Annotated in this window: 47 protein-coding genes and 3 pseudogenes (2 of these 50 running past the window's edge); 38 read left to right on the plus strand and 12 right to left on the minus strand. The window is 47.4% G+C overall.

Translation table 11 applies throughout. The features are described from left to right. Positions 1-607 carry the end of a C4-dicarboxylate transporter DctA gene (gene dctA, locus ACZ439_RS17870; RefSeq protein WP_127608181.1) on the plus strand. 734 nt of this gene lie to the left of the window's left edge, so 607 of the gene's 1341 nt are visible here — the last part of the coding sequence; its start codon lies beyond the left edge, outside the window; its stop codon occupies positions 605-607. Positions 608-665: 58 nt separating this feature from the next. Beyond that, a pseudogene (locus ACZ439_RS17875) lies at positions 666-1018 on the plus strand (hypothetical protein); the annotation flags it as partial. A 304-nt stretch (positions 1019-1322) separates the two neighbouring features. Here the strand turns inward: ACZ439_RS17875 and ACZ439_RS17880 are convergent. The 4 genes from ACZ439_RS17880 to allC are packed head-to-tail and all read right to left on the minus strand — an operon-like array spanning position 1323 to position 6018. Then, positions 1323-1871, minus strand: a complete 549-nt coding sequence (locus tag ACZ439_RS17880) for a chromate transporter (RefSeq protein WP_127608180.1) — start codon at positions 1869-1871, stop codon at positions 1323-1325. Between the two features lie 31 nt (positions 1872-1902). Continuing rightward, entirely contained in the window at positions 1903-3486 is a 1584-nt protein-coding gene (ggt, locus tag ACZ439_RS17885) for a gamma-glutamyltransferase (protein WP_464621141.1), read from the minus strand. A 4-nt stretch (positions 3487-3490) separates the two neighbouring features. Continuing rightward, positions 3491-4735, minus strand: coding sequence for a pyridoxal-phosphate-dependent aminotransferase family protein (locus tag ACZ439_RS17890; RefSeq protein ID WP_127608178.1), 1245 nt, complete (start codon positions 4733-4735; stop codon positions 3491-3493). Continuing rightward, positions 4732-6018 (minus strand): allantoate deiminase, encoded by a 1287-nt coding sequence (allC, locus tag ACZ439_RS17895; protein WP_127608177.1) that lies wholly within the window; start codon positions 6016-6018, stop codon positions 4732-4734. The genes ACZ439_RS17890 and allC overlap by 4 nt, the downstream gene beginning before the upstream one ends. A gap of 526 nt (positions 6019-6544) precedes the next feature. Here allC and ACZ439_RS17900 point away from each other — a divergent pair. The 12 genes from ACZ439_RS17900 to ACZ439_RS17955 all read left to right on the plus strand — a co-directional run bounded on the left by ACZ439_RS17900 (position 6545) and on the right by ACZ439_RS17955 (position 21392). Further along, positions 6545-7759 carry an efflux RND transporter periplasmic adaptor subunit gene (locus tag ACZ439_RS17900; RefSeq protein WP_127608176.1) on the plus strand — a complete coding sequence of 405 codons (1215 nt, stop codon included), beginning with the start codon at positions 6545-6547 and terminating at the stop codon, positions 7757-7759. A 185-nt stretch (positions 7760-7944) separates the two neighbouring features. Next, positions 7945-9459 (plus strand): FAD-dependent tricarballylate dehydrogenase TcuA, encoded by a 1515-nt coding sequence (tcuA, locus tag ACZ439_RS17905; RefSeq protein WP_127608175.1) that lies wholly within the window; start codon positions 7945-7947, stop codon positions 9457-9459. Positions 9460-9562: 103 nt separating this feature from the next. Beyond that, positions 9563-10555 carry a 2-hydroxyacid dehydrogenase gene (locus ACZ439_RS17910; RefSeq protein ID WP_127608174.1) on the plus strand — a complete coding sequence of 331 codons (993 nt, stop codon included), beginning with the start codon at positions 9563-9565 and terminating at the stop codon, positions 10553-10555. A gap of 61 nt (positions 10556-10616) precedes the next feature. Continuing rightward, positions 10617-11879, plus strand: a complete 1263-nt coding sequence (locus tag ACZ439_RS17915; RefSeq protein ID WP_464619993.1) for a nickel-dependent lactate racemase family protein — start codon at positions 10617-10619, stop codon at positions 11877-11879. 120 nt (positions 11880-11999) lie between these two features. Next, on the plus strand, positions 12000-13208 hold the full coding sequence (locus ACZ439_RS17920; RefSeq protein WP_127608172.1) for a 2-methylaconitate cis-trans isomerase PrpF family protein: 1209 nt from the start codon (positions 12000-12002) through the stop codon (positions 13206-13208). Between the two features lie 180 nt (positions 13209-13388). Further along, entirely contained in the window at positions 13389-14150 is a 762-nt protein-coding gene (gene nfsA / locus ACZ439_RS17925; RefSeq protein ID WP_141335793.1) for an oxygen-insensitive NADPH nitroreductase, read from the plus strand. Between the two features lie 64 nt (positions 14151-14214). Further along, positions 14215-15240 (plus strand): tripartite tricarboxylate transporter substrate binding protein, encoded by a 1026-nt coding sequence (locus tag ACZ439_RS17930; RefSeq protein WP_127608170.1) that lies wholly within the window; start codon positions 14215-14217, stop codon positions 15238-15240. 61 nt (positions 15241-15301) lie between these two features. Continuing rightward, a complete protein-coding gene (locus ACZ439_RS17935) occupies positions 15302-15745 on the plus strand; it encodes a tripartite tricarboxylate transporter TctB family protein (protein WP_127608169.1) in 444 nt (147 codons plus the stop codon). A 23-nt stretch (positions 15746-15768) separates the two neighbouring features. After that, the gene (locus ACZ439_RS17940) at positions 15769-17268 is read left to right on the plus strand and encodes a tripartite tricarboxylate transporter permease (RefSeq protein WP_141335794.1); all 1500 of its coding nucleotides are present in this window, start codon (positions 15769-15771) and stop codon (positions 17266-17268) included. 18 nt (positions 17269-17286) lie between these two features. Continuing rightward, a complete protein-coding gene (locus ACZ439_RS17945; protein ID WP_127608167.1) occupies positions 17287-18765 on the plus strand; it encodes an aldehyde dehydrogenase in 1479 nt (492 codons plus the stop codon). 27 nt (positions 18766-18792) lie between these two features. Next, complete coding sequence (locus tag ACZ439_RS17950) at positions 18793-20415, plus strand: thiamine pyrophosphate-binding protein (protein ID WP_164751837.1); 1623 nt, start codon at positions 18793-18795, stop codon at positions 20413-20415. Positions 20416-20438: 23 nt separating this feature from the next. After that, positions 20439-21392, plus strand: coding sequence for a 2-hydroxyacid dehydrogenase (locus ACZ439_RS17955; RefSeq protein WP_464619994.1), 954 nt, complete (start codon positions 20439-20441; stop codon positions 21390-21392). A gap of 27 nt (positions 21393-21419) precedes the next feature. Here ACZ439_RS17955 and ACZ439_RS17960 read toward each other — a convergent pair whose 3' ends face one another. Next, entirely contained in the window at positions 21420-22316 is an 897-nt protein-coding gene (locus ACZ439_RS17960; protein WP_464619995.1) for a LysR family transcriptional regulator, read from the minus strand. A gap of 695 nt (positions 22317-23011) precedes the next feature. On the opposite strand from ACZ439_RS17960, the gene greA reads away from it, so the two are divergent. Together greA and ACZ439_RS17970 are read left to right on the plus strand one after the other, a co-directional pair. Continuing rightward, positions 23012-23506: a transcription elongation factor GreA gene (gene greA, locus ACZ439_RS17965; protein WP_155615387.1), complete on the plus strand. Its 495-nt coding sequence runs from the start codon at positions 23012-23014 to the stop codon at positions 23504-23506. Between the two features lie 210 nt (positions 23507-23716). After that, the gene (locus ACZ439_RS17970; protein ID WP_127608161.1) at positions 23717-24268 is read left to right on the plus strand and encodes a DUF7010 family protein; all 552 of its coding nucleotides are present in this window, start codon (positions 23717-23719) and stop codon (positions 24266-24268) included. Between the two features lie 82 nt (positions 24269-24350). Here ACZ439_RS17970 and ACZ439_RS17975 read toward each other — a convergent pair. Next, positions 24351-24773: pseudogene (locus ACZ439_RS17975) on the minus strand (SRPBCC domain-containing protein); the annotation flags it as partial. A gap of 73 nt (positions 24774-24846) precedes the next feature. On the opposite strand from ACZ439_RS17975, the gene ACZ439_RS17980 reads away from it, so the two are divergent. Next, the gene (locus ACZ439_RS17980) at positions 24847-26073 is read left to right on the plus strand and encodes an ISL3 family transposase (protein ID WP_464619996.1); all 1227 of its coding nucleotides are present in this window, start codon (positions 24847-24849) and stop codon (positions 26071-26073) included. A gap of 203 nt (positions 26074-26276) precedes the next feature. On the opposite strand, the pseudogene ACZ439_RS17985 reads toward ACZ439_RS17980, so the two are convergent. The 3 genes and pseudogenes from ACZ439_RS17985 to ACZ439_RS17995 form a co-directional block, all read right to left on the minus strand. Further along, a pseudogene (locus tag ACZ439_RS17985) lies at positions 26277-26390 on the minus strand (SRPBCC domain-containing protein); the annotation flags it as partial. Positions 26391-26467: 77 nt separating this feature from the next. Next, a complete protein-coding gene (locus ACZ439_RS17990; RefSeq protein ID WP_054796181.1) occupies positions 26468-26788 on the minus strand; it encodes an ArsR/SmtB family transcription factor in 321 nt (106 codons plus the stop codon). 47 nt (positions 26789-26835) lie between these two features. Continuing rightward, complete coding sequence (locus tag ACZ439_RS17995) at positions 26836-27576, minus strand: SDR family NAD(P)-dependent oxidoreductase (protein ID WP_127608159.1); 741 nt, start codon at positions 27574-27576, stop codon at positions 26836-26838. Between the two features lie 125 nt (positions 27577-27701). Between ACZ439_RS17995 and ACZ439_RS18000 the strand changes: the two genes are divergently transcribed. The 5 genes from ACZ439_RS18000 (at position 27702) to ACZ439_RS18020 (ending at position 31850) form a co-directional block, all read left to right on the plus strand. Next, entirely contained in the window at positions 27702-28607 is a 906-nt protein-coding gene (locus tag ACZ439_RS18000) for a LysR family transcriptional regulator (protein ID WP_464619997.1), read from the plus strand. Positions 28608-28841: 234 nt separating this feature from the next. Further along, positions 28842-29321: a DUF6530 family protein gene (locus ACZ439_RS18005; protein WP_054799272.1), complete on the plus strand. Its 480-nt coding sequence runs from the start codon at positions 28842-28844 to the stop codon at positions 29319-29321. A gap of 71 nt (positions 29322-29392) precedes the next feature. Next, positions 29393-29695, plus strand: coding sequence for a GIY-YIG nuclease family protein (locus tag ACZ439_RS18010; RefSeq protein WP_464619998.1), 303 nt, complete (start codon positions 29393-29395; stop codon positions 29693-29695). A 61-nt stretch (positions 29696-29756) separates the two neighbouring features. Further along, positions 29757-30185, plus strand: coding sequence for a PH domain-containing protein (locus ACZ439_RS18015; protein ID WP_181410187.1), 429 nt, complete (start codon positions 29757-29759; stop codon positions 30183-30185). Positions 30186-31067: 882 nt separating this feature from the next. Next, entirely contained in the window at positions 31068-31850 is a 783-nt protein-coding gene (locus tag ACZ439_RS18020; RefSeq protein ID WP_464619999.1) for a squalene/phytoene synthase family protein, read from the plus strand. Between the two features lie 136 nt (positions 31851-31986). Here the strand turns inward: ACZ439_RS18020 and ACZ439_RS18025 are convergent, their stop codons facing one another. Continuing rightward, complete coding sequence (locus tag ACZ439_RS18025) at positions 31987-32751, minus strand: cysteine hydrolase family protein (RefSeq protein ID WP_464620000.1); 765 nt, start codon at positions 32749-32751, stop codon at positions 31987-31989. An 83-nt stretch (positions 32752-32834) separates the two neighbouring features. Between ACZ439_RS18025 and ACZ439_RS18030 the strand changes: the two genes are divergently transcribed. Both ACZ439_RS18030 and ACZ439_RS18035 read left to right on the plus strand, forming a co-directional pair. Beyond that, positions 32835-33002, plus strand: a complete 168-nt coding sequence (locus tag ACZ439_RS18030; protein ID WP_155615385.1) for a hypothetical protein — start codon at positions 32835-32837, stop codon at positions 33000-33002. Positions 33003-33024: 22 nt separating this feature from the next. Then, positions 33025-33972: a Gmad2 immunoglobulin-like domain-containing protein gene (locus tag ACZ439_RS18035; RefSeq protein WP_155615384.1), complete on the plus strand. Its 948-nt coding sequence runs from the start codon at positions 33025-33027 to the stop codon at positions 33970-33972. 227 nt (positions 33973-34199) lie between these two features. Here ACZ439_RS18035 and ACZ439_RS18040 read toward each other — a convergent pair whose 3' ends face one another. Then, positions 34200-35756, minus strand: a complete 1557-nt coding sequence (locus ACZ439_RS18040) for an ABC-F family ATP-binding cassette domain-containing protein (RefSeq protein WP_054796185.1) — start codon at positions 35754-35756, stop codon at positions 34200-34202. Positions 35757-36234: 478 nt separating this feature from the next. Between ACZ439_RS18040 and ACZ439_RS18045 the strand changes: the two genes are divergently transcribed. From ACZ439_RS18045 to ACZ439_RS18105, 13 genes are all read left to right on the plus strand, one after another. Beyond that, entirely contained in the window at positions 36235-38223 is a 1989-nt protein-coding gene (locus tag ACZ439_RS18045) for a LacI family DNA-binding transcriptional regulator (RefSeq protein ID WP_201318084.1), read from the plus strand. Positions 38224-38252: 29 nt separating this feature from the next. Beyond that, entirely contained in the window at positions 38253-39365 is a 1113-nt protein-coding gene (locus tag ACZ439_RS18050) for a fatty acid desaturase family protein (protein WP_054796188.1), read from the plus strand. A gap of 55 nt (positions 39366-39420) precedes the next feature. Further along, a complete protein-coding gene (locus tag ACZ439_RS18055) occupies positions 39421-39555 on the plus strand; it encodes a hypothetical protein (protein WP_464620001.1) in 135 nt (44 codons plus the stop codon). Continuing rightward, positions 39548-39868: a MocE family 2Fe-2S type ferredoxin gene (locus ACZ439_RS18060; RefSeq protein ID WP_054796189.1), complete on the plus strand. Its 321-nt coding sequence runs from the start codon at positions 39548-39550 to the stop codon at positions 39866-39868. The genes ACZ439_RS18055 and ACZ439_RS18060 overlap by 8 nt, the downstream gene beginning before the upstream one ends. A gap of 11 nt (positions 39869-39879) precedes the next feature. After that, the gene (locus tag ACZ439_RS18065; RefSeq protein ID WP_464620002.1) at positions 39880-41130 is read left to right on the plus strand and encodes an NAD(P)/FAD-dependent oxidoreductase; all 1251 of its coding nucleotides are present in this window, start codon (positions 39880-39882) and stop codon (positions 41128-41130) included. Then, positions 41127-41945, plus strand: a complete 819-nt coding sequence (locus tag ACZ439_RS18070) for a sugar phosphate isomerase/epimerase family protein (protein ID WP_464620003.1) — start codon at positions 41127-41129, stop codon at positions 41943-41945. Before ACZ439_RS18065 ends, ACZ439_RS18070 begins: the two co-directional genes overlap by 4 nt. A gap of 63 nt (positions 41946-42008) precedes the next feature. Further along, entirely contained in the window at positions 42009-42824 is an 816-nt protein-coding gene (locus tag ACZ439_RS18075) for a sugar phosphate isomerase/epimerase family protein (RefSeq protein ID WP_430103963.1), read from the plus strand. 45 nt (positions 42825-42869) lie between these two features. Next, complete coding sequence (locus ACZ439_RS18080; protein ID WP_464620004.1) at positions 42870-44039, plus strand: levoglucosan dehydrogenase; 1170 nt, start codon at positions 42870-42872, stop codon at positions 44037-44039. 71 nt (positions 44040-44110) lie between these two features. Next, positions 44111-45604 (plus strand): sugar ABC transporter ATP-binding protein, encoded by a 1494-nt coding sequence (locus tag ACZ439_RS18085; protein ID WP_464620005.1) that lies wholly within the window; start codon positions 44111-44113, stop codon positions 45602-45604. Further along, the gene (locus tag ACZ439_RS18090) at positions 45585-46547 is read left to right on the plus strand and encodes an ABC transporter permease (RefSeq protein WP_054796191.1); all 963 of its coding nucleotides are present in this window, start codon (positions 45585-45587) and stop codon (positions 46545-46547) included. The genes ACZ439_RS18085 and ACZ439_RS18090 overlap by 20 nt, the downstream gene beginning before the upstream one ends. A 17-nt stretch (positions 46548-46564) precedes the next feature. Further along, positions 46565-47716: a Gfo/Idh/MocA family protein gene (locus tag ACZ439_RS18095; protein WP_464620006.1), complete on the plus strand. Its 1152-nt coding sequence runs from the start codon at positions 46565-46567 to the stop codon at positions 47714-47716. Positions 47717-47850: 134 nt separating this feature from the next. Further along, a complete protein-coding gene (locus tag ACZ439_RS18100) occupies positions 47851-49041 on the plus strand; it encodes a substrate-binding domain-containing protein (RefSeq protein ID WP_464620007.1) in 1191 nt (396 codons plus the stop codon). A gap of 61 nt (positions 49042-49102) precedes the next feature. Further along, positions 49103-49288 (plus strand): hypothetical protein, encoded by a 186-nt coding sequence (locus tag ACZ439_RS18105; protein ID WP_054796192.1) that lies wholly within the window; start codon positions 49103-49105, stop codon positions 49286-49288. A gap of 124 nt (positions 49289-49412) precedes the next feature. Here the strand turns inward: ACZ439_RS18105 and ACZ439_RS18110 are convergent, their stop codons facing one another. Beyond that, a complete protein-coding gene (locus ACZ439_RS18110) occupies positions 49413-49724 on the minus strand; it encodes a hypothetical protein (protein ID WP_141336832.1) in 312 nt (103 codons plus the stop codon). Positions 49725-50063: 339 nt separating this feature from the next. Here ACZ439_RS18110 and ACZ439_RS18115 point away from each other — a divergent pair, with 339 nt between their 5' ends. Then, a protein-coding gene (locus tag ACZ439_RS18115; RefSeq protein ID WP_464620008.1) for an ABC transporter ATP-binding protein crosses the window boundary here: on the plus strand, positions 50064-50496 show its 5' portion. The gene runs 422 nt beyond the window's last position; 433 of the gene's 855 nt are visible here — the first part of the coding sequence; it begins with the start codon at positions 50064-50066; the stop codon falls past the right edge of the window.

Genomic DNA, 50496 nt, shown 5'->3' on the forward strand with positions numbered 1-50496 from the left:
TATATTAGCCATCATCATGCGGGCATACGTTGGTCTCAGTCTCTGGAAACTAATTCTCTACGTCCGGGAGGAGATTCTTCTCGCGTTCGCAACAGGTTCGACGGAAGCGGTCATGCCGCAGCTGATGAATAAGTTCGAGCACGCCGGCTGCAACCGCGCCGTTGTCGGACTGGTGGTGCCTACAGGATATTCGTTCAATCTGGACGGGGCCTCAATCTATTTATCGCTGGCACTGGTTTTTCTCGCCCAAGCGACCGGCACTCATTTGAGCATTGCCGAGCAGCTTGTGCTTCTGGGAGTTCTGCTGTTAACGTCCAAGGGGATGGCCGGAATACCGGGGTCCGCATTTGTTGCACTGTCAGCAACCGCGGCGGCAACAGGCTCCATACCAATGGCCGCAGTCGCCCTGATGCTTGCGCCTGACCGATTCATGGGAAATTATCGGACAACAGTCAATATTATTGGGTATGCTGTCGCCACCTTCGTCGTTGCGCGTTGGGAGGGCTTGCTTAATAAGCATCAGGCGGAAAACGTGCTTGACGGCAGACTTGCGTATGCTCTCGGCGAAACTAACCTTGCCGATGCAACTAAGAAGCAAGCGTTCTGACCCGGCATATCATGTGAAAAAAGAGGGGATGAAAACTCCCATGAAAGATTTTGGTTTCATTCACGAGCTGGTAGAACAATCCTTGTGTTAAGTATTACAGCAGACCGGTAAATGAGCCGGATCTGCTGTTTCGTTTGCAGTTATTGCAAATCCTGTACCATCTATCAGACGAACGTATCGTACAAGAAACCCGCACGCAGGCTGGCACAGCCGGAACAAAGTCCGCTCGACGTACGGCGGGATGCGGCAAAGCGTCTGCTTCGCGTTGTGGTCAAGCGGCATCCGAAGCTCGAGAAGAAGCTGCTGCCTGACCATGAAGGCTCGGTGAGCGAATAACTGAATCTTGCCAAACAGATCGTCGAGGACGAGCGACTGCTGTCGCACAAAGGGATGAAGTCAGCCATCGATCCTCTCCCAGCCGTAGTAGCATTATGGACGGATTCTAACCATTTTCATCATCTGAGGTGCGGCGCTGCATGTATGGCTAACGGGCATAAAATGGTGGACAACGGAAAATGACATGCAAGCCGGCAACGGCTGCATGTCATTTTTCTTTACAGAAAACGGGCTGCCAAGGTACCCGGCCCATTAAAGTCGTGGAAAAACGCTATCGTGGATTCCGCTTGCTATGGAGCATACATTCCAAGGGGATAACAGGGGGGGTCATACGCGTTATGGTCATCGCCAGGCGTTAGGCAGCTGCCTCATCAGCAGTCTATCCATGCATGAAAATAGCGCCGATGACCAGAGAAGCCACAATCCCCCAGATCGGATTCAGCCCCAAATATTGCACCGAAATAAAAAAAAGGGCTGCAATCAAAAAAGGCAGAAAAGAAAACATCCCGCTTCCTTTTTGAAAAGCAAACTTCGCAAAATCAAACGCCAACATGGCCAACATGACAAAAATGACCGGTTGAATCCCTTTGATCATACCCTTAATATAAATATTGCTCTGCAATTTATACATCACATTCACGAGCAAAACCATGAGCAGTGCGGTCGGCAGCACGACGGCTCCGACCGCAACAACAGCACCGCTCCATCCCGCAACCTTGAATCCGATATAGGCCGCAAGCTTGGTTGCGATAGGACCCGGAAGCGCATTGCCGAATGCAAGCGCTTGTCCGAATTCCTCGTTTCCCATCCAGCCAAACCGGTTCACCACTTCATTCTGGTACAAGGGAATAATCGACGGGCCTCCGCCATACCCCAGCATAGTCGATCTCCCAAAAGCGATAAATAAATCCAACAGCGTCTTGATCATCCTGCTCCTTCATTCCTTTCATTGCCGAACTTTACCAACCGATGGCAAGACCATCTCCTCGGGGATCGGCGGCGCCGTACATAACCCCGTTCGTATCGATACAGATTCCTTGGGCCTGGCCTACTATACCGTCCCAACCGGACACGAGTTCCACGCGATGCCCCCACTGCATGAGCTTCTCCGCGGCCGATTGCAAATTCCGGTTTTCCATTTTCAGCGAATCGCTCGCTTGACCCCAAGTCCGCCCATACACCCAACGCGGCAAAGCGATCGCTTCTTGAATCGTGCAGCCATAATCCAAAACACCGGTCAATATGGATAACTGTGTTTGCGGCTGCCCTTCGCCGCCCTGGGTTCCAAGTAATAAGTATGGCTTTTCCCCGCGCAGCACCATCCCCGGCATCAACGTATGAAAGGTGCGTTTGTTCGGAAGCAAGGCGTTGGGGTGCTCTGCATCCAGCGAAAAAAATGAACCTCTATTTTGCAAAATCACACCTGTGCCCTCCGGAACGTAGGCCGACCCGAAATCATAGTATAAGCTTTGGATGAAAGAGACCGCGTTCCCCTCATCGTCCACGACAGCGGCATAAGCGGTATCCTGCCCCATGGGCGAAGATAGAAAAGGGCTGGCTTCCATGGGCGTTAATGTTATTTGCTCGCTTAATTGCCTTGCGAAATCTTTTGACAACAGTTGGTCTACAGGAATATGCGCAAAATCCGGATCCGTCAAGTAACGATCCCGATATTGAAATGCCTTTTTGACGACCTCCACCATCAGGTGATAAAATGCGGCCGAATCTCGCGGAATGCCTGCCAGGTCAAAATGCTCCAATATATTCATCATGAGCAGCAGTGAAAATCCTTGGGAGTTCGGCGGCATTTGGTAAATCCGGTCGCCTTTGTACGTTGTCGACAACGGCTCGACCCAATCGCTTCGATGGGAGAGGAAATCTTCTTCAGTCAGAAGCCCCCCGTCAGCCCGAATGGCCAGGACCATAGCTTCCATGAACGGCCCTTTATAAAAAGCATCTCTTCCTTCCTTCATCAGAAGACGCAAGGTCGCCGCCAATTCGGATTGAACGAGACGGGAACCCTCGCTTTTTAATCGGCCTCCATCCATAAATACTTCCTTCAGAGTCTTATCCTCGCGGATCCATTGCTCGTCTTTACACATCCAGCGATACAGATCTCTGGAAACCGGAAAGCCTTGTTCGGCATATTGGACAGCCGGGGCAATAAGCTTATCCCAAGGCAGTCGGCCAAATCGGGTCCACACCTCCCACCAGGCATCGACCATACCGGGTACCGTTATGGCGCTCAGAACACCGCGATCGGGAATACGGGATAACCCTTTATCCTTAAACAGGGAAGAAGAGACCTCCCGGCCGGAACGGCCGCTTCCGTTAAGACCGATGACCTTTCGATCTTTCGCCGAATACATTAAGAAAAAGCTATCGCCCCCGATTCCCGTCATGTGAGGATAGACTACGGCCAAGGTTGCGCTAACCGCAACCGCAGCGTCAAAAGCGTTCCCTCCCTCGCGCAGGACGAAGCTTCCGACGGTGCTGGCCATATAATGCGGGGAAGCGACCATACCTTGATGCCCCATCGGCATGATGTTATTCAACAGGAACCTCTCCTTCCCGATAAACCTGGAGTGCTGCCTGAACGCCTGCAGCTGCATGGATTGGCACACCGAAGCAGATCATGACGGCCTCTAAAGCGCCGAGCAGATGCAGCACATTTTTCTTTCTGCAGCTAAATCCCATCGTACCGATCCGCCATATTTTCCCCTTTAACGGGCCGAAAGAGCTGGCAATTTCAATTCCGAACTGCTCCAGCAGCATGGCTCTCACCGCTTCGCCATCGATACCTTCAGGAATCCGGATACAGGTAACCATAGGCAATTTGCATTTCGGGTCTCCGTACAGCTGCAGCCCCATGCTTTGAATTCCTGCCATTAAAGCCTTCTCGTTTAGTGCATGTCTCGCAAAACGAACTTCCAGGCCTTCTTCCAAAACAATTCTTAACCCTTCCCTGAGTGCGTAAAGCATGGATGTCGCTTCCGTATGGTGATTCAATCGGGCGGGGCTCCAATAATCCTGGAGCTGGCTCAAATCGAAATAATTGCTTCGAATCGCAGTTCCTGCCGAAAGGGTCTGGGACATCGGATCGCGTAACCCTTTCTCGATTGTTTTTCTTCGTAAAATTTTCGCTTCCGCACGGCTGTTATAGGTGAGCGGGGACATGCCCGAAGGCACGGAAAGACATTTTTGCGTTCCTCCGATGACCACATCAAGCCCCCAGGCGTCGGTCTCAACCGGTGTTCCCCCAATCGTGGCCACAGCATCAACGACCAGCAAAATATCGAGTTCCCTGCACACCTTACCAATGTCCGCAAGCGGCTGCATACGTCCCGTAGAGGTTTCACCGTGCACGATCGCAACGAGCTTCGGCTTTTCCCGGTGAATGGCCCGTATCACTTCTTCCGGATCGAATACGCTTCCCCATTCCGTTTCCAGAGTCGCTATTTCCGCGCCGCAGCGCTCGGCAATTTCCATAAGCAAATACCCGAATCGTCCGTAAATCGGTATAAGCACTTTATCCCCGGGTTCAATTAAACTGGTTAATGCCGCTTCAATTCCCGAGCGGGAGGTCCCGTCAACGGGATATGCCCACTGATTGGAGGTTTGAAACACCTGACGAAGCATCCCCATCGTCTCGTTCATTAAATCGGTGAATTCAGGATCAAATTGGCCCAGGATCGGAAAGGACATTGCTCTGAGAACCCTGGGGTCCACTTCCACAGGACCGGGTGTCATGATCGTACGCAGGGACGGGGACAAATCCTTATACATTTTCATATTTCCTCCTCCTTATAGCCCAGCAGATATAATAATTCGATCAACACGGCGGTGCCGACGGCCAAATCTGCGGGAGACGTGTATTCTTGTGGGGAATGGCTGATCCCCAAATGGCTTGGAACAAAAATAAGGGCCGACGGGCAGATGTGTTGAAACATTTGAGCATCGTGTCCTGCGCCACTGGCCATGCTAAGGTGAGAAATATCATGGCTTTTGCAAATCCGCTCAATCTTTGCAGACAACCCTTTGTCCATGTTTACGGGCGAAGCATTCATCCATAAATGGGTTTGGACATGAAGCTCCTGCTCTTCAGCAATTTTTCTGAATTCCGTTAAAAACCGATGACAAAACGTTTCTAAAACGGTGGCATCCGGATGCCGTACATCTACTGTAAAAATGACCTTCTCCGGTATCACATTCGCAACATTGGGCTTGACCTCAAACCGGCCTACCGTCGCCACCAAAGGCGCTCCCTGTTCCCTTGCGGCATTCAGCAAATATTGAGTCATCCCGCTAGCTCCGCCCAAAGCATCCTTTCTCCACATCATAGGCGTAGTCCCGGCATGGTTCGCTTCTCCCGTTACTTCGATCGTGTAGCGTCTTTGTCCCACAATGGCCTCGACAATCCCGATATTCAAGTTCTTTCTTTCCAGAACGATGCCTTGCTCCACATGAAGTTCAATAAACGCGCCGATATCTTGACGGCGGCTGTCCCGTAACGTACCGGAACCGAAGCCTGCAGCTTCCATCGCTTCGCGAAAAGAAATGCCGTTCTCATCGGTCAATAAGGCGATTTCTTCAACATGTCTGCGGCCCGTAATGCTCCCCGAGCCCCAGTAGGTCATCGGAAACCGGCTCCCTTCTTCTTCGCACAAGGAAACGACCTCCAGACTCCGCTTCGGCATGCCGAAATGTTGCTTCAAAAATTTCAGGGCAATCACGCCTGCCGCAATACCGAAGGTGCCATCGTACATCCCGCCGTTTTTGACAGTATCCACATGCGAGCCCGTCATAATCGACGTCTTGTTCGTTTCCGTTCCCGGCAGTTTTCCAAACAGATTGCCTACCCAATCGAAGGAAGCCTCCAAACCTGCTTGTTCCATTGCAGCAGCTAAAGCAAGCTGGGCATCCCGCCAAGCTTCCGAGTACAACAGGCGCGTGACGCCCCCTTCTTCCTGCTTTCCAAAAGAACCCATCCAGAGCATGAATTCTTCGATTTCTTCAGTAATGCTTTCTATGATTTCGCATTTGTCATGCAGCGAGAATGTGACTTTACCCTCCATAACGGTTCCTCCCAGTGACCCTTGGCACAGCGCCACACGCGTTTGCCGGCCTGATCTTTAGTTTGGTGTAATGTTTCGTTACATCTCGTATTTTTTATCCAAATTATAAGGGTTGGGTCAAAGGAAAGTCATTGTTCAATATATCTAATAATGATATTTATTTTTAGCTATAATATCCTAATTCGGGAAAAGAGAAGTGGAAGCAAGCTAGAAGTAGATTCTGCATAACCCATTGTTGAGCACTTGGAGGATTTCGCAATCATGATGCGATTGAGAGGGATAAGTTAGTTTTGCAGGCCTAAAACTCTCAATAACTATGCAAAAAAAGCCTGATTTTATCAGGCTTTTTTCACGTATCTTTCTCATACGGTTTGTATCAAATTATGGGATAAAATAATCCGGATTCGAGAATTCGTTTTATGATAAAGGCATCCCCTTGTCATTAGAGGAAGCGGATGACGGCGATTCGGATGGTTTGGGCCGGTTGCTGGCCGTCCTGTTAATTTCGGCTAGCGGAGTCTTGTACATGTTTAGTAAAGGAGAGGAAGTGAAAGTAATATCCGTTACACAGGCAGATCTGGTCCAATACGTCCAGGCAACCGGCAAGGTGAAGCCGAAAGATGAGCGTAAGTTTTATGCCCGGACAAATGGAAAACTGCTTCATGTATACATAAAGGCCGGGGATAAAGTAAGAGAGAAGCAAGTGCTTGCAGAGATTGATCCTTCCGATACCCAGTTCAAGCTGCAGCAGCTCGAACTTCAGCTCGAGCAAGTGCAGGCTGATTGGAATAAAATGCAGGAAGGACCAAAGCCGGAGGAAGTGAAACTACAAGAAGAGAGCATTCATCAGGGAGAAATAAAATTAGCTATGATAACAAGGGAATGGAATAAATTGAGGAATGATTATGATACAGGTACAGCACTTAACACGCAATTACAGCAAAAAGAAGATGAAATGAAGCTGGCCCAATCTGCTTTAAATGCCGCCCCAAATAATCTTGCCTTAATACAACAAGGACCAAGCCTGATAGACAGAACTAAGTACGACGCGAAAGTAAAAGAGATTCAACTTCAACAGGAACAACTGGAAAAGGATCTTTTGAATATGCAGGTTGTATCCAATAGGAGTGGAACCGTTATAGATTTGACAGTACAGGAGGGTCAAATTGTAGAAAGGGGCAGGGAGCTGCTGACCTTAGCGGATCTTTCACAAATAGAGATCATATCCGATGTTAAGGAAGTACAAATATCTCAAATCTTTATGAATCAAGCAGCCGTTATTGAGGGCTCTGCTCTTGGTGAAGAGCAATACAAGGCACGCGTCATCAAAATGACCCCTATTGCCAAGGCGTCTCAAGATAACCAGGGCAAAAAAGCTGTCGTCGCTGTCACATTGTCCTTGGACGAAAGCACCGCTAAGCTGCTTCCCGGATACAAGGTGGATGTTAACTTTGTAAGCGGCCGAACTGAATCCGCTTTGCAAGTACCTTACGCCGCCGTGAAGCAAAACGACGACGGAACAAGCTATGTATGGACGGCACAAGGAACAAGGGCAGTCCGAACTCCTATTGAGACAGGCATCAAAAATGAGGCTTTTATCGAAGTGAAAAAGGGACTTGAAGCAGGTAGTCTGGTTATCGTAAATGTACCTGACTCGCTAAGAGATCAACAGAAAATTGCTGTGACTCCATTAATTAGTCGTGTTTCTGCTATCCCGGTTGGAATAGGCTATATACAATAGGGTCTAGCCTGCCAGCCATGGCGGGCTTATTTGTTTTGCAAAATGAAAATGATACAGCTTTTATTTCTACCCTTATGATAAAAATTACTTATACTAAATCATAAAAACTAAATATTTGGATTATGATTATGCCCGTATTACACTTATAAGCAGATAAACTTATTCCTACTGTGGAGGTTAAAAATATGGCCGATGAAAAATTTTTAACTTACGATGTGGTTGTTGTAGGGGCAGGGAATGCCGCATTATGTGCCGGTATATCAGCTAAAGAAAATGGATCGAAAGTATTGATACTTGAAAAGGGTCCGATTCAAAAGCGGGGAGGTAATTCCTTTTTCACGGATGGTGCTATACGTACTGCCTATCGTGATCTGGAGGAACTGAGGGAGGTGCTTCCCGGAATAACGGATGAAGAAGCAGCGAGAATTTATATGCCTGTCTACAATGAAGAAGATTATTACAATGATTTGATGAGGGTAACAGAAGGAAAAAGTGATCCCCAATTAGCCAAACAACTAGTATCCCAATCCATGAAAGTGATTAAATGGCTGTACGAAAATGGAGTAATTTTCGAGCTTAACGAAAATCAATCTTTTGAGAAAGATGGCAAAACACACTTCTGGGGCGGCCTTCCGTTGAAAACCAAAAATAAAGGCGTGGGACTTGTTGCCCAATTGAACGAGCGCGTGGCAGAGCTCGGAATCGATGTGTGGTACGAATCACGTGCCATCAAGCTGGAGATGGAAAATCATCAAGTAACAGCCATTCAAATCGAACAACCGGAAGGCATTGTAACGGTGCGTACGGGTAGTGTTATTTTGGCCTGCGGCGGATTTGAGGCAAACCAAACGATGCGTTCCGAGCATCTTGGCTCCCAATGGGATGCAGCAATTGTCAGAGGCTCCGAATATAATACTGGAGACGGGCTTAAGATAGCGTTAGAAGCCGGAGCTCAGGCTTACGGCGACTGGTCTGGATGTCATTCGATCGGAACTGACCTTAACGCACCTAAAGTAGGAGATTTCACGAAGCCGGGAGACATCTTCAAAAAGTCCTCTTTTCCGCTAGGACTCATCTTTAATAATGAGGGGAATAGATTCGTGGATGAGGGCGCGGATTTTAGAAACTATACGTATGCGAAATATGGACGGGAAGTCTTAAAACAGCCGGGCCACATGGCCTATCAGATTTTCGATGCGCAGGTGCACCCCATGCTTCGCAAGGAGTATTTCCTAGAGGAAGCCACCTTCTTTAAAGCGGATAGCCTGGAACAATTAGCGGACCTTATTAAAATAGATAAGGAGCAATTCCTCCAAACGATCGAGGCATACAATCAAGCCGTGCAGGAAGGCGATTATAATCCTACAGTGAAGGACGGTAAAGGAACAAAGGGCATTACGCCCCCGAAATCTAATTGGGCGCTGCGTATGGACCAGGGACCTTTCTATGCGTTTCCCGTTACTTGCGGCATTACATTTACCTTTGGCGGTGTGCATGTGAATCCGACCGGCGAGGTGCTGGACAAAGAGGGTGCACCTATTTCCGGGCTCTATGCAGCAGGTGAAATGGTTGGCGGTTTATTCTATGAAAATTATCCCGGCGGATCCGGCCTGATGTCAGGTGCCGTTTTCGGCAAATTCGCGGGAGCCTCCGCAAGCCGTTATGTAAGGGGAAAAACGAAAGATATCGTTAACCAATAACGTTTTCAATAAAGATTTTTTTTCAATAAAGATAGTTCAACTGCCAGCGCAGTGAGGACTATTTTTATTTTATCCGCCAGTCAACGAAGGAGTGACGGGAAAGATGAAGGCCAAAGTGGTCTCGCTCGATAAAATTTCCGATCGCATGAAAAGTTTAATTCGAAGTAAGCTGCACGCCGATTTTGAAATCGTGTTTTGTGAAAATGACCGCGACGTGCACAACCATATTTCTTCGGCTAACGTACTCATTACTTTTACAAGAGGCATTTCTAAGGAATGGATGGAACAAGCCGAAACCTGCCGGTTTATTCAAAAATTAGGTGCCGGAGTAAACAACATTGATCTTGAAACCGCTTCGAACAGAGGGATTCCCGTAAGTATGACAAAGGGGGGAAATGCCCGGTCGGTGGCGGAACATGCCGTTGCTTTGATGATGATGGTCTTCAAGCAAATGAATATCGCCCATAACGAAATTGTAAACAAGGGCAGCTGGTTAAAGACAGAACTGCGGGATCGGTCCTATGAGCTGTCTCACAAAAAAGTGGGCTTGGTTGGTTTTGGTGCCATTGGAAAGGAGGTCGCTAAGCTATTGCAGGGGTTTGATTGTGATATTCGCTATTTCGATGTGTACCGTCTGACCGACGAACAGGAGTTACAGAATAACGTTCGTTATATGGAACTGGACCAGCTTCTGGCTGAGTCCGATGTCGTCTCCCTGCATACGCCGCTAAATGAGCAGACGTACCATTTGATCAACGAACACAAACTTAAATTAATGAAGCCGGCATCCATTCTCATCAATACCTGCAGAGGCGGGATCGTGGATGAGGAGGCCTTGTATAGATGTTTACTCGACGAGCACATTCTCGGTGCCGGTCTCGATGTGTTCGAGCAGGAGCCGATAGAACGAGGACATCCTTTTACTACATTGACCAATATGGTGCTCACGCCGCACATCGGAGGGGGAACCGTGGAGGCGATGCATAACGTGCTGGATAAAGCGTGCCGCCATATCAATCATTTTCATCAGCACGGGTCATTTTACGATGAGAAGGATATCGTTAATCTATCAGCGCTAACTCTAAAGGATCAATGAAATGGGGGGAAAGCAATGGAGGCGATAGAGTACAAATAATCCGGGGAGTTGAAAAGTACCGATGATCTATCAAATTCCTTATGGAAAAGGATTACTGCATTTTGAGTTGGAAGTTCCTGTCGCTGAGCTGGCTGTGAAATCTTTGGCCCAAGTATTAGACGAAAGGGAAGAGGTCCGGAAAGCGGTCCGCAGCCCGATTGGAAGTGAGCGCTTGGCCGATCTTGCAGCAGGCAAAAAGAACGCAGTCATTGTGATCAATGACATTACAAGACCGACTCCAACTAAATTATTAGTGGAGGAAATTACAAAAGAGTTAAACGAAGGCGGGATCCCGGATACATCGATTACTTTGCTTGTTGCAACTGGGAACCATCGCCCGAACACGAATGAAGAACTTCATGAGATGGTAGGGTATGAAAATTTCCAAAGATTTTTAATAGTCAATCACAACGCATCGGATCCTTCCCAACTGGTTTACCTCGGGCAAACAAGAAGAGGTTTGGACATCGAAGTCAACCGTTTGGTAGTAGAAGCGGATTTGACGATTATTACGGGAATTATCACTCCACATCAAACGGCTGGTTTTAGCGGCGGCAGAAAAAGTATCGTGCCGGGTGTAGCCGGCGTGACAAGCCTGCTGCAGCATCATTCTTTTCCAATACGTTCGGAAGAACCCGTTATGGGAATTACCGAAAACAACAGGTTTCATGAGGAAGCCGTCGAGGCCGCGAGAACCGTAGGCGTTGATTTCATCGTTAATGTTGTCAAAAATCATCGCGGGGAAATTGTAGCTGCTGTTGCCGGTGATCTGGAAGAAGCTCATGAAGCCGGAGTAACGATTTGCAGACAGGCTTGGGAATTGGAAGTGCCTCATCTATATGACATTACCATTGTTTCTCCCGGAGGATATCCCAAAGATTTTGACATGCATCAATCGCAAAAAGCTCTCGCATCTGCTGAAATCATAACGAAACCCGGCGGCTCGATTATTTTGGTTGCTGAATGTCCGGATGGTATAGGATCGTTTGGGAAATTATTGATAGAGTCAAGAGATCCGCAGGAAGTGATCGATCGGTTTAAGCAGTCCGGCTTTGACAACCATAACCATTCTTCGAAAGCTTATATGTATGCCCGTGCCTTACTCAAGCATAATGTCTACTTTATATCGCATCATTTGGATCCGTCACAATTGAAAACTATGTTTTTCTATCCCTCGAAGTCTATCGAACAGGCATTTCAAAGTGCGAAAATGAAATGTTCCGCTCCACCGACTGTAGCCGTCCTGCCTTACGCAGTAGATTGTCTGTTAAAGGTAAGACAGTGAAACATGACATGTTAACATCGAATTTTTTTATATATAAACAAAGAATAAATGTATTTTTTTTATTCTCCATAGGGTGCTACCATAATTGTATGAACAAATTTACCCAATGGAGGTAAGGCTATGTACGATTTTGGCCAAATTCATAAAATTCCAGCCGTCATCATGAGGGGGGGAACCAGCAAAGGTTTGGTACTGAGAAATTCAGATCTTCCTTGGGATCCTGCATTGCGGGATGAAGTCATTATACGATTATACGGTACTCCTGACATTAATCAAATTGATGGGCTTGGCGGAGGTACGCCTCTGCAAAGCAAACTCGCACTGGTCGGACGCCCCTCACATCCGGATGCGGATATTGATTATACATTTGGTCAAGTCAGCCTGAAGAGCAAAAGAATTGATTATAACGTAACTTGTGGGAATTTCGTTACTGCTGTAGGCTTGTATGCTGCAGAGGAGGGCTACGTGGAATTGAAGGAGCCCACCACTCACGTCCATATCTATAATACGAATACGAATAAAATCATAGTTGCGGAAATACCGGTCAAGAACGGGCAAATCCAATATGAGGGTGATTATGTAATTGACGGCGTTTCCGGAGCATCATCGAGAATCATGATCAACTTTTTGGACTCGGGCGGTGGATTTACCGGCAGAACTCTTCCCACTGGAAATCCAGTTGATCTAGTCCAACTTAAAGATGGGCGGGATTTTCAAGTCACGATTATTGACTGTGCGAATGTTGTGATTTTTGTTCGGGCGACAGATCTGGGGCTGAAGGGTATTGAGTCAGAAACAGAAATTAACGGTCATCCACACCTGCTGGACACATTGGAACACATTAGGGTGGAATGTGGACTATTAATTGGCGTTATAAAGGAGGAAGACCGGGCAGCAGTGTCCCCGTCGACTCATGCGCTTCCCAAAATAGCCTTAGTCTCCTCATCGAGTGAATATACCACAAATAAAAACAAGCTGATCCAGGAAACCGAAGTCGATATCGTATCCCGTTACATTTCGATGGGGTCGCTGCACAGGGCCTATGCGGTCAGTGGTGCGATGGCTCTCGCCACGGCTACCAAAATCCCTGATACGATTCCTAATCAATTATTTTCTTCGCCTAACCCGGAGGTAAAGATTGGCCATCCGTCCGGAATCCTAGAAGTGGAATCCGTTGTCGTACAAGACGGTAATAACTGGAGAGTGACAAGGGCCGCGAATGGACGGACGGCCAGAAGATTAATGGAGGGCTATGCCCATGTTCCAGCCGCACTGCTTCGAAGCTGGATGCCGGGGGATGCACAAGTAAAAGAAGGAATTTGTGAATAATTGTCTAAATGTTGAAATAATAGTAAATTTGCAGTGAAAGCCCAAAACCGGAAAAGGAAGTGATGAGGAACAGAGAAAGGAAAGCGCTATCATTCGGTTTGAATCTACTGCTTTGAAATGAAGAGCAGATCAAGCTATTTCCATCGCACAAAGGTGCCAAGAGGGAGGGAATGAACTTCGATGAATGCTGAAAATTATCCCGATGTGATCCGTCTATTACAAAATCATCGATCCGTACGTAAATTCATAAATAAAGAAATTGCTGAATCCGATTTGGAGCACATCATTAGGTCGGCCCAAGCAGCTTCCTCATCAAGCCACGGCCAATCTTATTCGATTATTAGGGTGACCGATCCTAAGAAGAGAAGTAAATTGTCAGTGTATGCCGGCAATCAAACTCACGTGAAAACCTGCGCTGAGTTCCTCGTTTTCTGTGCAGACTTATATCGGTTGGAACAGATCTCGCTTCTCAGCGGGGTGGATATGGCCGAATCGCTGGATACTACAGAGATGTTTCTGATTTCAACGATCGATGCCGCGCTCGCAGCGCAAAATACCGCTGTTTCCGCTGAAGCGCTTGGATTTGGGATTGTTTATACCGGAGGGCTGCGAAATTATCCCTATGAAGTAACGCAACTGTTGAACTTACCGAGGCGGGTTTACCCGGTTTTTGGGATGTGTATCGGCTATCCCGAGGAAATCCCGGAAAAAAAGCCCCGGCTTCCTTTGAAAGCGTTTTATTTTGAAAATGAGTATAAACGAATCGAAGATACGTCCCTACATATTCGAAAATATGACGAAGTGATGAAACAATATTATCTCAACAGGACCGAAGGCAGCCGATCTGAGACTTGGACAGAAACGCAAACCATGAAACGCAAGCCATCCCGAAGATTGTTCATGAAGTCCTTTTTAAAGGAACAAGGCTTTCTTCTTAGATGAGACTCCCCATAACGACGGTTACCGGTATTTCTAATACATTTATGAGGTTAGGGAGGTAATTGGTTTGAAGAAAAAAATTCAAAAAGCGGTTTCTCCTATCTTTATTTTATTTCTGGTACTGGCACTTGCGGCCTGCGGTGCACAGAGATCGACCCATTCGACGGAAGTGATGTCGAAGGATACCGGTTCAGCCAATAAAGCGGATGATTACCCTCACAAAGCCATCAACTTGGTAGTTCCTTTCACAGCCGGGTCTCCCGGCGATGTGTTCTCCAGAACCTTTGGCAAGATTGCCGAGAAATACCTCGGACAATCCCTCGTTATCGTCAATAAAGAGGGCGGAAGCGGCGCAATCGGCGTAACGCATATGTTAGCGCAGCCGGCTGATGGTTACACCATTGTTTATCACTCTTCGACCTTTGCCTACACAATGGCAGCGGGCCAAGTCTCTCTTAAATCGAAGGATATCCTTCCCATCGCAACGATCAACGCGGATTATCAAACTGTGGCCGTAAAGAAAGACAGCCCATTTACAACATTTGAGGAGCTGGTGAAATTCGCCAAGGAAAATCCCGGTAAGCTGAAGTTTTCCGGCTCGACGGTTAAAGGAACCAATCATGTACTCGCTTTAAAAATATTCAAAGAGGCTGGAATTCAAGCGAGCTATATTCCTTATGACGGGGGAAACAAGTCGGTGCTTGCACTGTTAGGAGGAAATGTGGATGTCCTGGTAGGATCCAGTTCGGTTGTGAATGCGCAGGTCGATTCCGGTGACCTTCGTTTGTTAGCCGTGAGCAGCGGTGAGCGGGCTCCGAACCGTAAAGACGTTCCTACCTTGAAAGAGCTCGGTCTCACGAAAATCGCAGATGAAAATATATGGAGAGGTTTCTTCGGAAAGCCGGGCATTCCCAAAGAGAGACTGGAAAAATTGGAAAAGGCGTTTGAACAGGCCATGAAGGATCCGGAGTGGCAGGAATATCAGAAAAAAGAAAACCAAATCGACTTTTACAAGAACAGCGCCGATTTCGCCAAATACTTTGAACAATTTATGAAAGATGGGGAAGAAGTATTCAAAGGCTTGCCCAACTAATTGAAAGGGGGATTAGCACAGGCTGATTCCCCAACCATTACATGGCAACGGAGGCGTAGGGATGGGCTATAAATTAGCAACTTATATATCTTTGCTTTTTTTCATCGGCATTGGAGCGTTTTTTTTCATCTCCTCTCAAACATTGCCCAAGTCATCCAGCGGGCAAATCGGGCCGGCCTACTTTCCCGGCATAGTGAGTGTCCTTCTCATTCTGTGCTGTATCCTCAGCTTTTTTACGACAATGAAGAAAAATGACCAACACATCCCGCTGCCTAATCTTCGCTATATCATTTGGACGATAGTACTGTCCGCCTTATTTACAGCTGTTTGGGAATGGATGGGCTTGTTTTACATCGTATCGTTTGTTTTTCTTGCCATTCTCATATATTTGTACGATCAAGCCAAACCTTCTTTTATAAAAGTATGTAAAGCCATGGGTATTTCACTGCTAATGGTGCTGCTGGTGTATGGAACTTTTGAACTTCTATTGGGCATCACCTTCTAAAAACCGGGTATGGAGGTTCGTATATGGAGTTTTTTTCCTTTGATTTCTCCCTTCTGTTTACTTGGGGAAATATGTTCGCCATTATTTTTGGCGCCATATTCGGGTTATTTATCGGAGTTCTACCAGGACTCGGACCCACGGTTGGCATCGCTCTGCTATTACCGCTTACCTACAATATGGACCCGTTGGCTTCTATTCTCATGCTGGTATCCCTCTATCAATCCGCTGAATATGGGGGTTCCATTTCGTCTATTGTACTAGGCATACCGGGTAATGCCGCGGCTGTCGCGACAACACTTGACGGCAACGCCATGGCGAAACAAGGATTTCCAGGCAAGGCGTTAGGCTATTCTTTAACCTCATCCACCATCGGGGGATTATTCGGAACCTTAATATTGATGGTGCTGGCCATCCCTTTAACCAAACTGACCATCAAGTTTGCCGACCCGGAATTTTTCTTAATCGGGGTTTTAGGACTCGTATGCATTATCAGTTTAAGCTCGAAGGATGCGATGAAAAGCGCTGTATCCGTACTGCTGGGGCTGCTTCTCGGCATGATCGGCATGGATGTCTTTACGGGATCTCAAAGATTTACAATGGGAAGCATGGATTTGATGGAAGGACTCTCGATGATTGCCATGCTGACGGGGATGTTCGCCATTTCGGAAGTATTGTCGATGTTGACAGATGATCTGAATAAGCGCTACGTAACAGACAACCAGAATTTGAAGACGAATTTAACATGGAAGGAGTATAAATCGGTCAATAAAAGTGTATGGAAGGGATCGATTATCGGAACTCTGGCGGGGATTATCCCGGGATTAGGAGCGGGTCCGGCTTCGTGGCTTGCCTACACGGATGCTAAAAGATCTTCGAAAAATCCGGAAAAATTCGGGAAGGGGGAACCGAATGGAATTGCCGCCCCTGAAGCAGCCAACAATGCGGTTGTGGGCGGAGCCTTAATTCCCTTATTAACGTTGGGGATTCCTGGGTCAGCCGCTACAGCCGTGATTTTATCCGCATTTATGATTCACGGCATTCAACCCGGCCCGCAGGTGTTTAAGAATGATCCCAATCTGATCTACGGGATTTTCTGGGGATTTCTGGTTGCGACGATTGCGATGTATTATTTGGGCAAATGGACTACGTCCTTGTGGGCTAGAACGTTAACCATTCCAAACTATATTTTGATTCCGATCATCCTTTTTGCAGCTTTGATCGGTGCTTTTGCCGCGAGGGGCTCCCTTTTTGATGTGTGGGTTACGATCATCGTCGGTGTGGTCAGCTTCTTTATTTTAAAGCTGGATTATTCTTTCCCCGCGTTCATATTGGCATTCGTGCTTGGCCCGATGCTGGAGAAAAGCTTAAGGCGCTCATTGATGTTATCTGATGGCAGTTACAGCATTTTTGTCTCCAGAGGGTACTCCATCGTCCTTGTAGGCTTGATAGCCCTTCTTGTAGGCAACATGCTTTTTCAATTTTTGAAAAAGAGATCTGTTAAAAAAGAAGACATTTCAATATAGAGGCGGGTGAACAGGAACATGGCAGCTCATTACCAAATGCTAATCAAGGGACGCTGGGTGGACAGCTCAACCAAGGAACGTTTCCCGTCGATCAATCCGTTCAATCAAGAAGTTTGGTCGGAGATTCCACAAGCTTCGGAAGAGGATGTGAACGAAGCGATCGAAGCGGCGCGTACAACGTTTGATACGTCCTGGAAACATGTAAACGGTTTAGAGAGAGCCCGATTGTTAATGAAATTCGCTGATCTATTAGACGAAGATGCGGAGCGAATGGCCGCACTGGAGACAACCGATAACGGCAAAGTGATTCGCGAAACAACAAATCAGATGCATTTTGCCGCTAGAAACTATCGTTTCTTCGCAGGTTACGCCGACAAATTATATGGCGAAGTCATTCCGCTCGATAATCCGATGATGTTCGACTATACCCTAAGGGAAGCCGTCGGCGTAGTCGTTCTTATCACCTCGTGGAACTCGCCTATTGCCATATTGGCCAACAAGCTTGCGCCGGCCCTGGCTGCAGGGAACACGGTTGTGATTAAGCCCTCTGAGCACACAAGCGCCACTACATTAGAGCTGGGTAAGCTGATTCAAAAGGCCGGTTTTCCGGATGGTGTGGTGAATATCGTCACAGGGGACGGCAGGGTAGGAAATTACTTAACGCAGCACCCGGGCGTAAACAAGATCAGCTTTACCGGCGGGACGGAAACCGGTAAGCTCATTTCCCGCAATGCAAGCCAGAATTTGATTCCGGTAACCCTTGAACTCGGAGGGAAATCCCCTAATATCATTTTCGACGATGCGGATATTCATGCGGCTGTAATCGGAGCGGTAGCGGGCATCTATGGCGCAAGCGGCCAAACCTGCATTGCCGGATCGCGTCTGCTTGTACAGCACTCCGTTTACGATGAAGTGATTCAAAAGATTGTGGACAAAGCAAAAACGATTCGATTAGGCAATCCTATAGATCCGTTAACGGAAATGGGCCCGGCCGCGAATAAGCCTCAGTATGATCGGATTCTCGGGATGATCAGCAAGGGGAAAGACGAGGGAGCAAAATTAGTTTATGGAGGCCATGCAGTAACCGATCATGAGCTGAAGAACGGCTATTTTATTGCCCCCGCGATATTCATCGATGTTGATAATAAAAGTACGATTGCGCAGGAAGAAATTTTTGGACCCGTTCTGTCTGTTATTCCATTCACAGATCAAGACGAAGCTGTACAGATTGCCAATGACAGCAAGTATGGCTTGGCATCCGGGATATGGACGTCCAATGTGAAGCGGGTTCACCGGTTAGCCAGACAAATTCAGGCGGGAACCGTTTGGGTGAATACATATAGGACATCGGCAGCTCAAGCTCCGTTCGGAGGGGTAAAATTGAGCGGCCATGGGAGAGAAAGAGGCTGGCATGCGCTGTTGGAATACACGCAGATCAAGAATATCATGTTGAATTTATCCGACGATACGCGGGATCCGTTCTCGATACAAATGTGAGCTCAGAATAGTGGAGAGGTGACGAGTTTGAAATTAGGAGAAGCGATTACCAGGAAATTAGGAAATTCAGGAATCAATACGGTGTTCGGCCTTCCTGGAGGGGGAAGCAGTTCCGATTTGCTATGTTATATGGGTGATCTTGATATGGAATTTGTACTGACTCAGAACGAAACTACAGCCGCCATTATGGCAAGTGTGTACGGCGAGGTCACCGGTAAGCCAGGCGTATGCCTTTCTGACCTCGGGCCGGGAGCCTTATCTATGTCAACGGGTATTGCGTACGCCTTATTGGACCGTGCGCCGTTAATCTCATTGAGTGACAGATATGGTCACGATAGCGTAGATTACGCGCTGCGGCAAAAGGTGTCCCACATTGAGGCTTTTAAACCGCTAACCAAGCTCGCCAGCAGCCTGTCGGTTTCCAATTGGAGCAGCATGTTAAATAGAGGATACACTGTCTCCATGACTCCCAAGAGAGGGCCTGTACACTTCGACGTTCCGAATGACATCATTAACAAGGATGTCGACGAAGACACCGGCAGCTTCTGCCGTGATGCTTATCGGCTGACGGCTGATGAGGCCAGCTTGAAAGCTGCGGCCGCTCTCATTAAAAAAGCTAAATTCCCCGTTGCTATTGTGGGTCTAAGCATTAATACAGGTAATGGGGAACAGTACGAACATTTAAAAGCGTTTATCGAACAATTTGGCATTCCAACATTTAAAACAGCTAAGGCTAAAGGGTCTTTAAGTGATTATCATGAACTGTCGCTAGGTGTATTCATGGGCGGAAGACTCGAGACTTCCATCATGGATAAATGTGATTTGATTGTTGGAATTGGTCTTGACCCTGTTGAACTGCTGCCTAAGAAATGGCGGTACACGCAGCCCGTTGTCTACATAAGCAATGATTCAAATGATCAAGAAATGTACCGTGCCGTTGTGGAAGCGGTGGGGGACATTGGAAATACCTTACATTCCATTCGTGAATATATGACGGACTGCAGTAATCAATGGAAGCTGGATGAAGTAGCCAGCTATCGTAATCTGGTAAGAGTGACCTTAGAGACATCGGGTCCTGCTCTCACCGCAGACAAGGTCATCATGATCTCGCAGGAGGAACTGCCCAAGGATGTTTTGATGACCGCCGACGTTGGAGCCAGCAAGCTGCTGGTTATTGAATTGTGGGAGTCGATGAACCCGCAGTCCTTTTTTATCTCAAACGGATTGGCAACTATGGGCTTTGGGCTGCCTGCTGCAATGGCTCTGCAGCATGTTTATCCCAATAAGGTGGTCGCTTCTCTAACCGGTGATGGGGGATTCATGATGCGATTGCCGGAAATCGCCACCGCTGTGCAAAACAAATGGCCTGTGATTTCAATTATATTCTCCGACCGCAGGTTGAGCCTGATGGATGTTAAGCAGGTTAAGAAAGGCTACAGCAAGCCGTTTGGTACCGAGTTTGTGGCACCGGATTACGTCAAATTTGCCGAAAGTTTAGGAGCTAACGGGTGGAGCGCCGAGACGGAAGACGAGCTCAGATTGGCTATCCGTCAGGCACTTGCCTCCACTAACGGCATGCCTTCCATCATAGAAGCTAAGATTGATCCGTCGACCTATCACGAACAGTTTGAAGCGATTCGAGAACTATAGAGGTTAAAAGGGGATGAAAACTAGTGAGTGCTCAGGACGCTGTAAAAAAATTGGCCGTTTTAGGCGATTATGAAAAGGTCTTCCCTACTTCGCCTTATGCGAACCCATGTAGGGAGCGGGGGTTTGAAATCACGTTCTCACACGATCCGGTTACAGAAGCCGAAGCCGTGGAATTGATGCGGGAGGCCGATGTCGTTGTTCTCGTTCGAGAGAGGGTTCCCCTTCCTGACCATGTCTTGAAGCAACTGCCACGGCTGAAGGCCATCTCGCAGGCCGGTACCGGAGTGTCTCATATTGACCTGGATGCAGTGAACCAAAGAGGGATTCAAGTATTCACCTCGCCGGGCCTGTCCATTTCGTCTGTTGCGGAACTGACAATCGGTATGATGATCGCCTGTTCACGACAATTCCCGGTTCATCAGGCTCATTTAAAAGAAGGAAACTGGATCCAAACGCCGGGGTTTGAATTAAAAGGAAAGCGGCTTGGTCTGCTGGGCTTCGGCAAAATTGCCAAAGAGGTGGCGAAAATTGCCTCCGCCCTCGGTATGGAAGTGACAGCTTGGCGCCCGACGGGGATCAAGGGGGATGAAAATTCCTATGGAGTTCAGGTGTTAGAGCTCGATGAGCTCCTTGGAACTTCGGATGTGGTTTCCGTCCATCTCCGTCTCGTTCCTGCTTTAAAAGGTTTGTTGAATAGGGAGAGACTTCGCCAACTAAAGCAGGGAAGTATAGTTATCAATACTTCAAGAGGTGCCCTTGTCGATACCGAAGCGCTTGTTGGCTTATTAAAGTCAGGACATCTTCGAGGTGCGGGAATCGATACGTTTGAAGAAGAACCGCTGAAGTCTAATCCGTTTGCGGACTGCCCGAATGTTGTGCTGACCCCTCATATCGGTTATGTAACGTGGGACGTTCTTCAGCGCTTCGCGGACGAGTCGCTGAAGAATATCATTACCTTTAATGATAACGGCATTTGAGAGGATACACCCGGCGCCGGCGCTTTATTACTCTACAGGATGTTCCGAAGCATCACCCAGAACATGGCATGATTCTTTCTTTATAAAATCTACAAAGGCTTTCACTACCGAAAGCTCCAATGTAATGTCGCGGTTAATCATCCAGGTTTTTCTAAGGATAGGCTTGTTGTCTGACGAATGTAAATTTATGGTGTGTAAAGAGTCGTGATCACTTAGAATGATGCCCGGTATGATCGCATAACCCATACCATGCTTAACAAGTTCTACACAAGTGTCTATTCGATCTACTTCCATAGTGATAAGCGGAGGCTGATTATAATGAGCTTGCCACCATTTGTAAATGGAGTCTTTTAAGTGCGAATCGGTTTTATAATTGATTCTCGGAAGATTGGGCAAATCTTGCAAATGGATTGGGTTCGTAGAAGCAATGCAGAGGGGCTCCTCATACAACAAATGTATTTGTTCATGCCAATTGTTCTCACCACGCACGATTCCAATATGCACTTCATCTCTGTATAAGAAATTTACAACCTCTGAACTCCAGCCTGTTTTGACGTGGATTTCAATTTCGGGATAAATCTCTAGAAATTGTTTTAATAAAATCGGCAGACGGTACCTGGCAAAGTTACTTGAAACGCCGAGCCGCAGCGTCCCTCGAACTTGATCGTTCATATTTTGGACCATTTCCTTGGTCTTTCGCAATTCAAGCAGCATCTTTTCAGCATATTCTACCATGCTCTCTCCTTGCGGGGTAAACTCAACCCCCTTTTTACCTCGCGAAACCATTTGGGCACCGAACTGTTTTTCAATATTTTGTATGCGGTACGTTAAAGCCGGTTGAGAGATGTAAAGGAGCTCTGCTGCTTTGGAGATGCTTTTTTTCTCATAAAGGGTTTTAATAATGAGCCAGTCTTTCTCGTCCATGAGTACCTCCGAATATAATAGATAAAAATTATCGAAATTTAAAATATCTCACAATCATACTTATAATTATAAATTGTACTACAGTTAAATTGGGAATCAAAGTAAATTAGCGCTCATTAAGGAAATTTATATAGATAGGAAGTCGGTGAGAAGCTTTTGGTGTTTTTTATGGTCTCGCTCATGGCTCATTGGCATAGCTATTACTTTATTAATGGTTTCTTTGCAAAAATGTATGGGCAGGTGCTCTCTAATCGGGAACTCTTTTCCTCTTATTTTCCATTGCTGGGGGAACAAATGGGGGTAAATTCGGTCGAATGAAGCTGTTAACCAGGTCGTTATACATTAGCGGCGTAATTTACTTATTAACCCCTTTATCACCCTGGATCACAGTGTTGGTTGTGTTTGTCGGAATCATTTATGGATAAGTTCAACCGGTGAAAGGACAGACGAATGATTACATTCGGCCTGTCCTTTTTTAATCCTACTATGTATGGCCTCGATTCCTTTCAACGTCTTATCAGGGCATACATCGCCCGGTATGTAGATATTGGAAATATTAGTATTTTTTGAAGAGAATCGATAAATTCATCGATAGCTTTTTGGATATACGGGAATTTCTCTATGTCTCCCGTCCTGTAGGCAAGATAAGTTCCATTTAGTCACGGGATAAGGTAAAATGGTACGACGATAGCCAGATGGGAGTGGGAACAGTGGGTAATGATGAAATGATTTTAACGCGAGAGGGCTTGGCGAAATTAGAGGAGGAACTCCGCGAGCTTAAAACCGTCAAGCGTAAAGAATTAGCTGAGCGGCTGAAAGTAGCGATTAGTTACGGTGATCTCAAGGAAAACAGCGAATATCATTCGGCTAAGGATGATCAGGCATTTATGGAAACAAGGATCCTGACGCTTGAGCGCATGTTAAAAAAAGCCAAGGTAGTGGATGAGGCCAGCATGAGCTTGAACCACGTAAGCATAGGTTCTGTAGTGATCCTAAATGATATCGAATTCGCTGAGAAGATTGAATACCGTATTGTTGGTCCGGCCGAAGCCAATGTGGCGGATAACAAAATCTCATACGAAAGTCCGCTCGGGAAAGAGCTCTTGGGCAAAAAAGTAGGTGACATCATTAACGTGAACGCTCCGATGGGTATCCTGCAATATGAGCTGCTTGAAATTAAGGGGAGCTAAAAGCGGGAAGTGGTCAAAAATTGGCGTTAATAGGAAACGAGAGTATAATATAGTGATGACGCGGGCTGCCGGTTTCTCGATCGGCAGCCTTGCTGTGCTGCCGGGCAGATTCATGTTAATAAACAATAACACGCTATGCAACAATAGTCTCAAGATTACGTCATTAATACAGGGTTGGGTAAAAACATTTTATGGGAATGGATGATTTGCATGAAGTATGAAGACATGACTTTTGAAGAAATGAGAAATGATCTGATCAGGACGGCCAAAAGAGGATATTCCTTTCCGCTTGCCGGAGCACTATTCATGATTGTGGTGACTATTCTAGCTCAATTTTTAGAAGAAGACATTTTAAAAATGGTTTGGTTGTTTGGCATGGGGAGTATATTTCCATTAGGCGTATTGCTTGGTAAAATGCTTGGTTTTGATGTCATGTGTAAAAGTCCTCTTGGAGTGTTGGGTGGACTGGTTGGCGGGATTCAAGGATTATTCTTGCCTGTCTGGATATTTGCATACGTGCATAACCCCGAATATTTGCCATTCTTTATCGGTGTGTTGGGCGGTGCTCATTTCCTGCCGTATTTCTTGATTTATCGTAGTAAAGCCTACTTATTCATGGCAGTAGCTACCGTCATCGTTTCGGTTATATTTGGTGCCATATTTGTTGAAAATTCATATTTTACAACGCCAATAGCGATCGCATGCGTCTATTTCATTTCTTTTTTTTGGATTCAAAATGAAAACCGGAGGGACCATATATAAAGGGTATGGCTTGATGACACAAACGGCCGCCGGCTTCAAAGCCAAGCGGCCGTGCTGATGTATTCGGTCATCACACCGCACCTTACTTAATTTCTTCCAGAAATTCCTCCAGATTGTCCCAAGTCGAGGCTATACCTTCGAGCATTCCCATATCCATTACGGTCTTGAGTGCGTCGGCCGATGCGTATTGAGCGTGGCTGATCAGTTTCGTCTTGCCTTCATGTTCGACGAAGGTCATCGTGACCAGCGTCTCCGGCATTCCCTCAACTATATTGCCTTCCGCATCGGAGAACGAGTCGACGTAGACAATCCGCTCTGGCTCTACAATTTCGTGGTAGACTGCTTTGCCCCAAGATTCCTGGCCGTAATATTCCTGGCTCTCGTCTGTGCACTTCATACAGAAATGCCATACCCCGCCCGGACGGAAGTCGATGTTGCAAACCGTAAGCGGCCAGCCTTTCGGTCCAAACCAGCGTTTTAAGTGTTCAGCTTCCGAAAAAGGCTTCTTCGACGATTAAAATAATACTACCCGTGAATACTGGAAAATAATAGACCCAGTAGAAACGGAGTGTTTTCAAATGTTCATAGAAATAAAGGACCTGGAGGCCATATTTCATATCCCTGAGCCGTGGTATATCGATCGTTGTCAATTTGACGAAAAGCTGAAGCAATTAGATGTGTACTTGAAGTTTCGCGAGGGAGCTTTGTTTATATGTGCAGGGTGTAACACAGAAGCCCAACCCATAAAGGATATTGCGGATTATGATCAGGTCTGGCGTCATTTGAATTTCGCTGAATATCCGATTTACTTTCATGCAGAGCACCCGCGAACGATTTGCGGCAAATGCAATAGCATTCTAAGAGTAAACGTGCCATGGGCGATCAAACCCCGTGCGGGATTTACCACACTGTTTGATGCATGGATTATCGCAATGGCCAAGGACATGCCGATGAATGCGGTTAGTCGCATCGTGAAGGAAACCGATAAGCGTCTTTGGCGGATTCTGTACCATTACGTGGATAACGCAATTGCCGTCCAGGATTTGTCTCACGTCACGAAAATCAGCACCGATGAAACCTCAGCGAAACGAGGTCAAGACTATATCACCATCTTTATGGATCCTGAAGGCCGTAATGTCATTCACGTCACCAAAGGCAAGGACGCTGCAACATGGGGGGAATGCAAAAAACACTTGGAAGCCCACGGAGGCGATGCCGAGAAAGTCACCGAAGTGTGCATGGATATGTCCCCCGCGTTCATAAAGGGAGCCACAGAGAACTTTCCGAAAGCTTCCATTACCTTCGATAGATTTCATGTCATTAAAGCGGCGAATGAAGCCGTAGATGAAGTGAGACGTACAGAAAGCAAACGGACAGAAGAATTAAAAAACACGCGATACATCTGGTTGAAAAACGAAACCAATTTGACGAAAGCCCAGAAAGAAACGTTGGACAAACTCAAAGATTGCGAACTGGATACAGCTAAGGCGTACCGGATGCGTCTGATTTTGCAGGAAGTGTTTCGTTACCCCGCCTCCATTGCTCCTGACGTGATGAAGGACTGGATCAGATGGGGGTTACGCTGCCGTCTGGAACCGATGGTAGAGGTCGCAAAGATGCTGCAAAGTCACTTTGACGGTATCGTTCGCTGGTTCTCCTCAAAGCTAAACAACGGATTGCTCGAAGGCATCAACAGCCTTTTTCAAGCGGCAAAGCGTAAAGCCCGCGGCTATCGTTCATATGAGAACATGATCGCCATGGTGTACCTGCTTGCTGGTAAACTGGATTTTTCCCTAAAACGTTAAAAAAGAATCGGCAGCAGTCTGGAGCCACGCATCGCTCGCAACTGAACCAATTCCCTTGTCCAGCTACCAGTCTGTCCACTTCCGGCATACCTATACGTCAGCAGGAGGTGAACGGGGAGCGAAGCAACCTGAACTAATTCCCTTGTCCGATTTTCAAAGATTTACTGGAAATTGGTATGACTCTCAATGCTTCATATTACTGCTAGCGTCGAAGAGCCCGAAAAAGCCTTAAACACGAGCTCACGCGGCGCATCGAATACGCGCTCCAGTACCAGAACATGATCTTCTACTTTCGATATCATTTTATTTGTCGTCAATTCATTTTCCTCCTAAATAATGAATTATGCAGTTGCACAATTGCTCCCAGCTGCGCTACAAAGCCGTATCCCCGTTATTACTTTCCTTGCAATTCACGTAAATAATCGTCCAAGCGGTCGAATCTATCCTCCCATAGGGTTCGAAAGGAATCAATCCACTCATCCAGTTCTAAGAAGGGCTGTGGCTGCAGTTTATAGATGCGGCGATTCGCGCTTGGATGCACCTCAACGAGCCCGGAATCACCAAGTACACGTAGATGTTTAGATACCTGCGGCTGACGGAGCCCGAGTCGTTCGGCTATTTCTCCTACAGTGAGGGGACCGTCACGCAAAAGCTCGACGATGTGTAATCGGTTGGGCTCGGCAAGTGCACTCAATGTTGTCATGTTCACGCCCATATAACGTATCTCCTTTCCATTTGAATATACACTTATAGGAATATTCCCTATAACGTTTGTCCACTGTCCACTGTAATGATTTGACCTGTCATTGCTTCTTGTTCCAAGGCTGCGCAGATAAATTTAGCGATATCTTCAGGTGTTGAAACTCGCTGCAGCAGAAGATTAGGAGCCAGCCTCTTCATTTGTTCCTCCCTTCCAGCCCACCATCTTGTCGCGACGGCTCCTGGAACAACACAGTTGACTCTAATATCCGGAGCTAAGGCGCGTGCTAACGATTTCGTAAGACCGTGAACTGCCGCTTTGGATACGGCGTATGGAAGAGAGGATCCTAATCCTGTTTGTCCGGCTATACTGCCGAGATTGACTATCGCTCCTTGTTTATTCATTTTCATGAAAGGGGCTGCAGCTCGCGCGCAGTGATACATTCCTTTGACATTAACATCATAAAGCTCGTCCCATACTTCTTCCGTTGCCGCTTCCAGATCATCAAACGGGATATGCCGTGTAATGCTGGCATTATTCACAAGCAAATCAATTCTCCCAAATTGCTGCACCAATTTATCAACCATTTCCCTTACTTCCTTGTCTTGAGAAACGTCGGCTTGTATGGCTATTGCGCACCCACCTTTTATATTGATGATTTGTGCTGTTTCTTCCGCATCGGCTTTAGAGCGCGAATAGTTCACGGCGACGGTTGCCCCCCGCTCAGCAAGCGCGAGACAAGTAGCGCGGCCAATCCCTGTACCACCGCCGGTAACAAGAGCCACTTTGTTTTTTAAATTCATATGTAGTCATCTCCTTTTGCTACACTCTGATGTAAATGATTGTATATTGCCATTTCGAATTTGTATAATTGAATAAATTGATCGATAGGTTCAAAAAAAATGAACTCGGAGCTAGGAGAACTACGATGGATCTTAAAACATTAAAAACCTTTCAAATGATTGTGAAGTACGGTAGTTTTATCCGTGCAGCTGATGCAATGAATTATGTACAATCTACCGTCACGATGCAAATCCAAAAGCTTGAATCCGAATTGGGCGTTCAGCTTATCGAACGCGGAAAAAAGATCCGGTTAACAGAAGCCGGAAGACTGTTCTACGACCAGAGTTTGCAAATTGTAAAGAATATGGAACAATTACAAACGAACTTGTCGGATTTACAATTAGGCGAAAGGGGGAATATCCGTTTAGGGGTGACGGAGCCAACTGCCAGTTATCGATTACCTGGTATCTTAGAGAGATTTTTATCACAATTTCCGAAAATTCGTATCTCTCTGGACTTTGCAAACACGCCAACATTGAGCGAGCGGCTTCTCAAAGGGGATGTTGATTTGGCTCTTTGTTCGGCACCGGATCTGGGTTCCGATCTCTATTTTGAACCCTTATTTAAGGAAGAGTTTGTGGTCTTGATGCCGGAGAACCATCCACTTGCCCAAAAAGCGGTTATTACGCCGGATGATATTCGGGGACATCGTCTGCTCATCACGTCAGAAACCTGTCCGTACCGCAGAAAACTTGAGATGGTACTGCAGGAATCAGGGAACGTTCCAATAGACACGATGGAGATTGGCAGTATGACAGCTTTGAAATATTATGTCGAAAGCGGACTAGGTATTGCCCTTGTGCCAGAGATTGTTTTGAAACCGGTTCCTACAGGAACTACGATACGGGCTATGAGCGGCAGTCTTATATACATGACTTTCGGCATTCTTTCCAAGCCATCGGAATATCCGTTGAAACGGGCAAGCTCAAAGCTTTACCAATTTCTCAAGCAAGAACTTCTTGAACAATCCCCCAATGGACTCATACGGTGAACCGTAGCACAAGTCATTGAGTTAACGGTTAACGATAGTCCAATACCGAGAGGGCTATTAGAGCTCAGCACATTATTAGATAAGTACGAACTATTTCAACAGAGGTTAGAAGACCTCGACTCAAAGATGGACAAACTTCTCGTCCAAATTCCTGGTGTTGAGCAAATGTTAGTAATTTAGTAAATTACTAATTTAGTAAATTACTAATTTAGTAAACGGAAAGAAGGAAACAAAATGAAAATACCTACTACATTAAAACATAAACCTGTTGTCGTTTCTGAAAACTATGATCAGGTTGACGGCCGATTCGCCGGGAATACGGATGCGAAAGGTCTTTCCTTGGGATTAGCTCAGTGGAACGATAGGGGAAAGGTCGATATTTCTGCGAAAGTATGGAGATACACGGGGGAAAAATGGTCGCGGCAATCCGAGGAACTCCCACTCCATCGCGTTCTTGATTTGTCTATTCTGATTTGCCGATCCTTGGCGTATTTCCGCGAAGCCTACAGGTACGAGCATTTATATGATCCACAAAATCCTGTCATAGACCGGGTTGGTCTGCAGGGGGATGCCATGACTGTAGCAGTATGTACAGAGAATGATAAAATTCACGAAGATATCAAACTGTTCAGTCAAGCACTGAGTGATGAGGATGAGTTGATCGGGGAAAGGCTGCGCACATTATCAAGAATGTTAAAGGATATGGGATATTAAGGAGAGAATTACATGGATAAGAATAAGCGTAAGGAACTTCTGGAAGTATACACAAGCAGCTTAAGACCTACATGGGTGTAATACAAATAACAAATAAGGTCAACGGCAAAATTTATGTAGATAGCTATCCCAACCTAAAAAACAAATGGGTGACCATTAAAGGTCAATTGGAAATGGGGAGGTTCGCAAACTCCCAGTTACAAAAAGATTGGAAGGAACTAGGGGCAGAAGCTTTCACCTACGAGGAGTTGGAGAAAAAGGAAGCCGACGAAGTTATCGACATGCGCTGGGAACTTAAGCAAATGGAAAAGCCGTGGCTGGAGAAATTGCAGCCCTACGGGGACAGAGGATACAATAAGTTGCCAAGAAAATGATAAACGCTAACAGAGTACCCATTTTTTATTAATGACCTATCATCGAAAGGAGAGTGTTTCTATGAAGTTTTCTCCTAGGAGAGATCTCTGGCTATCAATCGTGATTTGGTCGAGTATCCTTGTGCTGCTTATCAGTGGTCTATCTCCTTTTTTCAAAGAAGGAGCGGGAATCATTGGTGGAACTTTAATCTTTCTTCTCTGCTATTCAATGGCTGGCTTTTTAGCCTGGCTATGGACTGCGACATACTACGTGCTAAATGAAAGTGACTTGTTTATTCGGACTGGACCGGTAACCCAATCTATTCCTTTCGAGAGTATCGCCAAAGTAAAGCCGATTCGATCGTGGATGGCAAGTGCGGCTACCTCTAGCCGCAGAATTGAAATTAATTATGGCAGCTATGATTATATCCATATATCACCCCTAGATGAAGAAGCTTTTTTGACGGAGTTAAAGAAGCGATGTCCTCATTTGCACATGGAGACACGTTAAGCCTTCTGTGCTGAATAGCAGGCTGTCATGTTAATAACGAAAAAGAATGGATGGCCTACGGAAATTCAATGGTAAAGACTTGATCTCTACGATATCATTCGTACACTTTGTAGATTCTGATCTCGATAAAGATTTGCTGACGATTATTGCGGAAAACGTTAGCACAATAAATGCCGGCGGCTGAAGCTGCCGGCAATTTAAATATACACCCATGTTTGTGTCGCGGCGCTGTGATACAAACTTCATTCGATCCCAAAACCGGACAATCCAAGGAAGTCAATATAGTCTTGGATCATGCCCGAAATGGGGGGATGAAATACGTAGTCGAAGAAGAAGAGAAGAATAACCGGAAGATAGCCACTGACGAATAGATAGAAAGCGCATGCTCTCACAGGGGTTTACCCTTAACGACATGCGCTTTCTTACATTATTATTAACTACTATTCGTCAATACGTGCTCGACAGGTTTCAGGACTAGTTTGCGTTCTAAGCTGCTGTTATAACTGTGGACTCCAATTTTGTTTCTGTATGACTAGTTCCATTATCCATGCTCTTCCTCCTTTCGCTTGTACAGGCTAATAGGCTTCGTTGCCGCAAAAATAATAATCGACTTCCATTACCTCAGTTTAGTAAAATAAATAGTATAGCCTCTAAAAGCTGAACGAACAGATACGAGAGCTCAATAAAGCTCTGGAGAAGGCTGCCGACAGCAATGGATCGGCAGCCTTCTCCGCTAACGGTGCAGCTTAGTAGAGTAATGGTTATCGGATTTGGATTGTCAATATCAATGTATGTTATCATGAAATTAAACGATGAAAAAATTAAAAGCTAAGCTTATACTTGGAGGGAATACTCATTAATAACGTCGTCCGGAATGATGCAATGACCATGTTGAAGAAAACGAGCCGTACTTTTTATATTCCGATAAGTCAATTGGATTTAGGATTAAGGGAGGCTGTAACATCTGCCTATCTGTGTATGCGGGCTATAGATGAAATCGAGGATCATGATGAACTCGCAGACCCATTGAAAGTGGAACTATTACTCGGGATACACGAGGCATTCCAATCCCCGCATATTATCAAAGCAACACAAAAAATACTATCGCCGTATGGGGCCGTATTACCGGCAGTTACCAGGCAACTCGATGAGTGGGTGATGCTATGTCCGACCTCCGGAGCCCCAATCGTATATCGTTACATCGCAAAGATGTCGTTACAAATGGCCGAATGGGTTCAGAACGGGTGGAGCATTCATACGGAAGAGGATTTGGACCGCTATACCTATAGTGTAGCTGGTATGGTTGGAGAAATGTTATCTGAACTATGGTTGTGGCATGACGGGACGCAATCCGATCTAACGAAGGCGGTTGCCTTCGGAAGAGGACTGCAGGCGGTCAATATCCTCCGAAATCGAGAGGAAGATCTTAAACGTGGCGTTGACTTCTTTCCTGACGGCTGGGGATTCAAGGAGATGCAGCAATACACACGTCGCAATTTACAACTTGCCGACTCTTATATCGCAGATCTGAAGGAAGGTCCGGCGTTGAAATTTTGCAAGATACCATTAGCGCTAGCTCATGCTACGGTAAACCTCATCGCTGTCGGAGGAAACAAATTAACGAGAGATGCGGTTCTAAAAATTGTGAGTCGTGTGACTGGATAACCGATTGTCCATATGTAGACGTAAATAAGAAGGGGCTGTCCTTAAACTCTGGCTGGCCTAATAATACGAAAAAACAAACGCATAAGCAGTTGCACTTTGGAAGAAAACAGCAAGGCGAGCGCAAACGGGGCAGTCCCTATGAATTTTTCATTTTATCTATAGTCTCATTTGTAGACCATGAAGCACTGGCAATCATACGAAAATTTATTTTTGCGGCCTTATCCCCATCCAAGTCGTTTATTTTTGCGGAAGCTGTGGCATCGTGAACCACTGCCACTTCAAATCCCTGTTCGATGAGTTCGCGCATATGAGATTCAATGCACAGATTCCCTGACATACCTGCAAGAATGACGCGGGTAATTCCCTGTTTTCGCAGCTGCAAAACCAAGTCATTGGCTTCAGGTCCGAAAATTTTATGCGGACTTGTGATGACGGTTTGGCCATCTTCAATATAGGGCTTATATTTATCCAGAAAGTCGGCACCAGAACCTTTAAAGCCTTCAATCGATAATGGGCCTTTTCGTTGATACATGTGGATACCGTGCATCAAATGTTCCATAGCTCCCCCAAACATCCATTTTTGGTCATAGGGATAATAGTAATGAGGGGACACAAACACTTTAAACTTGTTTTCCTTTGCTGTTTTTAATAATAATTCAATGTTCTCAATCGTATGATTTTCAGCAACGCTGTCTTTTACTAAATTCCAGGCTACACCTTTTGGGCTTAAAAAGTCATTTTGCGGATCTGTGAGCACCAAAGCGGTATTGGTTTGAGTCACTTTCATTCCCGGTGATGGAAGTGGTACGGTTTGCGCTGCTGCAACATTTGGATGAAAACCATAAAGATCAACATTGACAAATAACGAAAACACAAAGAAACACGGTACAATTTTTCTCATGAGGATCTCCTTTCATTGATACACGCACATATTATGTGCTTTATTCAATGGTTTATCCAAAATTCAACAGGGGACAGAGGTTGATGGGAAAACAACTCATTTTGTTCACGAACGGGAATCGAGAGCACCAGAACGGTGCTTCGGTTCCCGTTCCTTCTTTCTCAACTAAAGGGCAGTTATCGGCAGGGAAGTACACGATCAGAGGAAACCGGGAGGCGGCTTTGAAACTTTTGAGGCTCATGCTGCGTTAACCTTTCAAAGGAGCTGAGAAGCATGAGAAAACGGAAAGGGTTTCTTATTCTCGCTTTGCTTTGCATGGCGATGCTAGTGGCAGCATGCGGTCAGGAAAGCGGTTCTGCGGACCCCGCAGCGAATCAGGTATCCGAACAGGAGACGCCAGCGGTCAAGGTGGTTGACAAGGGGAGCATCATACAAAAGGAAGGGAGCCGTTGGTTAATCACAGCCTATGTTGAAAAAAACGGCGCCCCCTATATCGATGCCTTCTGGTTTACCGTAAACGAGCGGACGGTGCTCCAGAACAGCGGCGGCCGTAACGTTTCGCCTGAGAGTATGCCGGTCGGCGCACAAGTGGAAGCGTGGCATGCAGGGGCAGTCAAAGAATCGTACCCGGCACAGACCGTTGCCGCCAAAATCATCATGCATGATCATACGAAGGAGGTGCCCGAAGGCATGATCGGTCAAACGGACGCCGTGCAAGCCGCCCTGCAATCGCAAACCGGGCCGACCGCCGCATGGGCTGTCAAAACCGCCTCGCTGGATGCGGAGAACGGCTACTGGAACGTAGAACTCGTCCAACACGAAACCGTCGATCAACCCGTCACTATACAAATTGACGCCCGCTCCGGCCAAACCGTCCCGATTCCTGTGGCGGCAAACGATGCCTTCCGCGTATTTTCGCCCCTGCCGGGGACAAAAGTCGGCCCCACCTTCACGGTCGAAGGCGAAGCCCGCGTATTCGAAGCCGCATTTAGCTGGACGTTGGAAGACGGACACACTATTTTAGCCGAAGGGCACGAAATGGCCGAAGAGGGCGCCCCGGCATGGGGCCGTTTCCACTTCGACGTCAGCTATGAGAAAGCTTCGCAGCCCAACATGATGTTAATCCTGTACATTCACAGCGCCAAAGACGGAGGCGCCGGGCATGAGTTGATCGTTCCTTTGAAAGTTCCCGAGGAGCGCATCAATTATACGGTTGAGTGATAGTAACTGAGATCGATAAATCGGCAAATTGACGGAAGTGGGCCGGACCCGGGGAGTACATCCCAGAAGCAATGAGTCGGAACATAGAATGGGGAGGAGGGTGCTGAACCCTCCTCTTTTGCCGTCTCGAATGGGAGGCTGGTTAGGGAGAAGAGCCTCATGCTTCTGTTCGCAAAAAAAAGCTTGTCTTACCACTAACGGTCAGACAAGCTTTCGAGAATTACCGTTTAAAACACCTTCGTTGTCCAGGATTCACAGTTCCATGTATCTGTAACGACATCGCGATAAAATTCCGGTTCGTGGGAGATCAGCAGGATGCTGCCTTTGTACGCCTTAAGGGCACGCTTCAGCTCATCCTTGGCATCCACATCCAAATGGTTGGTCGGCTCATCGAGCACGAGCAGGTTCGTTTCGCGGTTGATCAGCTTGCAGAGGCGCACCTTCGCCTTCTCGCCGCCGCTAAGCACGGCAATTTTGCTCTCGATATGCTTGGTCGTGAGCCCGCACTTGGCCAGCGCCGCGCGCACTTCGAACTGCGAGAAAGAAGGGAATTCGTTCCATACTTCCTCGATGCATGTGTTATAGTTGGCATCCTTCGTTTCCTGCTCGAAGTAACCAATGTTCAGGTTCTCTCCGAGCTGAACGGAGCCGGACAAAGCCTTGATTTCGCCTAAGATACTCCTCAGCAGCGTCGTTTTACCGATCCCGTTCGCACCCACAAGCGCGATCTTTTGACCGCGTTCCATACGGAGGTTAAGCGGCCTTGACAAGGGACTGTCATAACCGATGACGAGATCCTTGGCTTCGAAAATCAGCTTGCCGGACGTTCTCGCTTCCTTGAAGTTGAACTGTGGCTTCGGTTTTTCCTTAGCGAGCTCGATAACTTCCATCTTGTCGAGCTTCTTTTGTCTGGACATCGCCATATTCCGCGTCGCGACACTCGCTTTGTTCCGGGCCACGAAGTCTTTCAAATCGGCAATCTCCTGCTGTTGGCGCTTATAGGCGGATTCCAGCTGTTGCTTTTTCATTTCATAGACCTGCTGGAAGTGGTCGTAATCGCCAACATAGCGGTTTAGCTCCTGGTTCTCCATATGATAGATCAGGTTGATGACGCTGTTAAGGAACGGAATGTCGTGTGAAATTAGAATGAATGCATTCTCGTACTCTTGCAGGTAGCGCTTCAACCAATCGATATGCTGTTCATCGAGATAGTTCGTCGGCTCGTCGAGGAGCAGGATGTCCGGCTTTTCGAGCAGCAGCTTCGCCAGCAATACCTTCGTCCGTTGACCGCCGCTAAGGTCGTTGACGTCCTTATCCAGTCCGATATCGGTAAGTCCCAGTCCGCGGGCGGTTTCTTCAATTTTGGCGTCGATCATGTAAAAATCCTGATTCGTCAACGTATCCTGAATCGTTCCGACATCCTCGAGCAGCTGCTCAAGCTCCTCCGGAGATACCTCGCCCATCTTGGCGTACATGTCGTTCATCTCTTGTTCCATATCAAACAAGTATTGGAAGGCTCCCTTTAGGACGTCGCGGATCGTCATGCCCTTACTGAGCGCCGCATGCTGATCGAGATATCCAACGCGCATGCGCTTGGACCATTCGATCTTCCCGTCATCCGGCTGGAGCTTGCCCGTAATGATGTTCATGAAGGTGGATTTGCCTTCGCCGTTGGCGCCGATAAGTCCGATGTGCTCGCCCTTGAGCAGGCGGAAGGATACATCGTTGAAGATGGCGCGGTCTCCAAAGCCATGGCTTAGTCTTTCTACGTTTAATATGCTCATGAATGACACCTTTTCCTTTAAACTTTATTATCGCTTTATTATAAGCGTTAAGGTGCGGATAACTCAATGTGGGAGACGATGTAAAAACCTTAATATAAAGAGTCTATTTCGTGTTACGCAAGCGAGTTTTACCAAGATAATTTTTTACGTAAAAAAATGAATAATGAACATAGTTGAAACTGAATGTCATGTTATTGATTATGTTTTTTACGTAAAAAACGTTGGAATGATCAAAATAAATAGAAAAACAGCCTAATAAGAAGAGGAAAAATATAAATTTCTTTAAATTACGCGGAAAAAATTGCGTAAATTATATAGACGAACAAGTATGTTTTATGGTATAAAAGACATATGAACTCATTTATTTGCGCAAATCACCTATGATTACCCTTAAATGTTAGGAAATGAGGTGTGTTGAGAGTCGAAGCCGAATAATTGATACGATTTTTTACGTAAATAATAAAATTGGTGAGTGACGATGAAGATAAAAGACATCGCAGCAAAAGCAGGAGTTTCGGTCGCCACAGTATCGCATGTGGTCAACAAAACAAGATATGTAAGTGCAGAATTAACGGAACGAGTGCTGGCTGTCATAAATGAATCGGAAGGTCAGCCTAACTTTGTATTACGAAATATGAAAGCCCTTCATTCAGATGTGATTTTATGTCTGGTGGAGAATGTAGAGGATTATTTTTACGTCAATATCATTAAAGGGATAAAAAGCAAAGCGGTTGAGTTCGGCTATCATGTGGTGATATTAAACTCGCAGAACAAAGGTTCGATACGTGATTATATAAGGCTGGAGAAACCTTGCGGCATCATCCTGGTACCTGACAAGAACAGTAATGAAGACGTATTCAAGATGAGGGAATTGAGCACGCCGACCGTATTCATCAATCATCTTGAAAGCGATTCAAAAACTGGCAATGTCGTGATTAATTATTATGAGAACGCCTACAAGGCTGCGCATCATGTCATAAAAAGCGGACATGAAAGGGTTTGTTATATTCATGAGCTGAAGGATGGCTATACGCACCGTCAAATGCTCAACGGATATAAAGATGCGCTGCGAAACAACGGCATTCCGTTTGATCCGGCGCTTGTCATCGGCGTTGGCGCCTATGATCAATTTGATAAACAGATGATGGACAAAATCTTTACAGACGAAAATCGGCCGACCGCAGTGCTCAGCGCAGATAAAAATGCGACGTTGGAGCTGTTAAGATTATTCAACAGCAACAATATAAAGTGTCCCGATGATATTTCGCTGGTCAGCTTTAACGAGTTCGAGCTGAGTCATTTGCTTCAGCCCGCTCTGACGACCGCTGCGTTTGACCCTGTAGAGATTGGCATGAAAAGTGTTGAGAAGCTAAATGACAAGTTAAAGGGTTCGGAGGATAGCGCGGAGGACACGATCGTTCCCAGCAGGCTGAGGGTAAGAAATTCCACGCAGTGCATTGGCAGAGGGCCGCTTGGGGAAAAAGCGGAAAGTCCCGAAGTTTTGCAACTGAGTCCTTTTGAGATGGAACAGATTAAAGCAGGTTCCTATACGGCAGCCATTTCTTTTCACTATTCAGGCATTGCTTGGGCAAGGCTGCATGAAAAAGGGATCAAGGACGTTTTTGCGGAGTTGGGTGTAAAAGTTCTTGCCGTTATGGATGCGCACTTTGATCCTGAACTTCAAATCAAGCAGCATGCAAGTATTTTAACGATGAATCCCGATGTTCTGATCAGTATTCCCGCCGATGAGATTTTGACGGTTCAAAGCTACAGGGAAGTTGTCGCTGCAGGAACGAAGCTTGTTCTGATTGATAATGTGCCGAATGGGTTTACCCGCGACGATTATGTGACCTGCGTCTCAGTCAATCAGAGGGAGAACGGTCAAATTGCGGGCAGAATCCTTGGCGAACATTTAACCAAAAATAAGAAGAAAAAAATCGGATTAATCATGCACGGCGCCTCTTTCTTTGCCACAAAGCAAAGAGATATGGCCGTAGAGCAGGTGTTGCGCGAGGAGTTCCCCGAACTGGAAATCGTAGCGATCGAAAATTTCATCAACGAAAAGAAAGCCTTCGACAAGTGCTACGAGATGATCCGAAGCCATCCTGAAATCGAAGGACTATATGTATCGTGGGAAGGCCCGGCGTTGGAAGCGTTAGCCGCTTTACGCGAATTGAACCGCGAAGACATCAGTATTGTAACGGCGGACTTGGATCATGAGGGAGCTATGAACATCGCGATGGGCGGGCCGATCAAGGGGCTCAGCGCTCAGCGGCCTTATGAGCAGGGAAGAGCGATGGCTCTAGCGGCCGCTAATGCGTTAATCGGCAAAAAAATCCCGTCATTTATCGGGATTACGCCTTATCGAATCACGGCCGACAACCTGTTGACCGGGTGGCAGGAAGTATTGCGTGAAAGACCTCCCGCTGCATTGGTCAATGCAATGAAAAGCAATAAAACAGTCTGACGAAATATGGATTTAAGGAGGAGTTATTTATGGCTGTCAATATCAACAGAAGAGATTATAGCCTCGGCGGACCGGAGGATAAGCGGGCGCAGGAGAAAGGGATTGCGTCGGCCGAATGGTACGCTTCCCCGATTCCCCGCCAAAAGATGAAGGAGCTCATGAAGCGTAAGGACGGACCGGCCATCCGGGATACGATCATCTGGTTTGCTTTGCTGGGCATCCTCGGCTATCTGGCATACCTTTCCTGGGGGACATGGTGGGCAATTCCGGCATTCGCAGCGTACGGTGCCGTGTATGCGCTGCCAGGGAACTCGCGTTGGCATGAGGCCAGTCATGGAACCATGTTCAAAACGCCTTGGATGAACGAAGTGATTTATCAGATCGCTTCATTCATGAACCTGTTCCCGGCGACGCCTTGGCGCTGGAGCCATGCCCGCCATCATACCGACACCTATATTGTTGGCCGTGATCCCGAGATCCATGCCCCAAGACCACCGGTTTGGCGAGTGTTGGCGGCGGAATTGTTTCGCTTGATAGGCGGAGTGATCGACCTGAAAAGAGTCTTGCTGCATGCCTTCGGTAAGATGGATAAAGAGGAACTGGAGTATATTCCTGCATCCGAGTTCAAGAAAGCGTATTGGGAAGCTCGTGTATGGATACTTATCTTTTTGGCGGTAATAGCGGCTTGTATTTACACGGGAAGCATACTGCCGGCCATGTTTATCGTTCTTCCAACCTTTTACGGCTTCTACGCCGTTATGATTGTCGCCTGGACGCAGCATTTGGGGCTTAATGAAGATGTTCTGGATCACCGCCTGAATACACGTACGGTTTATATGAATCCGATTATCCGATTCCTTTACTGCAACATGAACTATCACATCGAGCATCATATGTTTCCAATGGTTCCTTATCATGCCCTTCCCAAGCTTCATGAAGAGATGAAGGGGGACTGCCCGCCGGCAAGCCCGAGTCTCTGGGCGGCTCTCATGGAAGTTTTCACGGCGCTTCGGAAGCAGCGTAAAGATCCTACTTATACCATCGTGCGCAAGCTACCCGAAACCGCGCGTCCGTATAAATATGGTCCGGCACCCTATGGAACGGTAGCTCCTGACGCGACGCTCATGCGGAAAGCGGAGTAAGCAGGAAAGCATCGCAGGGACCAAACTTAAATTTCTCCATCAAGGAGACTCTTGAATGACGGCATTGAAAGCGCTTAATAGTCCGCGGCAATGCAGGCGGCTTATCGTTCCTCGCATTGCCCGGCTGTCATTCGCACTGCAGCAGTTCAAACCTACAAGCGATTACATGATGGAGGTACTTAATGAATAACGAAGGCTGGATTAAAACATGTGCTGTTGAAGATATCGATGTAGAAGATGTTGTTCGATTTGATCATGGCGACCGAACCTACGCGCTTTATCGTAATGCCAAAGGGGACTGCTTCGCGACCGACGGGCATTGCACGCATGAGAAGGTTCATCTGGCGGACGGCCTGGTGATGGGAAATCTCATCGAATGTCCGAAGCATAACGGCCGACTTGATTTCACAACCGGTGAAGCCAAGCGGGCCCCAATTTGTGACGCGATTAAGACGTATCCCGTTAAGATTGACGCGGGTATGCTCTTCATCAAAGTCGATTGAGGGGGATCGTCATGAACGAAGCTGGCATGGTTATTATCGGGGCAGGCGAAGCCGGAGCGCGTGCGGCTGTCGAACTGCGGACGCAGGGCTGGAGCGGACCTATCACGCTAATCGGTGAAGAGAAGCATGCGCCTTACGAGCGTCCTCCTCTTTCAAAAAATTTGCTGCTGGGCGAAGATGAACCGTCGCCGATTTTCATCCTGAACGATGAGTTGCTGTTACAGCACGGCATTACATTCCTGTCCGGCTGCATGGCCGTAGAGATCGACAGAAATAACCGTGCCGTTATTCTTGAAGACGGACGGCAACTCCCGTACGACCGGCTGCTGCTTGCTACAGGGGCCCGCCCGCGCAAGTACGCGTTAGAAGGCTCCGAGAACGCGGATGTGCTCTACCTGCGGACGTTTTCCGACGCACTGTCGCTTCGTTCGCGTTTGCAGCCCGGGACTCATGTTGCGGTCATCGGCGGCGGATTCATCGGACTTGAAGCCGCGGCGAGCGCTGTTGAGCGAGGCTGTACCGTGTCGCTCATCGAACTGGGCCCGCGCATTCTGACGCGGGGTGTGCCCAAGGAAATCGCCGACATCGTGGAAGCCCGTCATCGTGCCGCCGGCGTCGATTTCAAATTGGGCGTTACCATCGACAGCATAGCAAACAACGGCGGCCGTCAGGCTATCGTTCTTGCCGACGGGACCTCGATCGAATGCGACTCTATTATTATCGGGATCGGCGCTGTTCCGGAGATAACGCTGGCTGCCGGTTGCGGGCTGGAGATCGAGAATGGAATACGGGTTGACGAGAGGCTCCAAACAAGCGATCCGTATATTTTTGCCGCCGGGGACTGCTGCTCCTTCCCGCATGCTTTATATGACGGCCGACGAATTCGGCTTGAGTCCTGGCGCAATGCCCAGGATCAAGGTTCACTTGCGGCTCGTAACATGATGGGCGCAGGGGAAGCTTATACAGTCGTACCGTGGTTCTGGTCCGATCAGTACGAACAAACGCTGCAAGTGGCCGGTTTGACGGACTTTGGCGAAATCATGGTAAGCCGCAATATCGGCGAAGACGGCAAGTTCTTTTTCCATCTTACCTCTGACGGACGGTTAGTCGCGGCCAGCGCTGTTGGGCCGATCTCTAAAATTGCCAAGGACATCCGTTTCGCTGAAATGCTCATTCAACAGCAAGCGAGACCTGATCTGAACGATTTGGAAAACCCTGACGTGAAGCTGAAAGCGCTTCTAAAGGATCTGGTGAGGCCATGATGAAAATAAAAAGCATCAAATCGCTCTGGGGGATGGAAGGTTCTCTGGAGAGCCAGTTCGAGCAGATTGCCGCCGCAGGCTTCCATGGAATTGAATCCCCCGTACCAAGCCAACTGGCCATTACCGGTGGAGTGAACGTGGAAGAGAAGCGGTTCCGCAGTCTGCTGGAGCAATACAAGCTCGATTATGTTTCGATGGTGTTCACAGAGGGCCCCGATCATGCGGAATCGTTTCGCCGGCAGACGGAACAAGCGGCGGCACTTGCCCCGATCATGATCAATTCACATAGCGCCAAAGACGCAATGCCGTTTGACGAACAGGCGGCATTTTTCGAAAAAGCGCTCGCCGTCGAGCAGAGATTGGGCATTCCGGTCGGACACGAAACACACCGGGGACGAGCCATGTTTACGCCTTGGACGACAGCGGCTCTCCTCCGGGAATTCCCGGAATTGAAGCTGACGGCCGATTTTAGTCACTGGGTATGCGTGTGTGAATCGCTGCTGCAAGATCAGAAGGAATCCCTGGAGATGGCTTTCCAGCGGACTATACATGTTCACTCGCGGGTCGGATATGCGCAAGGACCGCAAGTTCCCCATCCCGCGGCTCCCGAATACAAGACGGAACTGAGCGCGCATGAAGACTGGTGGAAGCAGATTATTCAAGCGCGAGCAAATAGCGGCAGGCCGCTCACGTTCACGCCGGAATTCGGACCGCCGGATTACATGCCGAGACTGCCGTTCACGGGCCAGCCGGTGGCGGATTTGTGGCAAGTCTGCTTATGGATGAAGGAGCGGTTTGAAAAGCTGATCGCATAGTAACAGCGGAGTCAATGGAAGCCTATGAATGAACGCGTTTAATGATCCCGGGGAGGTTTTGAAATGAAATTGGGTTACCAAACAAATACATGGGGCGGTGTAGTCGGACATCCCGCAGGTGTAACCTCCGTCAAAGATCTTTATTACTTGGCCAACGGTTCGACCGAGCAGGCACTTCGGGATATAGCGGCCGCAGGATACAAGGGCATCGAGCTGTTTGACGGAAATTTGATGCAGTATGAGAATCGCCCGGACGAATTTCGCCAGCTGTTGAAAAGTCTGGACCTGGCAGTGGTAGGGGTGTATACCGGGGCGAATTTTATTTTCAAAGATATTCTGGAAGAAGAGTTTGACAAAATCGAGAAGGTTGCCAAACTGGCTGCTGAGTTCGGCACGGAGCATCTTGTGTTTGGAGGAGGCGCCGTACGGGCGGGCGGCATTCAGGAATCGGACTATGAGCAGTTGGCACAGTCTTTGGAGCGGGGCGCGAAAATTGCGGAAAAATACGGATTGGTGCCAAGCTACCACCCGCATTTAGGCACATGTGTGCAGGGACCGGATCAGCTCGACAAAATTATGGGGCTGACTTCGATTGCATTATGCCCGGATACGGCCCATATCGAAGCGGGTGGCGGAGATCCCGTAGCCGTGATTAAAAAATATGTGGATCGAATCAAATATGTGCATTTCAAGGATTACAAGTCCGGCGCTTTCTTACCGCTTGGAGAAGGCAACCAGAATTTCGCGGAGATGGTATCCATCTTGCGTGAAGCGAACTATGAAGGCTGGATCACGGTGGAGCTCGACAGCTACGAGGATCCATTCAAGGGCGCGCAGATTAGTAAAGCCTACTTGAAAGAGCGTTTAAACATCGGGTAATCCCGGTTTCTATTCGTAAGTCATCATAACAAAGGAGATTACACCGTGCGTAAACTGAACATAGCAATGATCGGCGGAGGCTTCATGGGGAAGGCACATTCAATCGCTTATGCGGGAATGCCGATGTTTTTTTGGCCGGCGCCTGCGCTTCCTCAGCGTAAAACCGTCGTGGATATAAACGAAGAAATGGCAAAAGCCGCCGCCGAGCGTTATGGATTCGAATCTTATTCGACCGACTGGAGAAGCGTGGTAGAAGACCCGGCTATCGACATTATCGATATTGTGACGCCGAATGACTCGCATGCCGAGATCGCCATTGCGGCTGCGAAAGCCGGCAAGCATATTATTTGTGAAAAGCCGCTTGCCCGTACCGCAGAAGAATCAAAACGGATGCTGGATGCCGTCAAGGAAGCAGGCGTGAAGCATATGGTGGCCTTCAACTATCGACGCACCCCTGCAATCGCACTGGCAAAGAAATATATCGAAGAAGGCTCGATCGGTAAAATTTTGAATTTCCGCGGAACGTATCTTCAGGATTGGTCGGCGGATCCGAATTCGCCTCTCTCCTGGAGGTTCCGGAAATCGGTTGCCGGTTCCGGGGCGCTCGGCGATATCGCAACGCACGTTATCGATATGGCGCGTTACCTGGTCGGGGACATCAGCGAAGTATTGGCAACGTCCCAAACCTGGATCAAGGAACGTCCGGTTCAATCCGGCTCTGTTGACAAGCTTGGTACGGTGAAGGCCGGAAGCGATGTGAGGAAGGAAGCGGTAGACGTAGACGATGAAGTGAGCGCGCTTCTCCGATTCGATAACGGCGCCATCGGCAGCATAGAAGCAACACGCAATGCGTGGGGCCGGAATAACTTTATTACGTTTGAAATCCATGGCGAGCTGGGTTCCATCTGTTTTAACTATGAGCGCAGGGATGAACTGCAAGTATGCTTCTCCAGCGATCCGGAAGACAGAAGAGGGTTCCGCACCGTTTATACGGGGCCGGCTCATCCGTATGGCGAAGCACTGTGGCCGATTCCCGCCTTGGGCATTGGTTACACAGAAACCAAAATCATTGAAGCGCATGACTTTATTTCTTCCATCGTAAACGATACGGAAGTGTCTCCGAATTTCGAGGACGGTTATCGGATTGCGGTTATCAGTGATGCCATCCTGGAATCTGCCAATACTGAAAAATGGGTGAAGATCGTTTACATGTAGATTTTGCATAAGAAGGATAGCGTTCGGGACGGTCGCCCGTCCCGAGGTCATCCTAAAAAGGAGTACTTCGAATGGAAACGCCAATGCTGGAAATGCACCAAATCTCCAAATCATTTAATGGAATTAAAGTACTCGATCAAGTTCATTTCGAATTGAGAAAGGGCGAGGTTCATGCCCTGATGGGCGGTAATGGGGCCGGGAAATCGACCTTAATGAAGATTTTGACGGGCGTATATGAGTTGGATGCGGGCAGCATACATTTGGACGGTGCCGAAGTTCAAATCAAAACGCCTAATGATGCGGAGAAACAAGGGATTTCCATGATCTTTCAGGAGTTCAGTCTTATTCCCACGTTAACCGTCGCTCAAAACATATATATCGGGAGAGAACCAAGAACGGCATGGGGTTTTATTGATGACAAGAAATGCGTTCAAATGGCTGCGCAGCTGCTGGAGGAATTGAACGTTGATATCAAACCGAATGACCTGGTGGCTGATCTGGGCGTCGGGTACTGGCAGATGACGGAAATTGCCAAGGCGTTAGCCAAGGAAACGAAAATTTTGATCATGGACGAGCCCACATCTTCTTTAACGAAACGGGAAACGGAAATATTGTTCGACTTTATTGGGGGATTGAAACGGAAGGGCTATTCCATTATATACATTTCCCACCGGATGGAAGAGATATTCCAGATTTGCGACAGAATTACGATCATGGGCGACGGGCGTCACATTATCACAGCAGATACGAATGAGTTGGATATGGACAGCGTCATTCAGCACATCGCGGGTAAAAACCTGGATAAGTTTGAATGGAAGCAGCGCAAACAACCGGCCAGCCACAAGGTTATCCTTCAAGTTAAAAATTTGAAAACAAACGATCGGGTGAACGGTATAGATTTTGAATTGAAGCATGGAGAAATTGTGGGAATCGCCGGTTTGATGGGAAGCGGTCGAAGCGAAACCTTGCGGGCGCTGTTCGGAATCGATTCGATCACCGAAGGTGAAATTCATATAAAAGGAAAGAAAGTCGCTATACGGTCGCCAAAAGACGCCATCCATAACGGACTTGCTTTAGTGCCTGAGGATCGAAGGGTTCAAGGGTTGGTGCTGGATCATGAAGTGAAAGATAATATTTTGCTTCCGTCCCTTTCCAAGATTACGAATGTGCTTGTCAACGATAGGAAGGGAAACCAAATGTCCGAAGAATGGGTCAAAAAATTAAACATTAAAACCGACTCCATTTATAAGAAATCGCGTTTGCTGTCAGGCGGGAATCAACAAAAAATCGTTTTTGCCAAATGGTTGGCCAATTCGCCGGAAATCATCATGCTTGACGAACCGACTATCGGGATCGATATCCGGGCCAAAACGGAAATTATCGATATGGTTCGTGATTTAGCCGATGAAGGAAAGAGCATTCTGCTTGTATCTTCGGAAATGACGGAACTTTTGGCCGTAAGCGACCGGATCCTTGTGTTTCATGAAGGAAAAGTCGTCAAACAATTTATGCGCGAGGAAATCAATTCGGAGGAGAATTTGCAGCATGCAATCCAAGGCTTCTAACCCGGGGATTCAGGGTTTTAATTGGCGGCAATATATTGTTTATATCGCTTTTGTAGGCGTTTTCATTTACTTCTCAATCACGTTAAGCTCTGACGGATTTTTGTCGGCGAACAACCTGTTGAATATTATTCGCCAGACGGCGATCATATCCATCATGGCCGTGGCGATGACTTTTGTGATGAGTGCTGCGGAAATCGATCTGTCTATCGGTTCCATAGCGGCTCTATCTTCATTAACGTCGGCCATGGCGTTGGAAGCTGGATTCGGTATTCCGGGGGCGATCATAGCCGGCCTGGGGACGGGGTTCATTATCGGTTTAATTAACGGTTTGCTGGTGACCAAGGTCATTATCCCTTCTTTCCTGGTCACGCTCGGGATGATGGGGATAGCCAAAGGAATGGCGATGTGGATCACGAATACGGCGCCTGTGCCGATCATTGACAAAACGTTTGTGTATTTCTTCGGATCTGGCGATGTCGGAAGCGTGCCGATTCTGTTGATCTGGACTGTGGCGATCGTTTTTATCGGGCATGTGATATTGCGTAAAACCGCATTCGGCAGAAGAACGCTGGCCACAGGCGGAAATCAAAGCGCAGCAAAGTTCTCGGGTGTGAACGTTGCCAGAACAAAACTGTACGTGATGATCGGATCGGGCGTGCTTGCAGGACTTGCCGGCATGCTGTATGCGGGAAGGATGCATTCCGGACGCTACACCTTCGGCGAAGGAGACGAACTATCCGTCATTGCAGCCGTTATTTTAGGAGGCACCAGTTTATTTGGAGGCGTAGGTACGGTTATCGGCACGGTCATTGGGTCGCTTATGATTGGAACGGTCAACAACGGTTTGATCATTATGGGACTGGATGTCAGCCAGCAAATGATCGTAAAGGGACTCATTATTATCCTCGCTGTGGCTTTCGGACGTAAAGCGATCAGTAAGTAATCAAGGAAGGATTGCTCATGAGAAAAATAAAAGCAGCGATACTGGGAGCCGGTTTTATCGGACAAGCGCACATTGAAGCGGTCAGACGGCTCAGTTTTGCCGAAGTCGTTGCGATCGCGCAAAGCGGTCAGGACAAAGCCGAGCAAAGCGCAAAATTACTAAATGTCCCAAAAGCCTATGGCAATTATATGGACTTATTGAAAGACCCGGAAATTGATGTGATCCATAATTGTACGCCGAATTATTTGCATTACGAGATTAATAAGCAAATTTTATTGCATGGAAAGCATCTGCTCTCGGAGAAGCCGCTCACGCTGACAAGCGAAGAGGCCAAGGAACTGTACCATTTGGCGAAAGAAAAAAATCTGGTTAGCGGAATCAATTTCAATTACAGACAGTTCCCCATGGTTCAGCACCTTCGCGGTATGGTGAGGGACAATGAGCTGGGCGATATCCGTATTGTCCGCGGCAATTACTTGCAGGATTGGTTATTGTACGATACGGACTATAACTGGCGGCTGGAGCCCGAGTACGGCGGAAAAACAAGGGCCATCGGTGACATCGGCTCCCACTTATTCGACCTGACGCAGTACGTAACAGGAATGAAAATTACGGAAGTCATGGCCGATACGGCGATTATGATCCCTCAACGCTACAAACCGCTAAAAGAAAAGCAAACTTTCCAAAACGGCGGAAAGGAAAATGCCAGTCTGGTTGATGTCAGTACGGAAGATTATTGCTCCGTATTGGTCAAATTCGATAATGGGTCAAGAGGCGTTTTTACGGTCTCCCAAGTATCCGCAGGGAGCAAGAATGCCCTGGTTTTGAATATAGACGGCTCTGTCGCTTCCGGCACCTGGAAGCAGGAAGAACCGTTCCGTCTGACCATAAGGTACCGGGATAAACCAAGTGAAACCGTATTGAGAGACCCCGGCCTCGTGAAGAAAGAGGTGCTTCCGTTCCTTCATTACCCGGGCGGGCATGAAGAGGGATGGACGGAAAGCCTGAAAAACATGATGCAGAACTTTTACGATGCCGTAGAAGGGAAAATGACCCATTCTGATTCCGTTGCTTCCTTCGCGGAAGGTTATCAAATCATGCTTATCATCGATGCCATCGTCAAAAGCGCTAAAACGGGCACTTGGGAAAAGGTTGAGAGCATTTCTTGACCAGGTACGCATGAAAGGGGGAATGCCGCCCAAAAGTACAGCGTTTTCTTGCAAGGGCAACAAGCTTGAAGGGAATCTGGCTTCATCGGTGTGTGTTTGCAACTAAATTTCATGTAGAAGAGGGGTTATCGAAAATGAAAAAATTATTTTCCGCATGCTTTGTATTCATTTTGATGTTCAGCATCGTCTTATCCGGATGTGGAAGCAGCAGCAGCAAGGGAACCGGCAGCGAAGCAAACAGCAATACGCCGGCGGCCACGCCACCGGCAGCAACCACTACTCCTGACGGTCCAGTGACTATTAATCAGAGCCTTCCCGATAAAGAGATTTTAAGTAAAGGTCCGAATGGAGAAAGCGCCATCTCCGCCAAAACGCTGAAGCTGACTCCGGAAGAATTGGCGAAAATCAAAGAAGGAAAATACAAAGCAGCCGTTGCCCTGCACTATGCCGGCAACGACTGGTCGACTGCGCAGGTCAAAGGGCTCAAGGATACATTTGCCAAGATGGGTATCGAAGTGATTGCGCAAACGGACGCTAACTTTAAACCGGAAAAACAAGTATCCGATATTGAGACTATATTGACCAAAAAACCGAACATCCTCATCAGTATTCCCGTTGATCCTGTCTCCACCGCAGAAGCGTTTAAAAAAGCTGCTGCCGCGGGCGTGAAGCTGGTATTTATGGATAATAAACCGAACGGTTTGGAGCACGGTAAAGATTATGTCAGTGTAGTTTCCGCGGATAACTATGGAAACGGCGTTGAAGCGGCCAATCTTATGGCCAAGGCGCTTGGTGAAAAAGGAGATATCGGCGTTATTTTCCACGATGCGGATTTCTTCGTAACCAAACAAAGAACGGAAGCTTTTGAGAAAACGATCAAAGAAAAATATCCGAACATCAAGATCGTCGATCGCGGCGGTATTGCAGGACCCAATGACGGCGAGAAAGTGGCTTCTGCGATGCTGACTAAAAACCCGAATTTGAAAGGGATCTTTGTCGTATGGGATGCTCCTGCGGAAGGGGCCCTGGCAGCTGCACGCTCGGCAGGCAAAAATGATCTGGTCATCACTACTATTGATTTGGGCACGAACGTTGCGCTTAATATCGCACAAGGCGACATGGTCAAAGGTCTCGGCGCACAATTACCTTACGACCAAGGCGTTGCCGAAGCCATTCTGGCCGCTTATTCCTTGCTTGGCAAAGAAACGCCTCCATATGTTGCCGTACCTGCCCTTGCCGTATCGAAAGAAAATATTCTGGAATCCTGGAAAACCGTCTACCAAGTCGATGCACCAAAAACGATTCAAGACGCTGCCAAGAAGTAATTGGATGCAGTCAAGACTGGATTCCCTCTGATTGCTTAGCGACCAGTAAGGAGAGGATACCATGGAATTAATGGAAGGCATGCGGGTTGTCGTCGTCAAAGCAACAGGCGAGTTAAGGTCGTATGAAATGGTTACAGTCGTCGACATCAAGGGTGATGAGGTCGTCGTAGGCGATATGACAGGGGATTTGCACAACGTGCGGATAGACAATATCCAGATCTTAACTCCTGATCCTGATCATCACTAAACCCGATATTCAAAACCGGTAAAGAAATGCTGTAAGCATGAACAAGGGACTTCCCGATGGCGGGAAGTCCCTTGTTCATTTTCATAAGATACAAAGAACAGATATGCCTAGAGAACGATTCTATTTAATCATACTTGTCCTCGTCGATTCTGCTCTTATGTTCAAGGATAAGTTCGGCCTCGGTTTCAAAGTTCAAATGGAGCGGCTCCGGAAGCAGATCGAGAATATGCTTGATCAGAGGCAGCTCTGCCAATTCCTCGAGTGTCTGCGGTCGTTGATCTAACCCGTAAACCCACTCGCGTACAGCATCGATAAACTTATAGAAAGAAGCTTCAAATTCATCCGCAGTCGATTCCGCTTCATCGTTTTCCGACCCCGCCATAGACTTCCAGTTTTTTAAAGCCGCTTCTAACGTCTGCTCGACTTTCGCGTCCATCCTGTAACCTCCCGATAAGGATATCTGTGTTCTTCATGTTCGCTTTGATCTATTATACCAGCCTTATGCAGGATCAGCTAAAACGCCTCGCTGCCGCCGGCAACATCGCATCAAAGCAAGCTGCAACAATAGGCGTGCATCAGGTTATGATAAGAGATGATAATGAGAATCATTATTGACAAATGAACTGAAATCGAAATACAATTAAAGTCTTACGAATCGGGATAATTGGTCTCTCCAAGTTTTATTGACACTCCGTGTAACGCTAATTATTATACGTTCCTTATTTCTTATACCTGCTTGCCAATTCCAAAGCATGACATTGAAGGAGGATATACAATGACCCGCTTATTTACCAAACAGCTGGACGTAGCTTATGATGACCGGCTGATTGTTGAAGGATTGAATTTATCCATTCCGAATGGAAAAATTACAGCCCTCGTGGGCGCCAACGGCTCCGGCAAGTCGACCATTCTTAAATCTATGGCGCGGATTATGAAGCCCAAGGGCGGGCAAATTTTCCTGGACGGCAAATCGATTCATCAGCAGACGACTAAGGATGTAGCGAAGCAGCTTGCCATCCTGCCGCAAAATCCGACGGCCCCTGACGGGCTGACTGTGCAGGAACTCGTCTCTTATGGACGGTTTCCGCATCAGAAGGGGTTCGGCTCGCTGAGCAAGGAGGACAAAGAGGTTATTCATTGGGCAGTCGAAGTGACGGGCATGGGGGATTTTGCAGACCGACCTGTCGATCAGTTATCCGGCGGACAGA

The organism is Paenibacillus sp. JCM 9796 (assembly GCF_055379675.1).

Excerpts from the sequence above, each read along its gene's own strand:
- ACZ439_RS17880 (WP_127608180.1), bottom strand. The coding sequence starts at position 1,871 with ATGATCAAGACGCTGTTGGATTTATTTATCGCTTTTGGGAGATCGACT.
- ggt (WP_464621141.1), bottom strand. The coding sequence starts at position 3,486 with ATGCCGATGGGGCATCAAGGTATGGTCGCTTCCCCGCATTATATGGCC.
- ACZ439_RS17890 (WP_127608178.1), bottom strand. The coding sequence starts at position 4,735 with ATGAAAATGTATAAGGATTTGTCCCCGTCCCTGCGTACGATCATGACA.
- allC (WP_127608177.1), bottom strand. The coding sequence starts at position 6,018 with ATGGAGGGTAAAGTCACATTCTCGCTGCATGACAAATGCGAAATCATA.
- ACZ439_RS17900 (WP_127608176.1), top strand. The coding sequence starts at position 6,545 with ATGTTTAGTAAAGGAGAGGAAGTGAAAGTAATATCCGTTACACAGGCA.
- tcuA (WP_127608175.1), top strand. The coding sequence starts at position 7,945 with ATGGCCGATGAAAAATTTTTAACTTACGATGTGGTTGTTGTAGGGGCA.
- ACZ439_RS17910 (WP_127608174.1), top strand. The coding sequence starts at position 9,563 with ATGAAGGCCAAAGTGGTCTCGCTCGATAAAATTTCCGATCGCATGAAA.
- ACZ439_RS17915 (WP_464619993.1), top strand. The coding sequence starts at position 10,617 with ATGATCTATCAAATTCCTTATGGAAAAGGATTACTGCATTTTGAGTTG.
- ACZ439_RS17920 (WP_127608172.1), top strand. The coding sequence starts at position 12,000 with ATGTACGATTTTGGCCAAATTCATAAAATTCCAGCCGTCATCATGAGG.
- nfsA (WP_141335793.1), top strand. The coding sequence starts at position 13,389 with ATGAATGCTGAAAATTATCCCGATGTGATCCGTCTATTACAAAATCAT.
- ACZ439_RS17935 (WP_127608169.1), top strand. The coding sequence starts at position 15,302 with ATGGGCTATAAATTAGCAACTTATATATCTTTGCTTTTTTTCATCGGC.
- ACZ439_RS17940 (WP_141335794.1), top strand. The coding sequence starts at position 15,769 with ATGGAGTTTTTTTCCTTTGATTTCTCCCTTCTGTTTACTTGGGGAAAT.
- ACZ439_RS17945 (WP_127608167.1), top strand. The coding sequence starts at position 17,287 with ATGGCAGCTCATTACCAAATGCTAATCAAGGGACGCTGGGTGGACAGC.
- ACZ439_RS17960 (WP_464619995.1), bottom strand. The coding sequence starts at position 22,316 with ATGGACGAGAAAGACTGGCTCATTATTAAAACCCTTTATGAGAAAAAA.
- greA (WP_155615387.1), top strand. The coding sequence starts at position 23,012 with ATGGGAGTGGGAACAGTGGGTAATGATGAAATGATTTTAACGCGAGAG.
- ACZ439_RS17970 (WP_127608161.1), top strand. The coding sequence starts at position 23,717 with ATGAAGTATGAAGACATGACTTTTGAAGAAATGAGAAATGATCTGATC.
- ACZ439_RS17980 (WP_464619996.1), top strand. The coding sequence starts at position 24,847 with ATGTTCATAGAAATAAAGGACCTGGAGGCCATATTTCATATCCCTGAG.
- ACZ439_RS17990 (WP_054796181.1), bottom strand. The coding sequence starts at position 26,788 with ATGGGCGTGAACATGACAACATTGAGTGCACTTGCCGAGCCCAACCGA.
- ACZ439_RS17995 (WP_127608159.1), bottom strand. The coding sequence starts at position 27,576 with ATGAATTTAAAAAACAAAGTGGCTCTTGTTACCGGCGGTGGTACAGGG.
- ACZ439_RS18000 (WP_464619997.1), top strand. The coding sequence starts at position 27,702 with ATGGATCTTAAAACATTAAAAACCTTTCAAATGATTGTGAAGTACGGT.
- ACZ439_RS18005 (WP_054799272.1), top strand. The coding sequence starts at position 28,842 with ATGAAAATACCTACTACATTAAAACATAAACCTGTTGTCGTTTCTGAA.
- ACZ439_RS18010 (WP_464619998.1), top strand. The coding sequence starts at position 29,393 with ATGGGTGTAATACAAATAACAAATAAGGTCAACGGCAAAATTTATGTA.
- ACZ439_RS18015 (WP_181410187.1), top strand. The coding sequence starts at position 29,757 with ATGAAGTTTTCTCCTAGGAGAGATCTCTGGCTATCAATCGTGATTTGG.
- ACZ439_RS18020 (WP_464619999.1), top strand. The coding sequence starts at position 31,068 with ATGACCATGTTGAAGAAAACGAGCCGTACTTTTTATATTCCGATAAGT.
- ACZ439_RS18025 (WP_464620000.1), bottom strand. The coding sequence starts at position 32,751 with ATGAGAAAAATTGTACCGTGTTTCTTTGTGTTTTCGTTATTTGTCAAT.
- ACZ439_RS18030 (WP_155615385.1), top strand. The coding sequence starts at position 32,835 with ATGGGAAAACAACTCATTTTGTTCACGAACGGGAATCGAGAGCACCAG.
- ACZ439_RS18035 (WP_155615384.1), top strand. The coding sequence starts at position 33,025 with ATGAGAAAACGGAAAGGGTTTCTTATTCTCGCTTTGCTTTGCATGGCG.
- ACZ439_RS18040 (WP_054796185.1), bottom strand. The coding sequence starts at position 35,756 with ATGAGCATATTAAACGTAGAAAGACTAAGCCATGGCTTTGGAGACCGC.
- ACZ439_RS18045 (WP_201318084.1), top strand. The coding sequence starts at position 36,235 with ATGAAGATAAAAGACATCGCAGCAAAAGCAGGAGTTTCGGTCGCCACA.
- ACZ439_RS18050 (WP_054796188.1), top strand. The coding sequence starts at position 38,253 with ATGGCTGTCAATATCAACAGAAGAGATTATAGCCTCGGCGGACCGGAG.
- ACZ439_RS18055 (WP_464620001.1), top strand. The coding sequence starts at position 39,421 with ATGACGGCATTGAAAGCGCTTAATAGTCCGCGGCAATGCAGGCGGCTT.
- ACZ439_RS18060 (WP_054796189.1), top strand. The coding sequence starts at position 39,548 with ATGAATAACGAAGGCTGGATTAAAACATGTGCTGTTGAAGATATCGAT.
- ACZ439_RS18065 (WP_464620002.1), top strand. The coding sequence starts at position 39,880 with ATGAACGAAGCTGGCATGGTTATTATCGGGGCAGGCGAAGCCGGAGCG.
- ACZ439_RS18070 (WP_464620003.1), top strand. The coding sequence starts at position 41,127 with ATGATGAAAATAAAAAGCATCAAATCGCTCTGGGGGATGGAAGGTTCT.
- ACZ439_RS18075 (WP_430103963.1), top strand. The coding sequence starts at position 42,009 with ATGAAATTGGGTTACCAAACAAATACATGGGGCGGTGTAGTCGGACAT.
- ACZ439_RS18085 (WP_464620005.1), top strand. The coding sequence starts at position 44,111 with ATGGAAACGCCAATGCTGGAAATGCACCAAATCTCCAAATCATTTAAT.
- ACZ439_RS18090 (WP_054796191.1), top strand. The coding sequence starts at position 45,585 with ATGCAATCCAAGGCTTCTAACCCGGGGATTCAGGGTTTTAATTGGCGG.
- ACZ439_RS18095 (WP_464620006.1), top strand. The coding sequence starts at position 46,565 with ATGAGAAAAATAAAAGCAGCGATACTGGGAGCCGGTTTTATCGGACAA.
- ACZ439_RS18100 (WP_464620007.1), top strand. The coding sequence starts at position 47,851 with ATGAAAAAATTATTTTCCGCATGCTTTGTATTCATTTTGATGTTCAGC.
- ACZ439_RS18105 (WP_054796192.1), top strand. The coding sequence starts at position 49,103 with ATGGAATTAATGGAAGGCATGCGGGTTGTCGTCGTCAAAGCAACAGGC.
- ACZ439_RS18110 (WP_141336832.1), bottom strand. The coding sequence starts at position 49,724 with ATGGACGCGAAAGTCGAGCAGACGTTAGAAGCGGCTTTAAAAAACTGG.